This window comes from Herbaspirillum sp. GCM10030257 (assembly GCF_042666555.1).
Lineage (GTDB): Bacteria > Pseudomonadota > Gammaproteobacteria > Burkholderiales > Burkholderiaceae_D > Noviherbaspirillum.
Genome location: NZ_JBHTDH010000010.1, coordinates 57,672 through 113,107, shown reverse-complemented (window position 1 = coordinate 113,107; position 55,436 = coordinate 57,672). Strand labels below are relative to the sequence as shown.

Below are 55,436 nucleotides of genomic sequence, written 5' to 3'. Positions count from 1 at the left end.
TCCGCCGCGAAGACGATTCGGTGGTGCGCGAAGCCTGTCTGCGCGAGCTTAAGCGCGGCGGACAGGTCTACTTCCTGCACAATGAAGTAGAGACCATCCTTAACCGCAAGGCAATGCTGGAAGGCCTGCTGCCGGAAGCGCGGGTCGCGGTCGCGCACGGGCAGATGCACGAGCGCGACCTTGAGAAGGTCATGCGGGATTTCGTGGCGCAGCGTTTCAACATCCTGCTGTGCACGACGATTATCGAAACCGGTATCGACGTGCCGACGGCGAATACCATCATCATGCATCGCGCCGACAAGTTCGGCCTGGCGCAGCTGCATCAGCTGCGCGGTCGCGTCGGTCGTTCGCACCATCAGGCCTATGCTTACCTGCTGGTGCACGATGTGCAGGGACTGAGCAAGCAGGCGCAGCGCCGCCTGGAAGCCATCCAGCAGATGGAAGAACTGGGCAGCGGCTTTTACCTGGCAATGCATGATTTGGAAATCCGTGGCGCGGGCGAGGTCCTCGGTGAAAACCAGTCCGGTGAAATGCAGGAGATTGGTTTTCAGCTTTACTCGGACATGCTCAACGAGGCCGTTCGCTCGCTCAAGAATGGCAAGGAACCTGATCTGGCCGCGCCCTTGTCCACCACAACGGAAATCAATCTGCACGTACCTGCCCTGCTTCCTCAGGACTATTGCGGCGATGTGCATGAGCGGCTGTCGCTGTACAAGCGGTTCGCCAATTGCGAAACGCAAAACGCGATCGATGATTTGCAGGAGGAACTGATCGACCGTTTCGGCAAGATGCCGGAGCCGGCCAAGGCCCTGATCGAAACCCATCGGTTGCGGATCGCCGCCATTCCGGCAGGTATTGTTAAAATCGATGCCCATGCCGAATCGGCGGTGCTCCAGTTCTGCCCGAATCCACCAATCGAAGCAATGCGCATCATCGAACTGGTACAGAAGAACCGGCAGATCAAGCTGAATGGCCAGGACAAACTGCGCATCACCGCCAACATGCCGGATCTTGCTGCGCGGGTGACGCAGGTCAAGGCGACGATACGGTCGCTGATCGGTTGAGCGACGGAGCGAGTTGGAGCTCTGCGGCTGATCGCGCTTAAGTGGTCGTATGAATGTTAACTTTTAAACTCTTTCGATGAATCTTATTCTCCAGGGCCTCTCGGTCGACCATTCCGCCATCGAGCATATTGCACGGCTCGTCAACAGCAAGCACATCACGGTCTTGCAGGACAATGTCTTCCGCTGCGAAGAGGTGCAGTTTTCCGAATCACTGAAGGCCGAGGTGGATAGCGCCTGTTTCGCTGCTCAGCTTGATTATGCGTTCACCGAACCGGGCCGAAAGCTAAGCGATTTTCGTTTGGTGGCAATGGACATGGATTCCACCGTGATCACGATCGAATGCATCGACGAGATCGCTGACATGCAAGGCTTGAAACCGCAGGTTGCCGAGATCACAGAGGCAGCGATGCGTGGGGAAATCGAATTTCGCGAGAGCCTGACCCGCCGTGTCGCTCTGCTCAAGGGACTGGATGCCAGCGCCTTGCAGCGCGTCTATGATGAGAGACTCAAGCTCTCCCCCGGCGCGGAACGCATGCTTGCCGCAGTAAAGGCCGCGGGCTTGAAAACCTTGTTGGTATCCGGTGGTTTTACCTTCTTTACCGACCGAATGAAAACCCGCCTCGGCCTGGATGTCACCCATTCGAATACACTAGAAATTGCCGACGGCAAATTGACAGGTCGTGTCGTGGGCGGCATTGTCGACGCCGATGAGAAACAACGTACGGTGGAACGTATGTGCCAGGAAATTGGGTGTTCTCCGCGTCAGGCCATTGTGATGGGTGACGGTGCCAATGATCTGAAAATGATGGGCATTGCCGGGATGTCGGTCGCGTTCCGCGCCAAGCCCGTTGTGAGAGCGCAAGCAGATGTGGCCTTGAATTTTGTTGGGCTCGACGGAATCTTATCCTTGTTTGAATGATCTTTTTGGATATGGCAGTCGATATAGTGCCCCGTATTCATTCACCAAGGAAATTATATGGCCCAAGAACTCGTTTTCGACAGCAAATTGCAGTCCAATAAAAGCCTGGCATGGTGGCTGTATATCATTCACGGCGTCAGCTTTGCTTTCTCACTTGGGGCATTTTCCTGGATTCCCCTGATCATCAATTACGTCAAGAAAGATGATGCAAGAGGCACCTTCGTCGAAAGCCATCATCGCTGGCAGATCCGGTCGTTCTGGTGGTATTTGTTCTGGATGATCGTCGGCGGCGTTCTATTTATTACCGTCATCGGCATCCCCATTGCCTGGCTGGTATGGACAGGTGCCTGGGTGTGGAAAGCTTATCGCCTGATCAAGGGCATTGTCGATCTGAACGACAACAAGGCCATGCCGATTTAAACTGGCTGACTGGCTAGATCTCAGTGGACAGGGATGACTGGCTCCCTGTCCACATGGATCATATTTGACTCTTATCCGAGTGCGCGGAACGCCTGTTCGATGTCCGCAATAAGGTCGCATGGTTCTTCAAGTCCGATATTAAAACGGACCAGTTGCCCGGTTCCCTGCCAACCGCTACGCATGTTCTGAATACGGTACGGAATACACAGGCTGTTCGCCCCGCCCCAACTGAAACCGATCTTGAAGAGCTTGAGGCTGTCTACGAAACGATCAGTCTGTGCCTCGCTGTAGCGCTCATTGAAGACAACCGAGAATAATCCTCCTGCGCCGGTAAAGTCGCGCTTCCAGTTGATGTGCCCCGGACAATCTTCGAAAGCCGGATGCAGTACACGGCTGATTTCAGGCCTGGTTTTCAGCCAGGCTGCCACCTTGCATGCTCCGGCATCGTGCGCTTCGAAGCGCAGTTTCATGGTCGGCAATCCGCGTAGCACCAGATAGGTATCGTCTGCACTGACACCGAATCCAAGGCGCATATGGGCCATTTCAATTCGGTGGATCAACTCCTTGTCCTGCGTGATGACCGCGCCCATCAGCACATCGGAGCCGCCTGACTGATATTTGGTCAATGCCTGCATCACGATGTCGACGCCGTGATCGAAGGCACGGAAAGCCAGTCCGGCAGACCAGGTATTATCGATGGCGACATGGATATCCTGACCGGCGGCTCTTTTCTCGCGGACTATTTTTGTAATCGCCGGAATGTCGGGTACTTCCATGGATACTGAACCGGGGGCCTCGGTCCATACCAGGCGAGTGTTCGGCTGAATCAGCCCGGCGATGCCGGAGCCAATCAAGGGATCGTAGTAACGGGCAGTGATGCCGTAGTCCTGCGTCAGCCAGCGACCAAGTTCGCGGTTCGGGTTATAGACGTTGTCGGGAAGCAGAACGTCGTCACCGGTCTTGAGCAAGGCAAAGTCCACCATGGCGATCGCGGCCAACCCGCTTGGAGCAAGCAGACAATGGTTGCCGCCCTCGATTTCGGCGAGACGGCCCTCAAGTGTGAAGGTGGTGGGCGTACCGTGCAGGCCATAGGTATAGGCGTTCTTTTCCTGCCAGTTACGCGAACGCATCGCCGCAACGTCCTTGAAAAGGACTGTCGATGCATGATGAATCGCGGTCGGAAAGGCACCAAAGCCCGAGGGCGCCACATATTCGGAATGAATGAGTGAAGTCTGTAGCGATTTCCTGTCAGTCACGCGTATTCTCCGCTGAATGGCTGTTGTTTATTGTCGGGACGGCGTCGCAGTTTTTCCGTTTGATGCAGATTTCTGCTTCGCCCTTTCGTCAGTACGGACGACACGCAGAGTGAACGGCTTCTTGATCTTGCCGTCCGCTGACTGCCACTCGCCGCTGATGGTATTGTCCGCGAGTTTGCCGTCCCACTGGCCTGATACATCCGTGCCGTTTTCGGATTCTTCCATGAAGAGATATTCGCCGTCGATTTCGCCGGCCAGGAGAATGTTCTGCGAGCGTCCGAAGTAGAAGTACTCTCCTTCCACCCCATCCTCCATCTGCTCCTTGGTGCGCAAGTTGACTTGAATATCTCCGTCGCCCAGCTTGCCGCGCAGTGTGACGGGTTTGACGAAGGCGGTTTTGCCGTTCAGCGTTGTTGCAGATACGGAGTGAGCCTGACTTTCGGCGGTATGAGCAAAGGGAGCGGACATCACAATGGCGACCGCCAGCAGCGGCTTGACAAACATCCTGATCATCAGGCCTCCGCCCACAGGTCGTGCGCATCGGCGGCAGTGACGCGCACGTCGACAAATTCGCCGACTTTCAGTTTGAGATGTGGCTCGTAGGGTGGCTTCACGTAGACCACGCCGTCGATTTCCGGTGCATCTGCAAACGTCCGGCCAACGCCACCGTTGGGTCCCACTTCATCGAGCAGCACGCGCATCGTGGTGCCGACTTTCGATTGCAGGCGCTTTTTGGAAATACCTTCCTGCAGTTCCATAACGCGGCCACGGCGTTCTTCCCGGACCTCTTCGGGAACAGGATTGGCAAGCTCATTTGCCGTAGCGCCTTCTACCGGTGAATAGGCGAAACAACCGAGCCTGTCGATCTCGGCTTCCTTCAGGAAGTCGAGCAGGTACTGAAACTCTTCTTCCGTCTCGCCAGGGAATCCGGCAATGAAGGTGGAACGTATCGTCAGTTCGGGGCACATCTTGCGCCATGCCTGAATGCGGTCAAGGTTCTTTTCTCCATTGGCAGGACGCTTCATGCGTTTGAGCACATCCGGATGCGCATGTTGCAGCGGCACATCCAGATATGGCAGCACGCGACCTTCGGTCATCATCGGGATTACATCATCGACGTGCGGATAAGGATAGACATAATGCAGGCGCACCCATGCGCCATATTGCGCGGCCAGTTCGCCTAGCGCGCCCACCAGTTGCGTCATATGGGTACGTACCGGTTTGCCGTTCCAGAAACCGGTGCGGAACTTGACGTCCACGCCATAGGCGCTGGTGTCCTGCGAGATGACCAGCAATTCCTTCACGCCAGCCTTGAACAGGTTTTCGGCTTCGAGCATCACGTCGGCAATCGGGCGCGACACCAGGTCGCCACGCATCGACGGGATGATGCAGAAGCTGCAGCGATGGTTGCAGCCCTCGGAAATCTTGAGGTAAGCGTAATGTTTCGGGGTCAGTTTGACGCCTTGCGCCGGCACCAGGGAGGTGAAGGGATCGTGCGGCTTGGGCAGATGTTTGTGTACGGCGGCCATCACTTCGCCGACCGCATGCGGGCCGGTGACTTCGAGCACCTTGGGGTGCACACTCTGGATAATGTCGTTACCGGCAGCATCCTTCTTCGCGCCGAGGCAACCGGTCACGATGACCTTGCCGTTTTCATTGAGCGCTTCGCCGATGGCATCCAGCGATTCCTGCACCGCGGCGTCAATGAAGCCGCAGGTATTGACGATGACGAGGTCGGCGCCATCGTAAGACTTGGCGGTGTCATAACCTTCGGCGCGCAGCTGGGTCAGAATTTGTTCGGAGTCGACGAGCGCCTTGGGACAACCGAGCGAAACAAAGCCGACTTTGGGAGAGGTGGAAGCGTTGGACATGAAGAAAAAGGGCACAAAAGCGTAATCCGCTATTGTACCCCGTCAGGGATGGTTTCCCATTCGCGCAAATAAGCGCAACCCTTGTCTTTTCGTCATCGCTGCCCATCCTATATCTGTATGGGCAGCGTTGCCGGCTCTATTTCTTTGTATTGTCCGTCGGCGGGAACGGGAAAGTCCCAAACATGTTCTTCGTCTGGTTTTGCATCTGGTCCTGCATCTGCATGAACAGGTTCTTGCTCTGTTCGATGTAGTTGCTCATCATCCCCTGCATCATGGGACCCTGGACATTCATGAACTGGGTCCACATTTCCTGACTGAAAGGCTTGCCTTCGTAGAACCCTTTGGAGCTTTCGGCCAGCTTGTTCTGAATGTCGATAAAGGCCTGGATGTTCTTTTCAAGGTATGAGCCCATCATTCCCTGCATGGCATGGCCATAGTAGCGAATGATCTGCGACAGTGCGCCGCTGGAGAACATCGGTGTGCCGTTGGCTTCTTCTTCCAGAATGATCTGCAAAAGAATAGCGCGGGTCAGGTCTTCTTCGGTCTTGGCATCGACGACGGTGAATTCTTCGTTGTCGAGGACTAATTGCTTTACATCAGCGAGCGTGATGTAGGAACTGGTTTGTGTGTCATACAGACGGCGGTTCGGATACTTCTTGATCAAGCGCTCGGAAAGCTTTTTTGCACTATTCATCGAAAATTCCAGTTATTGCGTCGCAACGCGTCGATGCCGTTTTATCTGAAAAGCGAACAACCGTTCGCTCTGCTTACTTTTATTATAGTGCGAAAAAACAAAGATTTACGCAACTATTGTCAGAAGGTTACCCGGTTATTGCAATGCGTTTGTGAAAATTCCTGCCTTATGGCATTGCTCAATAGAGTTTCCGCTAATTAACTGTTTACCTCATTATGTATATTGTGCCAACTGCCTGTAGTTGCTGAAAGGACGGACCAGGGCCCGCCCCTGTCCAGTCGGTCAATGATCGGCTTTTACCTTTACATAACGGCCTGGCGCAGGCTCGATCTGTGTATATTTTGTATCACCGTATTTCTTCGGAGCAGGAACCTGTTTGCCACCGTGCTCCTTCAGGAATTCGGCCCATTCCGGCCACCAGCTTCCGGGCCGCTCCTGGGCGTCCGCCATCCATTCATCCGCGGAGTCCGCATTCACATCGTTGATCCAATGACTGCGCTTCTTTTTCGCCGGCGGATTGATGACGCCCGCGATATGCCCGGACGCGCCGAGCACAAAGCGATTGCGGTCGCGTTTTTTGGGGTTTAGCAGCTTGGTCGATTCGTAGGCCGACGTCCATGGCACGATATGGTCTTCGCGCGAACCGTAGATAAAGGTAGGTGCATCGATCTTCGTAAGGTCGATCGGCTCGCCAGCGACTTTTGTCTTTCCAGGTACCCGCAAATTGTTTTCGAGGTACAAATTGCGCAAGTACCAGCAAAACATCGGGCCAGGCAGGTTCGTGCTGTCGGCATTCCAGTAAAGCAGATCGAATGGTGGTGGTTCTTCACCCTTCAGGTAATTGGCCTTAACGTAATTCCAGACCAGGTCGTTCGGACGCAGGCTGGAAAACGCAGATGCGAAGTCACGCCCCGGCATCAGGCCGCCGTTTCCGATTGCCTTCTCGCGCATCGCCACCTGCGCCTCGTCCACAAAGACCTCGATCACGCCGGTATCCGAAAAGTCGAGGAACGTGGTCAGCAGAGTAAGGCTGGCAACCGGTTTTTCACCGCGTGCAAACAGTAGCGACAGCGCTGTCGACAGCAATGTGCCGCCGACGCAGAAACCCAGTGCATTGATCTGATCCTGACCGGAGATTTCCTGCACGACGTTGATGGCTTTGACGACGCCCTGCAAGATGTAGTCATCCCAGGTTGCATGTGCCAGCGATTTGTCCGGGTTGATCCACGAAACCAGGAAAACGGTATGGCCTTGCTCGACAGCGTAACGGACCAGTGAGTTTTCAGGCTGCAGATCAAGGATGTAATATTTGTTGATGCAAGGCGGCACCAGCAGTAATGGACGCTCGTACACTGATTTGGTCAGCGGCTTGTACTGGATCAGCTGGAAGAATTCATTCTCGAAGACGACTGCGCCTTCGCTAGTGGCCACGTTTCGACCGACCTCGAATGCGGATTCGTCAGTCTGCGAGATGCGGCCCTTCTGCATGTCTTCGAGCATATGGGCAATACCTTTGGTCAGGCTTTGCCCTTTCGTCTCGATGATTTTCTGCTGTGCTTCCGGGTTGGTCACCAGGAAGTTTGCCGGCGACATCGCATCGACCATTTGTTGCACTGCGAAACGAATCTTCTGCTTCGCGCGCGGCGCCGCTTCGACGGAGTCCGCAAGTGCCATCAGGAACCGCGCATTCAAGAGGTAGGCTGCCGCATTGAAGGCGAACATTGGGTTGGAATGCCACTCGGGTGAAGCAAAACGCCTGTCTCCGATTGCTGGTGCCTTTGCGTTCAGCATTTCCTGCCAGAGTGAAGTCATCTGCTGCATGTAATCGCTTTGCAGCTTGGACAGCGTTGACGGATCGATGGTCGCGCCGAATTCCTTTACTGTTGCGGTAATCGGCTTGGTATCGAGCGGCGCGGCTTGTGTCCAGGCCTTCCAGGCATTGGGATCGGAAAACTGGGCCATCCATGCCTGCGGGTCCATCTGAGGCGGGAACATATTATTCATGTCTGCATCTCTTTTTTCGCGTAAGGTTACGGTTTGATTGAACGCCTTAAACTGCTATGTATATCGTCGCCATCGCATGGATTTATGTTGTTCTGATGATGTCCATCACCGAACATTCGGTCGTCGCCGGTGTCATGACCTTCCTGCTCTATGGCGTTCTGCCCTTGTTAATCATTTTATACTTGATGGACGCCCCGCGGCGCAAGCGCAAGCGTGCGGCAGATGAAAAATTACTACGGGACGAAGAAATGAAGGCCCAGGCAAGTGTGCCATCGCAGATGGATGAAAAGGCCTAAATAAGTAGGGGTCTGCCTGATTAACGAAGTTTTATTTAAGTTGATTTAGGGCATCGTCAGCGTTTGCATTGCGCTGAACCTCTATTTAAGCCAGATCAGAGAGGCCATCCTGCCCGTAACTCCGTCCCGGCGATAAGAATAAAACCGGGCCGGGTCACTGACGGTGCACAAATCGCCGCCAAACACCTCGGTTACTCCCACGTTGGCAAGGCGCAGGCGAGCCAGCGCATAGATATCGGCGAGGTATTTGCCGGCCCTGCCTTCAATGACCCTGAATGCTGCGGCCGTTTTCGGGTCGGGAACGACGAATGCGTCAAAAACATCTTGTCCCACCTCGAATGCATCAGGCCCGATTGCCGGTCCAAGCCAAGCCGTCAGGGATCCCGCCCCTGCATCGCCCATACGGGCAACCGTCTTTTCAAGTATCCCGTTCGCCAACCCGCGCCAACCTGCATGAGCGGCACCCACTACGCGACCACCCAGATCGCACAAGAGCACCGGCAAGCAATCCGCTGTCTGAATGACGCAGACTATTCCGGGAGTGCTTGAAATGCAGGCATCCGCATTCGGTACGACCCCATGAAGGGTTGCTGCATCGACGACTGTCGTGCCGTGAACCTGAGACAACCATGCTGGGTCCGATGGCAACAACGTTCTCAGCAAGGCTCGGTTGCGATCGACCGCCTCTGGCAGGTCACCGACATGGGTACCAAGGTTGAGCCCTCCCCCGGCCTTGCCATCGTCATAAGGAGCCGCACTGACGCCGCCACAGCGGGTAGTGGATAGCGAGCCGATTCCTGCGGGCGCATTCCATTGCGGATGGATTGGTTGGAGTGAGGCCATCGAAGTCCTTTATCCGACGATAGAGCTGTCGATTCCGGCACGCATGAGAAGGCCGGCGAAATCCTCAGGCAAGACTGACTGCCACTCACAATCCTTGCCGGTCGCAGGATGGATCAGGCCAAGTCGGTACGCATGCAGCGCCTGGCGTGGAAATACCGGTGCCAGATGCGGTTTTCCGTACAGGGGGTCGCCAACCAGCGTAAAGCCGATCGATTGCATATGAACCCGGATCTGGTGGGTCCGGCCGGTTTCGAGTTGGCAGCGCACCAGGCTGACCGGACGGCCATCCAGTGTGCCAGTCGCAATCTTTTGGTAATGGGTGACTGCCGGCTTCGCGCTGGCATTGTCAGTGACCGCCATCTTGATGCGGTCACGCGGATGGCGTCCAATGGCCGCATCGATTTTTCCGCTGATTTGCGGCGAACCCCAGACCAGCGCCAGGTATTCTCGCTTGACGGTGCGCGCCTGCAGTTGCCTTACAAGGTCGGTTTGTGCCTGCAGGGTTTTCGCGACCACCATCAGACCACTGGTTTCCTTGTCGAGCCGATGTACGATGCCGGCGCGAGGAACACCCGAAATTGCCGGAAAATGATGCAGTAACCCATTGAGCAAAGTGCCGGACCAGTTACCGGCTGCAGGATGCACCACCAGTCCAGCCGGCTTGTCGATGATCATCAGCTCGGCATCCTCATGCAGGATCGAGAGCGACATGGCTTCGGGCGTGAATGCCGTGTCTTCGGGCGCTGCCTGGGGGTGAACCACGATGGTTTCGTCGCCCAGCGCCAGCGTCTTGCCTTTTGCGGGCTGACCGTCCACCGTGACGAAACCGTTGTCCATCCATTGTTGCAGACGGCTGCGGGAATACTCCGGCACCAGTTGAGACAACGCCTTGTCCAGGCGTACGCCGCAAAATTCCGGGGTCAGCTTTAATTCGATGGGCGCGACGTCAGGCGTGGCGCCCTCTTCATCATCGCCGTCATACAGTTCGTTTTCGGTCAGGTTTGAGGTCAAAATCAGAGGTTTCTGTGAGTATCGCTTCAAGGAGTCGCCATCGGCTATAATCGTGGCCTTGTCCAGCCGTGCTCCTGCAAACGTTATGTATAAAAGATTGTTGAAAATCGCCGCTATCGCTCTTGCACTATCCCTGTCAGGCTGCGGCCTGTTGCCGGACAAGGTGGACGAAACAAAGAATTGGTCGGCGTCGAGATTATACTCGGAGGCCCGGGACGAACTCAGCAGCGGTAATTATGAAAAGGCGATCCAGCACTTCGAAAAACTGGAATCGCGTTACCCGTTCGGAACCTATGCCCAGCAGGCGCAGATGGAAATCGCCTATGCGCACTACCGTCAGGGTGAACAGCCGGAAGCGCTGGCAGCGGTCGATCGTTTTATCAAGCTGCATCCAAATCATCCCAACGTCGATTATATGTATTACCTGCGCGGGCTGATCAACTTCAACGACCGTGTTGGTTTCCTCGACTTTTTGTCCAAGCAGGACCCAAGCGAACGCGACCCGAAGGCGGCACGCGATGCTTTCGATTCGTTCAAGCAGCTGGCGGAACGTTTTCCGAACAGCATCTACGCCAAGGACGCCATTTCACGCATGAAGTATCTGGTTAATGCCATGGCGCAGTATGAAGTGCATGTTGCCAAGTATTACTATCGCCGAGGCGCATACTTGGCTGCCGCAAACCGCGCGCAGGTTGCCGTAAGCGAATACCGTGACGCGCCAGCAGTTGAAGAGGCTCTGTACGTAATGGTCAAATCCTATGATGCGATGGACCTGCCGAAGTTGCGTGACGACGCCGACCGGGTACTCAGGGCAAACTTTCCGAACAGCGTCTACTTCAGCGGTGGCCCGACAAGCGACAAACCCTGGTGGCAGATCTGGTAATACGGACCTTCGCTATACCCGCAATAAAAAACCCCGCTGTGCGGGGTTTTTTGTTTGTCAGCAAAAATAGCGCGGGCACACCCGGGACTCCCCCATTTTGCAGATCAGGTGTCCATACGTCGCCGAAACACCCAGCTCTGCGCAGTTGAAACGGATTCATCGAAGGCATAGCCATCGACATTGAATCCCTTGAGTTTTTCAGGATGCGTCAGATTTTTTACTGCCGCATAGCGCGCCATCAATCCGCGCGCCCGCTTCGCAAAGAAGGAAATAACCTTATATTTGCCGTTTTTCCAGTCTTCGAATACCGGCGTAATAATCTCTGCATCAAGCAACTTTGGTTGCACTACCTTGAAATATTCTTCTGATGCGAGGTTGACCAGTACCTTTGCACGGTGGCCGGCGACCTGAGCATTCAGGGCTTCAGTGACAAGCTTGCCCCAGAAAGCATAAAGGTTACGGCCACGCGCATTGGCAAGGCTTGTTCCCATTTCAAGCCGGTAAGGCTGCATGAGATCCAGCGGTCGAAGAACGCCATATAAACCCGACAATATGCGCACATGCGCTTGTACATAATCCAACTGCTTCACAGTAAGCGAAGGCGCGTCGAGCCCTTCATATACGTCGCCATTAAACGCCAGCACCGCCTGCTTCGCGTTTTTACGGGTAAATTTGCGCGACCAGGAGGCATACCGGGTAACATTCAGCACTGCCAGCGCATCGGAGATGTCCATCAGCGACGATAGCTGCGCAGGCGACAGCGTCCGCAAGATCTCGATCAGCTCGGCCGAATGCGAAATGAAATCAGGCGTCGTATGAAGTTCGGTGGTCGGCGGGGTCTCATAGTCCAGCGTCTTGGCGGGCGAAATAACAATCAACATTGAAAAATCAGCACTTCAGTAGTGTTTCAAGGAAAAGAATTGCGGCAATGATACAGAAACGCATCGTCATCGACACAAACGTTTGCCTCGACCTGTTTGTCTTCCGCGACCCACGGTGGATCCCGCTCCTGAATGCGTTGCGCAGCGGTGAACTGGAAGCGGTTACCCGTGACGATTGCCGGACCGAATGGCTGATGGTTCTGCAATATCCCCATTTGCCACTGGACGAACAATCCCGTCCCGGCGCAATTTCTGCATTTGACGACCTGATTGCCTGTCTCCTCCCTCACGACATGCCAGGACGCAACGACGTACCCCTACCTGTCTGCACCGATCGCGACGACCAGAAATTTCTCGAACTGGCACGGGATTCATCCGCAGCCATCCTGATCACCAAGGACAAAGCGCTGCTCAAGCTGGCCAAACGAACGGCCAAGGCGGGAATGTTCCACATCATGACGCCGGAAAAATGGATAGCGTCATGGAGTTCTGCCCAGACAACACTTACTGTGCATGGTTAAAATGCTATTTTTGCATTCCGCCGAGTCTTTACCGCCTTTATCATGAATATGCCTACTTCCGTATCACTCGCTCCTGACGGCGCCACCGCCCCCGATGCCCATCTGCTGTCCTTGCAGTCCCGGCTGCCGAATGTCGGCACGACTATTTTTACCGTCATGTCCGCATTGGCAGCGGAAACAGGAGCCGTCAATCTTGGCCAGGGCTTCCCGGATTTCGACTGTGATCCGGCCCTCGTAGACGCCGTGACGGAGGCGATGAAGGGGGGATTCAACCAATATCCGCCGATGACCGGCGTTCCAGCCCTGCGTGAAGCGATCGCCGCAAAGATCGCCGCCATCTATGGACATCGCTACAATCTGGCGACCGAGATCACGGTTACCGCCGGCGCAACCCAGGCGCTGCTGACATCCATCCTGTGCACGGTCCATCCCGGCGATGAAGTGCTGATCATTGAACCGGTCTACGACAGTTATGTGCCCGCCATCGAGCTGGCCGGCGGCAAGCCTGTCCTGGTGCAGATGGAGGTTAGTGCGGAGGGATACACTATTCCCTGGCACAAAGTGGCTGCGGCCATCACACCACGTACCCGGCTGCTGATGATCAATTCCCCGCATAATCCGACTGGCTCGGTGATGCGCGAATCGGACATGCGCGCACTCGCCGATATCGTGCGTGATACCCGTATCCTCATCGTGTCGGATGAAGTCTACGAACACATGGTGTACGACGGCGCGCGTCATGAGTCGGTCTGCCGTTATCCCGATCTGGCCGCACGCTCGTTTGTGATTTCCAGTTTTGGAAAGACCTATCATGTCACCGGATGGAAAATCGGTTACGTGGCCGCCCCGGCCGCACTGTCGGCCGAGTTTCGCAAGGTCCATCAATTCAACGTGTTTACCGTCAACACGCCAGTCCAGCATGGCATCGCCCGCTATATGGCCAATCAGAGCGCCTATCTGGATCTCTCTGCGTTTTACCAGCGTAAGCGGGACCTGTTCCGTGACGGATTGCAGTCTTCGCGATTCAAGCTGCTTCCCTCTGACGGGACCTACTTCCAGTGTGTCGACTATTCGGCCATTTCCGACTTGCCCGAGGTTGAGTTTGCAAAATGGCTGACCAGTGAAATCGGTGTCGCCGCCATTCCGGTTTCGGCTTTTTATAACCAACCGAAGGATTCCGGCATCGTCCGCTTCTGTTTCGCGAAAAAGGACGAGACCCTGCGCACAGCGCTCGAAAAGCTTGCCAGCCTGTAAAAAAGGCCATAAGCTGGTTAAAAACATTCTCTGACATCAACCATGTCGACCTGTGGACCGGGCTCAGGCAACTGGGCCCGCGCTCACGCCCACGGGCGCTTATCCGCGCCTTGATAATCAACCTGTAGCCCTAGAACAAATGACGAAATCGCCGTAAATATATAACCCACTACAAGGCAGGGGTGCAGATGGATCAACGACAACTCAGTATGTCCGACATCGCCATTGGTGAACCGCTGCCTTGGGACGTATATGGCGAAGGAAGCAAACTCCTGCTGCGGCGCGGACATGTTATCCAGAACAGCCATCAGATCGAGGTGCTCCTGCAACGAGGTTTGTTTATCGATGCAACTGCCGCCGATCGCGCTACCCAGGCCAGAATGGAAGCCGCAAGGGAAGCACGCAAGGAAACGCCTTCGGCACTGCGCTTCATCAATCTGGCGACCAAGCGACTAGAGCGGCTACTGTATAACCTGGCCAATGAATCCGATGTGCAGCCCAAAATACTGGAAGTCGTCAAAGCGCTGCGCTTCGCGTCCGAGGTCAATCCGGATGTGGCACTTGCGACGATCCTGCTCAATCAGGATGCGGCCAGCTACGCGGTTCGCCATTGCATCGATACCGCCCTGCTGGCTTCGCTGATTGCGCGCGCGATGAACAAGTCAGCCGAAGAAATCCAGATCATCATGGCTGCCTCGCTCACGATGAATATCGGCATGCTGCGGCAGCATGACCAGCTCGAGATAAAGCAGGAACCGCTATCTGAAAAGGAATCGGCGCTGATCAAGGGACATGCCCTGGGCAGCGTGCATACATTAAGGGATGCGGGTGTGACACATGCGGACTGGCTCACCTATGTCCAGCTTCACCATGAAAACGATGATGGCAGCGGTTATCCTTATGGCAAAGGCGTGGCGGAAATTCCGCAGAATGCAAAGATCGTGGCATTCGCCGACCGTTATTGCGCTTCCATTGCCAACCGAAGTTATCGCAAGACCCTGCTGCCGAATGTGGCGCTGCGTGATGTTCTACTGGCCGGCGGCAAGCCGAGCGATCCCATGCTGGCCGCGTATTTCATCAAGGAGATCGGCACCTACCCACCGGGTGCAATGGTTCGGCTGCAAAATGGTGAAATCGGTGTGGTGACGCGCCGTGCAAAAGTCGCTGCGACGCCGGTAGTGCACAGCTTCATCGGGCCACGCGGCGTGCCTTTATCCTTCCCGATCCAGCGCGATACAAGCAAGGATCTTTTTGCGATTCGTGAACTGCTCTCGTCTCAGCATGCGTCCCTGCGTTTCAGCATGCAGCAGCTATGGGGCGACGAAGCTGCACTGTAAGCTGTGATCGTCAATCACGCCGCCGTTGCAGCGACGCACCCATTCCTAGGTTGGCGGCGCGGAATGATCTTTTCCGAAGTTCGCGCCGCCGACCTCATGCTTACATGTCGATTACTTACTGATGTTCTTCATCATCTCCACGTTCACCTTGCGGTCTGCATTGACGCGTTGTGCGGTTGGGCGTTCTCCAAGCATCTTGACGTAATCTCGTGTCGGCAGATCGGCCAGCACATCTTCGCCATAAATGATCTTCGACGCCATGCTTACCAGGGGCAGGTGCACCATCCCCGCGCAATCCGCCATGGTGAATTCCGATCCTGCGACATAAGGTGAAAACTTTGCCAGCTTCGCAAATCCTTTCACGTTGCGTTTGAGGAGCTTGAGTGTACGTTCCTTGATTTCGTCGGAGACCTTGCCGCCGAAAAAAGCCTCCGGATATAGCTCACGGGCCACCAACTCGAGATGCAGTTCCATGAAGGTGATGAGTTCACGCACCTTCGCCGCCTGATAAGGGTCAGCTGGAATCAGCGGCTTCTGTGGATACGCTTGTTCGATATAGTCCATCATGACCTGCGACTCGCACAAATGTCCATGATCGGTTTCGAAGAATGGCACTTTGCCCAGTGGCGAGCGAGCCAGCAGTTTCGGGGAACGATCGGTCCACACCAATTCTTCTTCGAAATCCACGCCCTTTTCAAGCAAGGCAAATTTCACTTTGTTGTAGTAGTTGCTCGCTGCGAAGCCGCATAATTTCAACACGCTGTCTCCTGATATCTGGATGTTTTTGGAGGGGAAAGCTTACCGTAGTCCTTCGTATCTGTCTTCACCCGACCCGTATTGCGGTACCGGATGACCGGTTTCACCCATTTCGGCAATAATAGAGACCGCAATCCCGATAAACAGAAATCACCCGATACAACCAGATCTATCCAGACCGCCCGGCGTCGCAGCGGGCTTTGATTCCGTTAAACAACCATCCTGACATGTCCGCCGAACTCCAAGCCTCTCGCCAAGACGCCACACTCATCCTGACAATTTCCAACCCCGGTGCAAGAAACGCCTTGCATCCCGACATGTATGCAGCGGCAATTGAAACCCTGTCCACCGCAGAACGTGACGATTCGATCCGCGCTGTGGTGCTGACCGGTGCTGACGACTTCTTCTGTGCGGGCGGCAACCTCAATCGACTGCTCGAAAACCGCAGCAAGGACAAGTCGGTACAGGCCGAGTCCATTGATAACCTGCATGGCTGGGTCGAAGCCATCCGGGATTGCCCCAAGCCGGTCATCGCGGCTGTCGAAAACACCGCGGCAGGGGCCGGCTTTTCGCTGGCACTGGCTTGCGACATGATCGTCGCCGGCGCCTCCGCCAAGTTTGTGATGGCCTATGTAAAGGTCGGCCTCACGCCGGATGGCGGCGCGAGTTGGTTCCTGTCCCAGGCGTTGCCTCGGCAGCTTGCGACCGAGATACTGATTGAAGGCAAACCGATCAGTGCCGAACGATTGCACCAGGTCGGTGTCGTTAATCGTGTCGTTCCCGATGGGAGCGTGCTCGACGCCGCGCTCGGTTGGGCAGATCAGCTGGCTCAGCTCTCACCGAACTCTGTCGAGCGCATCAAGTCCCTGACAAACGAGGCACAGCGTAATTCTCTGGACCAGCATTTTGAATCTGAAAAACGCAACTTCGTGGAAAGCCTGCATCATCGCGATGGCCTGGAAGGCATCACCGCGTTTCTTGAAAAAAGAAAGCCGCATTACAAATGACAGCACAACAGCGACGTCGCATCTACCTGATGCGCCATGGTAGCGTCACCTACTTCGATGACCAGGGAAAACCTTTCCTTCCCGAGATGGTGCCGCTCAATGAACTCGGCCGTGCACAGGCTAGCGCTGCGGGCAAAGTATTTGCGCAGGAAGACTTACGCTTTGATCGCGTGATCATCTCCGGTTTGCCGCGTACCGTGGAGACCGCCACGCGTGTGCTTGCCGAAACCGGACAACAAATCGAACTCGAACGCTGGCCGGAACTGGTGGAACTGCGCGGCGGGAAACTGTCGGCGATCCCCGATGAAAGTCTGAAGGAAGCGTTCGTTGGTGCCTTCGACGGCGTGGTGCCGGAAGACCGGCAATTCCTTGGCGGCGAATCGGTCGGTGAACTTATGGATCGGGTGCATCCCTGTATCGACCGCCTGCGCGAAGACAAATCCTGGGATACCGTGCTGCTGGTGCTGCATGGTGGCGTCAATCGCGCGATTCTTTCGTATGCCCTCACCAATCAGCGGATTTTCCTTGGAAATCTCGCCCAAACCGCCGGTTGCATCAATGCGATCGACGTCGGAGAGAACCATGCTGACTGGGTAGTGCGCGTGGTGAATTATTCGCCGATCTCTACCCTGCAGGGAGAATCCAGGCATACCACCATGGAGGTGTTACTGGAGCAATACCTGAAATCCCGTGGCAGCTAAGCCAGTGCACTGGAAAGGCGCACCAAATAACTTCCGAGACATTTGAAAATAGAATAGTACGATCGTACGCTTTTAGCGGTAGAATGTGGCGATAACACTTTCCAGCAGCTCGCAAAGGAGACAAGATGTTTGAAGAGTTCATGGGCACACGGCCAGTATCGGAACGTCAGAAGTTCGATGTCGGAGCCATGCAGGAATACATGCGCCAGAACGTGGAAGGCTTTTCCGGTGACCTGACGGTCGAGCAATTTAATGGCGGCCAGTCCAATCCCACCTTCAAGCTGAGCGCCGGCGGCAAACGCTATGTCCTGCGCACCAAACCCGGCCCGGCGGCCAAACTTCTCGCTTCGGCCCATGCCATCGACCGCGAATTCCGCGTGATGAACGCGCTGAACAAGGCCGGCTTCCCCGCCGCAAAGCAGTATGCCCTGTGTCTCGATGAGTCCGTCATCGGCCGCGCCTTCTACATCATGGATTTCGTGGATGGCCGTGTGCTCTGGGACCAGTCACTGCCGGGCATGAGCAACGATGAGCGCGCAGCGATCTACGACGAAATGAACCGTGTCATCTCCCAATTGCATACCGTTGACTACGCGGCCATCGGCCTTGCCGACTATGGCAAGCCGGGTAACTATTTCGCCCGTCAGATCGATCGCTGGACCAAGCAGTACAAAGCGTCCGAGACCGAAAAAATCGAGGCGATGGACAAGCTGATCGAGTGGCTGCCCAACAATATTCCGCCTGGTGACGACACCAGCATCGTGCATGGCGACTACCGTCTCGACAACATGATTTTCCATCCGACCGAGCCACGCGTGTTGGCCGTGCTGGACTGGGAATTGTCGACATTGGGTCATCCGCTTGCAGATTTTTCTTACCACTGCATGAGCTGGCATATCCCGCAAGGCCAGTTCCGCGGTATCGGTGGGCTGGACCTCAAGTCGCTTGGTATTCCCAGCGAGGAAGAATACATCGCCAAGTATTGCGAGCGTACCGGCAAAACGATCCGCAAGGAAGATTTCAATTTCTACCTGGCATACAACATGTTCCGGATGGCCGGCATTCTGCAAGGCATCATGAAGCGTTACGTGGACGGCACCGCCTCCAGCGAACAGGCATTGAAATCCGGTAAATCGGCACGTCCGATGGCGGAAATGGGCTGGGCCTATGCGTCCGGCCAGCACAACTGATTTCAACGAGACCAGCGACAACAACGAGTGTAAACACAGGGACTAACCCGAGGAGACATGATGGAATTCGAGTATTCAGATCGTTGCAAGCAACTGCAGGAAAAGCTGCTGAAGTTCATGGATGAACATATTTATCCGAACGAAAAAGCTTTTGATGAAGAAGTCGACCGTAATGGCCGTGAAAAAGGCAATCGCTGGATCCCCACCCAGCTGATCGAGGACCTCAAGCCCAAGGCCCGCGCCGCCGGTCTGTGGAATCTGTTCTTGCCCAAGTCCACCCGCGCACCGGAAGGCCTGTCGAACCTCGACTATGCGCCGCTGTGCGAAATCATGGGTCGCGTGTCCTGGGCGCCGGAGGTATTCAACTGCGCCGCACCGGATACCGGCAACATGGAAACGATCGAGCGCTACGGCACCGAAGAGCACAAGAAGCAATGGCTGGAGCCGCTGCTGCGCGGCGAGATCCGCTCGGCCTTCGCGATGACCGAGCCTGCGGTTGCTTCATCCGACGCGACCAATATCGCGACGCGTATCGAGCGCGACGGCGACGAGTATGTAATTAACGGCCACAAGTGGTGGATCTCGGGTGCCGGCGACCCGCGCTGCAAGATCTTCATCCTGATGGGCAAGACCGATCCAGACGCGCCACGTCACTCCCAGCAGTCGATGATCCTGGTGCCGCGCGATGCCAAGGGCGTCACCATCAAGCGTCCCCTGCCCGTTTTTGGCTATGACGATGCGCCGCACGGTCACTGCGAAATCCTGTTTGAAAATGTCCGTGTCCCCGCGTCCAACATCCTGCTGGGCGAAGGCCGTGGTTTCGAGATCGCACAGGGCCGCCTTGGCCCAGGCCGTATCCACCACTGCATGCGCGCCATCGGCGTCGCGGAACGTGCGCTGGAATATATGTGCAAGCGACTGAATGACCGCGTTGCTTTCGGCCGCAAGGTGTCGGAGCAAAGCATCTGGCATGAACGCATTGCCGAATCACGCATCATGATCGACACGGCACGTCTGCTGACGCTCAAGGCTGCTTACATGATGGACACCGTAGGCAACAAGCATGCGAAGGCCGAGATCGCGATGATCAAGGTGCTCGCGCCAAACGTCACGCAGCAAGTGCTCGACTGGGCGATCCAGGCGCACGGCGCAGGTGGCGTGTGCGACGACTTCCCGCTCGCCGGCCAGTGGGCAGGCAACCGTACGCTGCGTATCGCGGACGGCCCGGATGAAGTGCACCGCAATTCCATCGCCAAGCTGGAACTGGCGAAGCACATGGCGGTTCCTTCCCGCGACCTCGAACTGCCGATCACACGTTCGTAAGCGGTTTTCAGCTATACCGCAATGCCCTGCAAGGACTGTCATTTCGCTGCATAATCAAGCAGCGTTTGACAGTCCTATAACAATCTGCAGGAGCATAAATGATCGACGTCTACTCGACAGCTACGCCTAACGGTCACAAAGTCCACATCATGCTGGAAGAATGCGGCCTACCCTACCGCGTTCATCACATCAATATTGGCGAAGGCGACCAGTTCAAGCCTGAATTCCTCGCCATTTCGCCGAACAACAAGATTCCCGCCATCGTCGATGCGGATGGCCCGGACGGCAAGCCCATGTCCCTGTTCGAATCTGGCGCAATCCTGGTTTACCTTGCCAGCAAGGTAGGAAAGTTTCTTGGCAATACCGATCGCGAGAAATTCACGACCCTGCAATGGCTGATGTTCCAGATGGGCGGCGTCGGTCCCATGCTGGGGCAAGCGCATCACTTCCGCATTTACGCCCCTGAGCAGATCGAGTATGCGGTGAACCGCTACAGCAATGAGGCGAGGCGGCTTTACGGTGTCATCGACAAACAGGTCGCAAAGGAAGGATACCTGGCGGGGGACGAGTTCACCATCGCCGACATTGCGACTTTCCCGTGGCTGCGCTCATGGAAAAACCAGGGAATCGACTGGGACGACTATCCGAATGCAAAACGCTGGTTTGATGAAATTAGCGAGCGTCCGGCAGTCAAGCGGGGCGTGGAAGTGCTTGCGAATCTGCGCAAGCCGCTGGTGGACGATAAGTCCAGGGAAATGCTGTTCGGATCGACCCAGTATCAAAAGCGTTAGCCGAACCGGGAACAGATAACAGGCGATAACGAGAGGCGATGCACGCTGGTCGGCCGGTGACGGCCACCGCCTGCATCACCTCTGGATGGGTAAAACCTTACCAGTAACGACGAGAAATCGACTCTGCGATGCAGACGGGCTTGTCCCCGCCTTCGCGCTCGATGGTCACGGTCCAGATGTTCTGTACGCCACCTTCGAACTCTTCGACTTCCTTGAGCACGATACGTCCACGTACGCGGCTGCCGCTCGGCACTGGTGCCGGAAAGCGGACCTTGTTCAGGCCATAGTTGACGCCCATTTTCCCGGCCGGGAAAGAAATGGCGCTCTCGACGATCATCGGCAACAAGGATAGTGTGAGGAAGCCGTGCGCGATCGTGGTGCCGAAAGGAGACTCCTTGCGGCAACGTTCTTCATCGAGGTGAATCCACTGATAATCGCCCGTCGCTTCCGCAAACTTCTTGATGCGTTCCTGTGAAACATCGAACCATCCCGTGACGGCGACTTCCTGTCCGAGCAGGCTCTTCAATTCTTCTACCGATGCAATTTCACGCATGCTGTCTCCGTTATTGTATTTTGTGATCGGGGTAAAGGTCGGTCTGTGCCATGCTCAGGCACAGCGGGCATATTGCCGGCTTATTGCGGACGACGTCCGTACATCCCCATGCCCTTGACTGTCACCACCAGTTCGCCATGCTGATTGACAGCACGCCACTCGGTCTTGACGACGCCACGGTCAGGCTTGCTGGTCGAAGGACGTACTTCCAGCACTGTCGTAGAAACCTTGAGGGTGTCGCCGGGGCGGACTGGCTTGATCCAGCGGACTTCATCGACACCTGGCGAACCCATGCTGGCTACGTCGCGCAGGAATCCATCGACCATCATCCGCATCATCATGCTGCAGGTATGCCAGCCGCTCGCAATGATGCTGCCATAGATTGATTTCTCGGCAGCCTCCTTGTTCACATGAAAAGGCTGGGGATCGAACTTGGTCGCAAAGTCGAGGATTTCTTCTTCGGTGACCGTTCGCGTTCCAACATCGATGGTCTGGCCTTCATGAAAATCTTCAAAATACCATTTGTATTGCGCCATTTCGATCCCGCTCCTTTTGTTGTCTTTCGGCTGTTTACCTGACGATTACGCTGCGTTCCTGAAATCAGGCTGGGAAGCGAAGCGAGCCAGATGATGGTCTGTATCGCCCAGCGTGAGTTCGATCATCGTCAGGCGCTTGAAGTGATGTGCCGCCGGCAGCTCGTCGGTAACACCCATGCCACCGTGCAGCTGCACGGCCTGCTGTCCGACAAACTTCAATGCCTGACCGACGCGTGCTTTGGCTGCGGAGATAGTGCGGCGGCGTTCCTGCACGTCGCCCGACTCGGCCTTCACTGCTGCCAGTGTCGCCATCGAACGCGCCTGCTCCGTCTGCATGAACATGTCAGCCATACGGTGTTGCAGCGCCTGGAATTTGCCGATCGGCACGCCGAACTGCTGGCGTGTCTTCAGGTATTCCAACGTGGCACCATTCAGCGCATCCATCGCGCCGACTGCTTCCGCGCACAGCAATGCCCGGCCATAGTCGGCTGCCGCGTCGAGAATATCCCAACCCGCGCCTGCCTTGCCCAGCAATGCCGAAGCAGGAACATGCACATTGGCGAAAACGATATCGGCAGCGCGCTGGCCGTCGATAGTACGGTAATCGCGGCGCGTGACGCCGCCTGCATCCGCAGCAACCAGGAACAACGAAATGCCATCGGTGTCGCGCTGACCGCCGCCGGACCGTGCAGACACGATCAGCTTATCGGCCTGTCCGCCATGAATCACAACTGTTTTCGTGCCGTTCAGGATGTAGCCGTCGCCATCCGCCTTGGCGGTGGTGGTGATGTCGAACAGGTCGTGACGCGCCTGCTTTTCGCCAAGCGCGGCGGCCAGTTTCAGTTCGCCACCGGCAATTTGTTCCAGCAGTGCTTCCTGGCCACCGGCCAGCTTCAGAAATTGTGCGCCCAGTGCGGTTGCAAAGTAAGGCTCGACGACGAGGCCGCGACCCAATTCCTGCATCACGACCAACATGTCGACCGCGGAACCGTTGAAGCCGCCCTGCTCTTCCGGCACTGGCAAGGCAGTCATGCCCAGCTCGACAAGCGTGCCCCATGCCTGGTCGGATACGCCTTGCTCGGAATGAACGATTTTCTTGCGATGCTCGAAGGTGTAATCCTTGTCGATGAAGCGGCGCAGTGCATCCTTGAATTGTTGCTGCTCTGGTGTGTAATTAAAGTCCATGTCCGCCTCACAGTCCCAGGATCATCTGGGTGATGATGTTTTTCTGAATCTCGTTCGAACCACCGTAAATCGATGTCTTGCGGTAGTTGAAGTAGTACGGTGCCAGCGGAGCCGCGTCGTCGTCCTGAGTGATCGCGTGCTCGTGCTCGCCTTCGAGATAGGCGCGGTCGAACGGCAAGGCATACGGACCGACGGCTTCCACCATCAACTCTGTCAGCGCCTGCTGCACTTCGGTACCCTTGACCTTCAGCATCGACGCTTCCGGTCCCGGGCCGCGCTTGGAGCTTTCCTGCGACAGGACGCGCAGCACGGTCATTTCAAGGGCCATGATTTCGATTTCGAGGCTGGCGACCTTGGCGGCAAACATCGGATCGTCGAGCAAGGGCTTGCCGTTCTTCATTTCCTTGGTAGCGAGACGCTTGAGGAACATCATTTCGCGCTTGGCGCGGCCGACGGCGGCGATGTTGGTGCGCTCATGTCCCAGCAGATATTTTGCGTAGGTCCAGCCCTTGTTTTCTTCACCGATGAGGTTCTCGACAGGTACCTTTACGTTGTCGAAGAAGACTTCATTCACTTCATGGTCTTCATCGAGCATGATGATCGGACGAACCGTGATGCCGGGCGTGTGCATATTGATCAGCAGGAAGGAGATGCCTTCCTGTTTGCGCGCTGCCGGATCAGTACGCACCAGGCAGAAAATCATGTCTGCGTGCTGTGCGAGAGTGGTCCAGGTCTTCTGGCCGTTGACGATGTAGTGATCGCCCTGGCGCTCGGCGCGTGTCTTCAGCGACGCGAGATCGGAGCCGGAGCCGGGTTCCGAATAACCCTGGCACCACCAGTCTTCGCAGTCCAGGATACGGGGGAGGTAATAGCTTTTCTGCGCTTCGTTACCGAAGGCCATGATGACAGGCGCCACCATGTTGACGCCGAACGGGAGAATCGGCGGCGTACCATAGGCGGCGCACTCTTCTTCCCAGATATGGCGTTGCACGGGACTCCAGCCAGTGCCGCCATACTGGGTTGGCCAGCCTGTGCCCACCCAACCCTGCTTGGCAACGATCTTGTGCCAGCGGACAAAGTCTTCCTTCGAAAGGCGTTTGTGATTAAGGACTTTTTGCTGCAGATCTTTTGGCAGGTTCGCATCCAGGAAGGCGCGAACGGTATCACGGAAGGCCAAATCCTCCGCTGTGTAATTCAAATCCATGCTGTCTCCTTGTAGTCCCGGCTAAAAAGCACGACCGTTCTAAAACGATTATACAGCGGAATTTCCGAGCGTGTCGAAATAATATGCGGCGCAATGCAGCATGCGGTGTTGATATTTCTGGGTGGCCGGGTATTGTGTTACGCCCGTACGATAGGCGATAAGGCTGGCGCAGGACGCACTGTTTATGAAGCTTACTTAGTGAACAGATTCCTTGGGCGGAACAGGCAGCGGGAGCGGCAGCACTTCAATACCCTCTTCGCTCAGTTCCTGGAATTCCTCAACTGTGGCAACCCCGCGAATTGCGCGCTCGGTCGTTTCCTTGTAATGGATGCGACGGGCCTCTTCCGCAAATTGCGTACCGACGTCTTCCGTGTTCTCGACGACTTTGCGAATAAGTTCGACCAGCTTCACTTGCAGCGCGGGGTCTTCCAGAACTTGCGAGTCCGAATTCGACAAGTTCAGTCGCGGTGCCGATGGCATCCGGCTGATTGCGTGGCTGTCGCAGAGTGGGCAAGCGATAAGGGATTTGTCCGCCTGTGCGTGGAAATCCTGTTCCGAAGAAAACCATCCTTCGAAACGATGACCTGATTCACAGCAGAGGTTATAGACTTTCATGAATACGCAAGAATTGAATTAGCCACAGTCGACTATGATCTATGCCTGGTTGATTGCTGCATAAATCGTCAGCAGACTGCCGGCCCGGAAGGTAAACTACCTCTCGCAATATTCTACCGTCTTCTTTTCGAGAGCGTCTAAGTGGCAGCAATGCGCTGGGAGGCGCGCTCAGGCCTTCAATCCTTGAATTCAAATTTCTGCTGGGCGCTGCTCAATATACCGGGAAGTTGTTGAGCCAGAAGAATCGCCTTGGCACGGCGGCGCGCGTTTTGATTATCCAGCACGCCAGTAAGTCGCTTTACACTCGCCTTGATTTCAACAACTTGTTCTGCTTTGGCTAGCCTTACCAGGTTACGCAGGCTCTCTCGATAAAGATGCCGCTCACGAGCGCCCGCCTGCTCACCCAAAGTCGCAGAAATCAAGCTCTCAATGACTTCGTCCGAATCAAACTTTTTCTTCATGGCTCCGTGCTTGCGAGTGGGTTGAAAGAAAATCCAACTCTGCAATTTTGACAACTTTTCCGTGAGGAATGCTTGATTTTTCTCAAACGACAAGCTTTTGGGAAACTGTTGCAACAAGAAAAAAATGCCCGCACGGCTGGCAAAGCTGTGCGGGCAAACTTCTTGGGAGGCTTAAGGAGCCAATTTCATGGTAGATCGGCTATTTTTTGCCGATTTGCGTTTCCGCAATGAAGCGCTGCACCCTCAAGACAAACCTCAAACCAGGGTAATGCCAGTCCCTGTTCTGCTGAAATGACGTAGGCGAGCGCTATTGAGGCATTGCGCTGCTTGCAATTTGGCTATCCCTCGAATGTGCTGTCGATATCCTTGTACGGAGGCGAAACAACTACGATCCTTCGGCCAGCAGCGACTTTGACTGCAGATCTGCGTGGTAGGAAGAGCGCACCATGGGACCGGACGCAACGTGGGTAAATCCCATTTTTTCCCCAATCTCTTTCAACGCTGCGAATTCCTCGGGAGGGACATAACGCTGAACTGGCAAGTGATGAATACTCGGTTGCAGATATTGTCCGAGTGTAAGCATGCGAACCTCATGCTCTCTCAAGTCTCTCATTACCTCCTCGACTTCTTCAAGCGTCTCCCCCAATCCAAGCATCAGTCCCGACTTGGTTGGAACAGTCGGATGCTGTTCCGCAAAATGCTGCAGCAGCCGTAGTGAACCTAGATAATCTGCTCCGGGGCGTGCCTGCCGATACAGGCGTGGCACCGTTTCGAGATTGTGGTTGAACACATCGGCCGGCGCCTTGCCAAGTATTTGGAGCGCCACATCCACGCGACCGCGGAAATCCGGCGTCAGCACTTCAATCACAATACCCGGATTGTGGATGCGGGTCTGTTCAATGCACTCGACAAAATGCCCTGCGCCGCCATCGCGCAGGTCGTCACGGTCGACCGATGTGATCACGACATATTTCAGGGTCATAGCCTGAATGGTGCGTGCCAGGTTGAGAGGCTCTTCCGGATCGAGCGGGTTTGGCCTGCCGTGTCCGACGTCGCAGAACGGACAGCGGCGCGTGCAGATGTCCCCCATGATCATGAATGTCGCGGTGCCACCTTTGAAGCACTCGCCAAGATTCGGGCAGTTGGCTTCCTCGCATACTGTGTGAAGCTTGTTTTCCCGCAGGATGGCCTTAAGGCGCTGCACTTCGCGCGTGCCGGTGAACTCGGCACGAATCCATTTCGGTTTGCGCAGGATCTGTGCCGGCTCCGTCGGTACGATCTTGATGGGAATGCGCGCCATCTTTTCCGCGCCGCGCATTTTTTCACCCGCCTGGACCGGCTTCAACGCATTCATCACAGGTTTCTCCGTCGCCTTGGAGTCGCTCATTGTCTTGCCTCAACCACGATAATAACGCTGGGGGGTGAACGGCGTCTTTGCCACTTCAACTGCGACCGGCTTGCCGCGCACAATCGCATTCAGCGGGGTTCCCGGTGATGCCAAAGACGACTCGATATAACCCATCGCGACCGGAGCGCCAACCGTCGGGCCGAAACCGCCGCTGGTGACCTTGCCGACAATGCGGTTGTTATCATCTGCCAGTTCGGCGCCTTCACGCACTGGCATGCGATCCTTGACCAGCAACCCGACTCGCTTGCGCTGTACGCCTTCCGCAAGCTGCCGCAAAATGATGTCCGCCCCGGGATAGCCGCCGGGTCTTGCGCCATCCGCGCGGCGTGCTTTTGACAGTGCCCATCCCAGACTCGCTTCAACTGGCGTGGTTGTAACATCCATGTCGTGCCCATAGAGGCACAGCCCTGCCTCTAGTCGCAGCGAGTCACGGGCTCCGAGTCCAATCGGGGCGACTTCGGGTTGGCTGAGCAGGAGACGTGCAACGTCTTCGACCTTGTCGTTCGGTACCGAAATCTCAAAGCCATCTTCACCGGTATAGCCGGAACGGCTGATAAAACATTCAGCGCCGGCCAGTGTCACCGTGCCGGTATTCATGAAAATCATTGCGGCAGTTTGCGGAGCGAGTCGCTCCATGACCGCTGCGGTTGCCGGTCCTTGTAGTGCCAGTAAAGCCCGGTTGTCAAGCACAGTGATATCGCAGCGATCGGCAAGGTGCTTGCGGAGATGAGCGATATCCTGCTCCTTGCACGCCGCATTGACGACGACGAACAGATGGTCGCCACCATTCGATACCATGATGTCGTCCAGTATGCCACCCTGCTCGTTGGTGAACATGGCATAGCGTTGCATGCCGACTGGCAGGCCGACAATATCTACGGGCACCAGGGATTCCAGCGCTGCGGCCGCATCCGCACCACCAAGACGCACCTGGCCCATGTGCGACACATCAAAAAGTCCTGCCTGCATCCGTGTATGCGCATGCTCCTTCAAAACACCTGTCGGATACTGGACCGGCATTTCATAGCCGGCGAAGGGAACCATTTTCGCGCCAAGTTCCAAATGCAGATTGTAGAGCGGCGTGCGTGCCATAGGCTTCGTTGTGGTGTCCATGGGTTGTCTTCCTTATGATTGATCTGCCCTGCTCAACATTCAATGACGTTGACCGCGAGTCCGCCGCGCGCGGTCTCCTTGTATTTGATTTTCATGTCGGCGCCGGTTTCGCGCATCGTCTTGATGACATTGTCGAGGGAAACGAAATGGTGTCCATTTCCACGCAGCGCCATGCGCGCCGCATTGATGGCCTTGATGGAGCCCATGGCATTGCGCTCGATGCAGGGCACTTGCACCAGTCCGCCGATCGGATCGCAGGTAAGACCAAGGTTGTGTTCCATGCCGATTTCGGCCGCATTCTCGACTTGTTCGATGCTCCCGCCCATGGCTTCGGCAAGCGCACCGGCCGCCATGGAACAGGCCACGCCGACCTCACCCTGGCATCCGACTTCCGCTCCAGAGATAGATGCGTTTTCCTTGTAAAGGATGCCAATGGCGCCGGCAGTCAGGAGAAAGCGAATGACGCCATCGTCATTGGCCCCCGGGATAAAGCGATGGTAATAATGCAGTACAGCGGGCACGATGCCGGCGGCGCCATTGGTCGGTGCCGTCACGACTCTCCCACCCGCCGCATTCTCTTCGTTGACTGCAAGCGCGTACAAGTTTACCCAATCCAGCGTGGTGAGTGGATCGCGCAAGCTGACTTCGGGCTGGCTCGAAAGGCTCCGGTACAGTTCGGCGGCACGTCGCTGGACTTTCAGAGGACCGGGCATGGTCCCTTCCCGTTCGCAACCACGCTTCACGCAATCCTGCATGACCTGCCAGATACGGAGCAAGCCTTCGCGTGTCTCCTGCTCGGAGCGCCAGGCTTTTTCATTTTCCAGCATCAACTGGCTGACCGATAGCTTGTTCTCGCGGCACATAGCAAGCAGTTCATCACCGCTGTGGAACGGAAAGCGCAGCTCGGTGTTGTCAGGAACAATACGGTCGGTCCCTGCGGCATCTTCGTTAATGACAAAGCCGCCGCCGACCGAATAAAAGACTTTGGCCGCTAACTCGGCACCTGTGCTGTCATAAGCAGTAAAGCGCATACCATTGGGGTGGAATGGCAGGGACTGGCGGCGGTACATCAAAAGATGTTCCCTTTCGTTGAAAGCGATTTCCCGTTCGCCCAGCAGCCGGATTTTTCCGGTATGCCGTATCGACGCCAGCATCGCATCAGTCTGATCGGTATCGACCAGATCGGGCGCATGTCCCTCCAGGCCCAACAGGACTGCCTTATCGCTGCCGTGTCCCTTCCCTGTCGCACCGAGCGAACCGTACAGTTCAGCTTTGACAGAGGCGATTGATGCTAGCTGACCGTCTTCCTTCAGTTTGGTGACAAACTGCAATGCGGCGCGCATAGGCCCGACGGTATGCGAACTGGACGGCCCGATACCTATCTTGAACAACTCAAATACACTGATTGCCATTTTGCCGCGTTTCCTTTCAATGGTGCAGCATCGCGCCGCACCACCGGTTGTTGGCAAGCGCCTGCAAACGATTATTCGTAGTCCGACATGGGCGGACAGGCACAGACCAGATTACGATCCCCGTAGACATTGTCGACCCGTCCAACCGGTGGCCAGTATTTCGCCCTGCGCAGCGATGCAACCGGGAATACAGCCTGTTCACGCGAATAGTTCCGTTCCCATTCACCGGCGATGTCCATCGCGGTATGTGGTGCGTGGCGAAGCACACTGTCCTCTGCCGTAATCTCTCCATTTTCGATGGCGCGAATTTCGTTGCGAATCGCAATCATTGCCTCGCAAAAGCGATCCAGTTCATCCTTTGATTCGCTTTCCGTCGGTTCGATCATCAAGGTTCCGGCTACAGGGAAGGACATGGTCGGCGCGTGGAAACCAAAGTCCATGAGACGCTTGGCGACATCATCCACAGTGATGCCCGTGTCCTTGAGTGGCCGCAGGTCGACGATGCATTCGTGCGCGACGATGCCGTTTTCGCCTGCATAGAGAATCGGATAATGCGATGCAAGGCGCTTGGCAATGTAGTTTGCATTCAGAATGGCAACCTGGCTTGCCTCCTTGAGACCTTGGCGGCCCATTAGTTTGATATAGGTCCAGCTGATCGGAAGGATGCTCGCACTTCCCCATGGTGCCGCACAGACTGGGCCGACGTGGTTCTCCAGCATCGCATGCCCAGGGATGAATGGCGCGAGATGCGACTTGACACCGATGGGGCCGACACCCGGACCGCCGCCACCGTGCGGAATGCAGAAGGTCTTGTGCAGGTTGAGGTGCGAGACGTCACCGCCAAACTTGCCTGGTGCACAGAGTCCGACCATTGCGTTCATGTTGGCGCCGTCGATGTAGACCTGACCGCCATGCGCATGCACGATGTCGCAGATTTCACCCACCGCTTCTTCAAACACACCGTGGGTCGAGGGATAGGTAATCATGATCGCCGCAAGGTCCGTCGCATGTTTTTCCGCCTTCGACTTCAGGTCGGTCACCTCCACATTCCCGCGCTCATCGCATTGCACGACCACCACTTGCATGCCCGCCATATGCGCGGTTGCCGGATTGGTGCCGTGCGCAGAACTCGGAATGAGGCAAACATTGCGATGACCTTCACCGCGGCTCTTATGGTAGGCACGAATCGCCAGCAAACCTGCATATTCCCCTTGGGAACCGGCATTGGGTTGCAATGACACAGCGTCATATCCAGTGCATGCAACCAGCATTTCTTCAAGCTCTCTGATGAGATGCTGATATCCCTCCGCCTGGTCAAGCGGAGCAAAGGGATGTAATCCACCGAATTCCGGCCAAGTCACCGGAATCATTTCAGTGGTCGCGTTGAGCTTCATGGTGCACGAGCCCAGCGGAATCATGGTGCGATCCAGCGCCAAGTCCTTATCGCTCAGCGCCCGCAGGTAACGCAGCATCTGCGTTTCGGAGTGATGGCTGTTAAATACCGGATGCGTCAGATATGGGCTACGCCTTACCAGCTCCGCAGGAATATAGTCGGCGGCTTCGGCTTCGGCGGCCTGGAACGATGGTATGGATTTGCCGTCCGCAAAAACCTCCCACAATATTTCCACGTCTGCGGGAGTTGTTGTTTCATCGAAGGAAACGCCAACAGTTTCATTGTCAACGACACGCAGGTTGATCGAACGGTTGTGTGCGGCAGCGTGTACGTCGGCCGTGCGGGCACCTGTGTGTACTGTCAGTGTGTCGAAGAATGCCGAGGTGCGGACGTTGATATCCAGCGTACGCAAGCCGTGTGCGAACGCAGCCGCCAAACGGTGCACGCGCTGGGCGATCGTTTGCAAGCCCTGTGGACCATGATAGACCGCGTACATGCTTGCAATATTGGCGAGTAATACCTGCGCAGTACAAACATTGCTGGTTGCCTTCTCACGGCGAATATGCTGCTCTCGCGTCTGCAAGGCAAGCCGGTATGCCTTATCGCCGTGGCTGTCAATCGACACGCCGACGACACGTCCTGGCATCAGGCGCTTGTTGGCATCGCGTGTGGCAAAGTATGCGGCATGCGGACCGCCGTAACCGAGTGGTACACCAAAACGCTGCGCCGAGCCGATGGCGACATCGGCACCAAATTCTCCAGGTGGTTTCAGAAGCGTCAATGCCAGCAAATCGGCGGCAACGACCACCAGCGCGTTTTTGGCATGTGCCTTCGCAACAGTCTCCGCATAATCATGGACTTCGCCGTTCAGTGCAGGATACTGCAGGAGTACGCCAAAGCAATCGACCTGTTCGAGGGCAGTTTGAGGATCGCCAACCACTACTTCGACACCAATTGGTTCGGCACGGGTACGTACAACGTCAATGGTTTGCGGAAAGCAGTCCTGCGATACGAAGAAGATCTTGCTCTTGCTTTTGGAAACGCGCTGGCAAAAGGTCATTGCCTCTGCAGCAGCAGTCGCCTCGTCCAGCAGTGACGCGTTGGCGATTTCAAGACCGGTCAGATCCGAGATCATGGTCTGAAAATTGATCAGTGCTTCGAGGCGCCCTTGTGATATTTCAGGCTGATAAGGGGTATAGGCCGTGTACCAGGCGGGGTTTTCCAGCAGGTTGCGCAGGATAACGTTTGGCGTATGGGTGTTGTAGTAACCCATTCCGATATAGGACTTGTAAACCTTGTTGCGTGCCGCAATCTTGCGGAGTTCGTCCAGCACTTCAGGCTCACTCCGCGCGTCGTCCAGATTGAGTGCCTGATTCGTCAGGATGGTGCCGGGAACAACTTTTTTGATGAAAGCATCCATGGACTCGAAACCGAGTTCGGCAAGCATGTCGTTCTGGTCGGCCTGCGCCGGTCCGATATGCCTGTCGATGAAATCTGAGTGCTGCTGCAATGTTTCAAACGCAGCGCGTTTCTGAGTCATGGTTACCTCTCAAAGCTTAAATAAAATAGTTGACGGCAAGTGACGACATCGGGCCAGTGGGGCTTGTCGGCCTACCATGCATATTGAAGTGGGCGCTGTCCCCTTTGACAACGCGATGAAGGCAAATCAGCCCAGGCTTTCGATATACGACTTGTATCCGGCTTCATCCATTAGCTCGTCAAGTGCCGTAGTGTCACCCGCCTTGAATTTAAAAAACCAGCCCTCGCCCATCGGATCTTCATTGACTTTGCCTGGTTCATCGCCAAGCGTCTCATTGACTGCCGTCACCATACCTGTGATCGGCATCAGGATTTCGCCGGCGGTCTTCACCGATTCGATTACCGCAGCTTCTTCACCTTTGGTGAATTCCTTATCCACTTCCGGGAGTTGCACATACACAAGGTCGCCGAGGTGGTCTTGTGCGTAGTCGGTAATGCCCACCGTCACAACACCGTCGTCTTCAACGCGCAACCACTCGTGTTCCTGTGTATAGAAGGTCTTTGCCATTTGCTTATCTCCGGAAAAATATGAGGAAGTGATCTAATGAAACGCTGCAAGATCGATGCGTGCTGCCTTTCAAGCTCGGCGCGTGCGATAAGGCGCTGAAATCGCTTGTTTTTGAGCCGCGTCCGAGTCTTGACGTTCTTGATTCTAAGGAAATTTTAGAGGGTTCTATGTTTTTATTGTATTCAATCAGGTGGATTAAACATTTAATTTTTTAAAAAGATCGAGGTTAACGTTTTCGAAATATAAAGCATTGAGCCCAGGTTTTTTATTTTTAGAAGTCGAACGACAATTAGTATCGGCCATGCTGGCTAAGCTGCCAAATAGTAAAAAGCAGGTTATTTTTGGTCCGCATAACTGATAGCAAGAAATGTTGATTTTGCGTGCAGAAGGTCTTTGCCGTTCCCCCTTTACTTGCCAATATAGCTGTCCGGTCAACAGACCTGCTACGTTGTCGGGAAGGAATGAAGTGCATCGACGGCGGTGGCCACTCGATGGTTTAAGTAGGAAGTGGAGATTAAAACTTCGGAGCACCAAGTGTCTTTGCACACTTGGTCAAGGAGAATGATTGGTGCCGAGACCGGAATCACATTCCGCCCGCAAAGCGGCATAAATGCTATTTACTGCGGATCACAAGCGCAAAAATACCAACAAAAATACCAACAAAGCTCAAGCGGCCAGTATCGCGCCAGGGCGATCAACATCGAAGGCAATGCCAAAATGCAATGTCGGGGGATTTTCATCGCTGCCGTTTGGGCGCTTCGGCAGCCGATCCTTGAAAAGCGAAAGCTGTTCCGCAAGTTCCATTGCTATCGCTCTCTCCTATCGGCAGGTTCGCCAACGCCATCAACGTCCGCATGCAACTTCCGCCGCAGGGCGGCGTATCCGTCCACCCCAAGGCTTGCGGTCAACTCGGCCTTCATTTCCTCGGGGCTTTTCCGCGGCCACCCTTCATGCAGCGGGACCATCTCGACGATCTGATATTGGCCCGGCTTGCCAAAACCGCGATCAAGGAGTTCGCGGGCGGACGCCAGAATGATGGCCGGATTGGTACTGGACCTCATCAGGGCGGCAATGCTGGCCACCGCCTCCGGGCCGAGATTCATTGCCAGCTCGCGGATCTGCTCGGTCAATTTGTTCGGCGTACCCTTCTTCCGTCCTCCGGTTTTCGGACGCTTCGGCTTAAATGGTTCCATGCTGCGCCTTTCTATCCCGGTCTAAAGTAGATTCGCTGGTGGCATGGACCTCAATGTTTTTCTGCAGACGGCGCAAGTACGCCCTCAAGAAAAACTCGGAGCCGGCACTCGAAGGGCGGGCGTGCCTGGTGACGGTCTCATATACCTCGCCACCACGTGGCAGTTCGATGGCGCAAGCGCGCAGGAATTGCTCCGCTGCGCGCGCTCCCTCGATGGACTGCTTGACGTTTTCAAAGTCAGTTTTCATCGAGGCGCTTTCAGATCGTGGAAGCCGTGCGAAGGGCAACATCGGCAGCAGTTCGGATCTCATCGACTGGAGCCCGATCAACCGGCGCATGGGAAGCGAAGAATGCAGTGCGATATTCGTCTGCACGCTCACGAGTTAGGAAAGTAACGCTTGCCGGCGCATTGACGATCGCGGCAACGGCAGCACCATCGCCACGGGCAACGGCCTTCTTCAAATAATCGAGGCGCCCCGACTCATCCAGGCTCCGGTAGACCTGACGAATCTCGGCAGCGTATTCGTCCGGAACCAGGTTCGCTTGCCGGATCTGCTGAGCATCAAGCGCCTTGCTCTCGGCATCGACCAGGGCATTAATCCTGACGTGGACCTTTTGAATTGCGTCCATCAACCGCGTGCGAGCAGCCTCGACAACGAGCGAATTGGCCTTCTCGGACTTCATTTCATCCGGGTTTTTGCGGTGGTGCTCGACCGCCTCGGCCAGCATCTTGATTTCTTGCAGATGACTGGAGGCCTGCTTGCCTGCTTCGGTGCCGGGCAATCGTGCAATCAACGATTCGAGTGTTTTGATTTGCGGGTTCATGCAACCTCCCCAAGCCGCTTGGCGGCAAACTGCTCGACCGCAGCTTTCGGGAAGTACAAGGGACCGCTCGGACTCGGGATGCGCTGCCCTTGCGGGAAGCTGCCATGTTTGCGCCAACGGTAAATGGTTGCGGCGGATGCCTGGCAGAGTGCGCAGGCCTCGGTAAGGTCGATCCGGTCTTTTGGATGTGCGGATAGCATGAAACTGCTCCTAAAAAGGCGCAGCAGGCGACCGCACGGAAAGCACACAAGGCGCTACCGATTTGGTATGATCGAGCTTCCTCACCAAGGAATATCGACTGCCTGCTTGCTAGGTTGTCGCGACAAAGAGCCCGCCGGCAAGCGGGCTTTGGTCGTTTACGGCTCCAAACATCGAGGCCGCGCTTTGCACTGCAATGAATGACGTAGCAATGCATCGGCAATCATACCGATTCAACTGTGCTATGCGGCGATTTTTGTAGACTTTTTGAATTGCAGATCACTTCGTTTGCAATCTGACACATTTTCTCCGTACAGTCAGCGCCAAAAATGTCTTTGCGGAATGATGGAGGCAATCATGAAATACGAGCGTTTTGAGTGGAGCAGTCCCTATATCCGCTGCGGCCAGCGGTTTGGTCTCGAAATATTTGGTGAAGCCGATATTTTCTGTTTCGATGCAGAGGCCATTGCCAAGTACGCCATTGAAAGAATCCGAAAGACGCACCCGTCCCTCGCCCTGGAGCTTGAGGCAAAGGTTTTCATCGAGCGCGTAGCCCGGAAAGACTAACCCGCAGAACGCAGGGGATGATGAGCTCGGCGGGACGCTGAGAAAAGGAAAAACCGAGACCCCATAAAATAAATATAGAGATGGTAATTCTAGAGAGGTGTACACGTGGTGTACCAGACAAACCTCGAAAATCAGTGATTTAGGTTCACCTGCCGTACCTAAACGGGTGTATTCCTTATCCGTCTGGTACACGTGGCGTACCTAAATGGGGCTTTTCCTGAACTGTCGGTACACGTGGCGTACTCGATGATTTATTTTTGGCAGGCTTGTCAGAGTCGCGCCAGCGATCGAGCGGCCCTGCGGTGGGTTGTACATCGAGCTTTCCGGCGCACTCGTCGATCGCCAGCCAGCCCAAGGCATACAGGCTACACTCGTGAAGTGACCCTTGCCTGGTCTGCACAATTAAACCCGACGCGACCAGCTCTTTCAATGCCTTGTACAGGGTTGCCTTCGAACGCCAGCCGCGCGCCCGCATCACCTTTTCAAACGCCACACATGCATCACCGTTCTTTCCCATGCTCCATTGGCTCGCAATATCCAACAGCAGCTTTGACGCATAAGGAGACAGTGACGCAAGTGCCGGACTGCGCAACACATCGAGTCGGAACGGCAGGAATGCACCATTGCCTCGCGCCTGCTTCGCTGTTTTCAACGCTTTATCACGCGAACGGCTCATTGAATCTGTTCCGCCGTACTATTACGCAACGACTGCAGAAATCCGGGCAACGCGGCTTTGCGTTCGTTATAGCTGCGCCCGCGCGCAATCCAAATCGCATTGCGAGCTTCCAGGGCCTCAAGTGTCGAAAGATCCGCAAGTGAAAGATGGTCACGATCGACTGCCTCGAACTTGCCGAACATGACCCAATTTAACAGACGCGCTTCATTGGCATAATGATGCGATTGAGTCGATTTGCCATCGTCAGCACGCGTCTCATGCAGGGCATCAGACATGATGCGATACGAGGCGGCCAACTGCTTCCGTTGCGCCTGCCAGCTTGATGAGCCGGCATTCAACACTGATCGCATCGCCAGAAAAGCGTCAACCAATCGGACCTGGCCGAGTCGGGATTTTTTGCCGCCGATGAATGGCATCGCAATCAGTGCTCCCCGCTCGCTCAATTCAATGGCACGCCGGGCTTCGCCTTTTATATCACGATATTTAACCGCCTTGAATTCAAGGTGGTTCAGCGTTCCGTCCGCAATTAGAGAATCGAGCGATTGCAATACGTTGTCATGCCTGCGGCCGAATTCGTCTGCGATTATTAGAGAATTGGTGATGGGCTGACCTTGCCGGAGGTGTACAAGAGAGGTGGCGTGCTCGGAGAGATTGATCATTGCTTGCCCCCTTCTGCACGCTGGGCAATGAAGACTTCAATCTCTGCTGCATCCCATACGGTAACCGAAGCTCCAAGTTTGAATGGCTTCGGGAAGTTTCCTTCGCGCACCCAACGCCAGATAGTTGCGGGACTTACCGGCAATGTACCTTTCTTTGCTGGCGTGGTCGCCAGTTCATCCATCCGAATAACTCGCTTTGACATTTGACACCCCGTGAGAATACGCCGTAGCGCAATGGGGGTAATGTCCTATTTTCTGTGGATGCTAAGAAGCCGCCTTGCCGGCGAAAGTGAATGTATGCGGGCAAGATGGCTAGGGTGCCGGTAGCGTGGACTATCTGCTTGCAAGAGTTACGGTTTGCCGGCAGACCGAAGTTTTTTCCATTCACCAATCCATGAGCGGGCAGTACGAAAGGTAACAGGCACCTCTTTTCCTGCAATCGCCTCTGCGGCACTGTCCATGCTTTTATGGCGGGCCATGTTCTCGTCGCACCACGCAAAAACATCAGATTTCATCTTTCGGTTTTCTGTATGCCTTGCGTCAGCTCCTAACTTTGCCAATTTCGATGAGCCATTTTCCATTTCTCGGCCGGAAATAATTCCTTGCAAAATTCCGAGCCATTGATTGGCTTCACAAGCGTATGACCACGCCACTGCACTTCCTTTTTCCGCTTTCAATGCTTGCACAGCGAACGCACATGCAACTTGCATCGTTGAAATTTGAACGATGGCGGCCTTAAACCCTGGAATGAACGGTTCCCCATCCCAATCTGTAAGGTCTTCAGTTTTTTTAAGTTCTTTTAATTGCGCTTCACCACTTGTGGCATCGTCCTTCCACATTGTTCTAAAAATAAAGTCCCAAAAATCCAACTTATCGTCAAAGCTCCACATCTCCCAGATGCTAACTAGTTCACTAATAACTAAGCCAGCCTCCGTTATCGGCGTCCGCATCTCAATCGGCGTACGTGGCAGGTAATCTTCTTCCATTGCATTCCCTAAATGCTTCCCTGAAAAATAAGGTGCCAGTCCAGCCCGTCAGGGAACGGGTTTTCGGGGATCAGCCTAGGACTAGCAAAAGCTAGTTTAGTCAATATCCGCATGTAGCGGCACGATGTCAGCACCCTTGCGCAACTTGTCCAGATAATTAGCCCAACGCTGCATCATTTCCCGGCGTGCAGGTAAATGTGCCGTACGGTTGTAAGCCCGCCCGTTCGGATCTTTCACCGCATGTGCAAGTTGATGCTCGATCAAATCGATACGCTCGCCTAGCAGTTCATCCATTATTGTTCGAGCCATCGCCCGGAAGCCGTGCGCCGTCATCACTTCCTTGGCATATCCCATGCTGCGTAACGCGGCGTTTAAAGTGTTTTCACTCAGGCACCGTTCACGCGTCCGGACGCTGGGAAAGACATACTTGCCTTGGCCGGTGAGCGACTGGATGCCGCGCAAAATTTCTACCGCTTGCGTCGACAGCGGCACGATATGGTCGACACCCATTTTCATCTTGCGTCCGGGAATACGCCACTCTGCCGCATCCAAGTCAATCTCCGCCCATTCCGCGCCACGTAGTTCACCTGGACGCACGAAGACCAAAGGCGTGAGCTTTAGTGCTGCTACTGCGTAGGGATGTCCGCGGTAAGCATGAATAGAGCGCATCAGATCGCCCACTTGCTTAGGGTCTGTAATCGCTGCGTAATTGGTTCGAGGGACTGCTGCTAATGCTCCGCGCAAATCGGCGGTCACATCACGTTCTGCGGAACCGGTGGCGACGGCAAAGCGAAACACCTGACCGCAAATCTGTTTTACTCGATGCGCTGAATCAATTGCACCACGAGCTTCCATTGTTCGTACCGTTAAAAGCACATCACGCGGCCCGATGGTGCAAATAGGTTTGCTACCGATGAAAGGGAAAACATCCTTTTCCAGCCACGTCGTCACTTTTCCGTGTGTGCTGGCTTCGCGGTTCGCCTCCGTCTTTCTCAACCATTCTCGCGCTACGGCTTCGAAGGTTTGTGCTGCTGCCAGCGTCTTGGTCCGCTTTTCGTCGCGCTTGGCTTGACTAGGATCGACACCTTCGGCCAACTGTGTACGGGCCTTGTCGCGTCGCTGTCGAGCCTTGGCGAGCGATACGTCGGGATACACGCCTAATGCTAATGTCTTTTGCTTGCCAGCAAAGCGGTAATTCATTCGCCAATACTTTCCGGCCGCCTTTACGAGCAAATATAGGCCGTGTCCATCGGAATGTTTGTCGCCAGCCGATGCGCCACTGTGCTTGACTCGCCGAAGAAAAGTGTCTGTCAGCGCCATTTCACCCCCGTGTTGGTATCTCAATTACGGGATTTTGAAAGTACCAACAAAAACGCCATTAATTTGCTGGTATCTCATGGTAGTGCATGATATGGAGTAAGACAATAAAAAACCCGCAACACCAGGGGGCGTGCGGGTTTTGAGATTTGAAGAGGCTGGATGATACGGAGGTTTGGTGCCCGAGACCGGAATCGAACCGGTACGCCCCCTCTCGGGTAAGCGGCGGATTTTAAGTCCGCTGTGTCTACCAATTTCACCACTCGGGCACAAGACAGCCGTAATCCGCTGCACATGTAAAAAAAGCGCACGTAGCGCTTTTTGGGAAAGACCAGACCAACCGGCTGGAATGGCTTTCGAAGCCTTGGCGCGTCTTACAAATCAAAGGGATATTTACTATCCCTTCAATGCACCATCCGCCTTAATTTGCACATCAAAAGCAGGTCGAATTGTAGCATGACGACATGTTGTTGACGAAGCCCCAATCAATTCTTCAGAGCGGAATTCTTTAAGTTGGAGCGATGCGAGGCGAGTTTGTCCTGGTTTGAACAGGATTTTCTTGCCCCGAGTGCGAGACGATCTAAGTTTCCTAGGAAACATACTACGCCAAATATAAATTACAAGAATGTGTAATTTTTTTAGTATAACTGCCTTGTTTTGTTTGACTCCTAGGCGCATCGCTTCGGCTGATCACTGAAAGGCTAATCTCCGAGGATTGCGTATTTGGTATGAAAAATGCAACAGAGAGATGGTCCGATAGGGACATTTCCGTTTCAATCAATGGGACTAAGCCGTTTGATACCAACGCCCGCATACTAAAGAGGAAATCCAATGAACATCCTGAAACTCGTTCTTCCCCTATTCTTATCGCTGTTCATTGCCGCATGTGCTCCGACGCAAACTTCTCGTTCCACTGGAGAGACATTGGACGACGCTGCCATTACTGCACGCGTAAAGACGGAGATCGCAAAAACGGCAGGGGTTGGCGAAGCCGCAATGATCAACATTGATACTTATCGGGGTGTGGTATCACTCGCTGGTTTCGTTGATTCCGAACAGCAACGAGCCAATGCAGCAAAAGCTGCGATGGGTGTGCCTGGAGTCAGCCGAGTTGTCAATAATCTCGAACTCAAAAAGCGGCAATGATCAGTTTGCCACGCCAGGACACGACCTTGTAACAGCGACACGATGGAAACAATGGCAAGGCGATGTAAAACGATTGGGGGCACGATTCGCACGATAAGGCTGTTGCAAACACATCAGGACGTACGGCATGGGCGCTGGTTCCTGCTCACAGGTCTAGTGATGCCTGCGGCGTGTCTGGTCACATAGTCTCTTGAGTTCGACGCGATCATCGATATTCGGAGACCTGACCACGAGGGCCGTGACTTTTCGCTGGTAATGCCGAGAATTTGCGGGGTGTGGCGATATAAGCTTTGATCCCTCGCCCGTCGACGCCTTGGCATTGGTGTTTGCCTTGCTCGGGTGGCGTCTTGGTCTATTTCATTTGTCACGTCATCAATTCAATCGCAGCCAGCGTTTTCGGACTTGAGTGAACACGATATGAGCGATCCATGCATAACGTGTTCATTGTTTCGTGACTAGCGCTAGAAAGACAATAAGGATAACTACCTTAGTCAAGTCCGCTACTGTGCGATAAGGCAATCTATCCGCGATTCAACGGGCTGGCGTTGTGGCGAGACGCTGCTTGGCTGCCTCGGCCAATGCCTGTGCCTTAAGAAGTAATTTTTCCACGTTGGCCGATGTGGTTGTCTTTAACGCTGCATTTGCAGCGTCCGCCAGTTTTGTCTCCGCGATGATGAGCTCTTCCAGCATGGTTGCCTGCGCATCGCCTGAAAAGAATTCTTTTACCGCGCTTAATACTTCTACTGCCGCCTCGCGGTCGGGATCAGGCATTTTCGGGAGGTCATCCATACGTCGCAGTTCTTCAGCGATTTCGAGTGCGAGTTCATTATGGCGTTCGGCCAGTGATTTGAACTCTTCACCAAGCACAATATCATTGGACCGTTTGGCACTGCTTGCGAAACGGTCCGCTGCTTCGATACAGAGTTCTTCGACCTCGTTCAAGGCGGCCTGCGCATCGTTTCTGAGCAACATATTGCCCTCCTCATGAAATCTCCACAGTGATAAGCGCACAGAATAGTACGCAACAAACCACTATTCGCTTTCTGAATTTTCTTTTGTCGGCAGCAATGCTTGCAAACCTTTGGTGAGTTCACGCATTAATCTTCGCGAAACTATGCCATGGCGTTAGGAAGCGAGGCGCGATACACCGTCGGTTCACAGTCAAGGACAGAGCAACCATGCCGCTTAATATCCGTCTGAGAGACGTCAAGCCTTCAGCATTCGCAATTCATCAATGCACTGTTTTTTGACAAGTCTGTGGATTAGATTGTTCGCGGTGGACTGACGAATTGCGATCTTTTCGGCGTCGTCACCAAGGTACACGCCGGAAGGAAATTCCTTCATGTCACTATTCAGTATATGCATTTGAGGAGGTTGCGGAGATTGCGTAGGTGATGAGCCGTATGGGGCAACAAGACAGCCTCACCATTTGCTGCTACGCCGCCCTCGCACGGTCACACCATACGAAGGCTTACAGACGCTGCGCAACTACGAATCATGCATGTCTGCCATACAGCAGTAAAAAAGCTGGTGAAGATTACTGCGTTTTTACACAAAGGTATATGTAGGGAGATATGGGAAGCGCGAGGAGCTGAAAACCCTCTTCTCATTACGGATGCCCGAAATAAAAATGGGTTAGCTATCAATAGCTAACCCATTAAATATTTGGAGGCGGGGGTCGGGATCGAACCGGCGTAAACGGCTTTGCAGGCCGCTGCATAACCACTTTGCTACCCCGCCATGGAGTGATATTTTAACTATAAAACTCAATCGACGCTTTTTAGATCAGACTGTTGACATCGAAGCAGTCTGACGCGCCTGAAGACAAATTAATTGCCCTCTTCAAAAACTGGAGCGGGAAAAGAGTCTCGAACTCTCGACCTCAACCTTGGCAAGGTTGCGCTCTACCAACTGAGCTATTCCCGCATATGCTGCATGGCTTACTTCATCAGGAAAATCGGAACATCGACATCCTGTGAAATAAAAAAGGAAGCTAAGTCAGCTTCCTTTCGGATTCTGGAGCGGGAGAAGAGTCTCGAACTCTCGACCTCAACCTTGGCAAGGTTGCGCTCTACCAACTGAGCTACTCCCGCGTTCACAACAGACACGCATTATAGAGGATTAAGGATGTTTGTCAACCCTTGGCAATTGGTACAAAGGCATCAAACTCTGTCATATAGCCATCGTCACAGACTGGCTCAACTGCATCGATTATCACTCGTAGTACGCCGCAAATTTGCCTTTCAAGAGTCAGTACAGCATGGGTTCACATCTATTCTCGGCTGCGGTCAAGACTGGCCCAGTCTGGATATTCAACCTGCCTTTTCCTTGATCAACGGCCAAGCCTTACGCAGATAATAGAACATTGACCATACCGTAAGCGCAGCCGCGATCAGTAACAGCCACGCGCCCAGCACGCGCGTATCAATGACGCCAAACAGCATGTCGCTGAACAACAGCATGGGAATTGCCACCATCTGTGCCATAGTCTTGATCTTTCCCAGCGAACTGACGGCTACAGATTTGGATGCGCCCAGTTGGGCCATCCATTCGCGCAAAGCGGAAATGGCGATCTCACGACCAATGATGATGAAGGCCACAACCGCATTGACACGATCAAACTCAACCAATACCAGTAAGGCACCGGCGACCATCAATTTGTCGGCGACCGGATCGAGAAACGCACCAAAGGCAGAGGTTTCATTCCAGCGGCGCGCAAGAAAGCCATCGAACCAGTCTGTGATTGCGGCCACAATAAAGATTGCCGTCGAGGCGACTCCCTTTGCGTAGGGAGTGAGCCAGTCATCTGGCAAATAAAATACACCCACGACAAGGGGAATGAGCGCAACGCGCAACCAGGTAAGTAGAATCGGAATGTTGAGTGGCATAGTCGGCGCCTGTAATTTACCGCGATTATCGCGTGGAACTTGCGTTGACTGCAATGAATTACCGACTGGAATCCGACACAGCTCTAATGCAATTGCTTGTAGATCTCTTCGGCAAGCTGTCGGGAGATGCCGTCAACGGAAGCAAGATCCTCTATGCTCGCGTCTGCTACGCCGCGCAAACCGCCAAACCGCGCCAACAATTTCTGACGGCGTTTGGCACCGATGCCTTCAATTTCTTCAAGACGAGACGTCTGTCGTGCCTTCGCACGCTTGGCGCGCATACCCGTGATGGCAAAGCGGTGCGCCTCATCGCGAATCTGTGCAATAAGCATGAGCGCTGCGGACTCTTTGCCCAACTCCTGTGGCGTCCGCTCGTCGGCAAACACCAGTGTTTCGAGTCCGACCTTGCGGCCTTCGCCTTTCGCCACGCCAACGATGAGGCTGATGTCGAGGCCGAGCTCGCTGAATACCTGGCGAGCCATTTCTACCTGCCCCTTGCCACCGTCAATCAAAACAACATCTGGCATGATGCCGTCTCCGTTGGCCACTTTCTCGTAACGGCGCATCAGGACCTGACGCATCGCTGCATAGTCGTCACCGGGCGTGATATCGTGAATGTTATAGCGACGGTATTCGCCATTTTGCATCGCATGATGATGAAATACCACGCAAGATGCCTGGGTAGCCTCGCCTTGGGTATGGCTGATATCAAAGCATTCGATGCGCAAGGTTTCAATGTCAGTGTCGTCGAGACCAAGCACTTCGACGAGCGCTCGCGTTCGTGCCTGTTGTGACCCTTGTTCGGACAAGAGGCGTGCAAGTGCAATTTCAGCGCCCTTTTGTGCCATTTCAAGCCATTGGCGACGCTGCCCCTGCGGTTGGAAGACCAGGGAGATCCGATGACCGCATTGCTCCATGAGCGCCATCATGAGCGCCGGCTCATCCAGTTCCACGTTCAGGATGAGTACCGAAGGAATGAAGGTATCAATGTAATGCTGCACGAGGAATGCCTTCACTACCTCGATCTCTACCGAACCCTCTGCGGTCGCAATCGCGTCGTCCACATGCGTCGGAAAGTAGGCTCGATCGCCGAGATGACGACCTCCGCGGACCATGGCCAGATTGACACAGGCGCGCCCACCCTGAACCACAACCGCGATAATATCGATATCGGCGTCACCAACAGTTTCCATCGTTTGTTGATGAAGCACGCGAGACAATGCAGTGATCTGATTACGCACTGCCGCAGCTTGCTCAAACTTGAGTTCTTCAGCGAAGCCGTGCATCTTTTTTTCGAGGGTTTCCAGGACTTCCTTTTGGCGGCCGCGCAGAAACTTCGCCGCATTTTCGACGTCGAGCGCGTAGTCTTCCTTACTGATTGCGTTGACGCAGGGACCGCTACAGCGCTGAATCTGGTGTAACAGGCAGGGACGCGTACGGTTGGCAAATACCGTGTCCTCGCATGTCCTGATCTGGAACACCTTCTGCAGGATCTGCATGGATTCCTTGACGGCCCAGGCGCTGGGAAACGGGCCGAAGTACTGGTTCTTTTTATCAACCGAGCCGCGGTAATAAGCCATTCGCGGTGTTTCCTGCGCGGTGATTTTCAGATAAGGATAGGACTTGTCGTCTCGGAAAAGAATGTTAAAGCGAGGCTGAAGCGTCTTGATCAGGTTATTTTCAAGTAGCAAGGCCTCTGCTTCGCTCCGCGTGACCGTCGTTTCAAGACGGGCTATACGCTCGACCATCATGGCGGTGCGCGGACTGGCAAGATTCTTTTGAAAATAACTCGACACACGTTTCTTGAGGTCGCGCGCCTTCCCTACGTACAGCAGCTTGTCATCGGCATCGAAATACCGATAGACACCAGGCAGGTGCGGCAGCTTGGCGACTGTCTCTAGGACGACCGCCCGCGGATCAGGTACTGGAATGTCGGACATCGGTAAAACTCTTTCTTAATCACCCACCAGCGACTGTGCGGTTTGCCTTGCCGAACGATACCGAGGGTCCTGCTGCAACGTCTCCCAATCCACGGCCCTGCCCTGCGGTACAAGCGAGGCAATGCGAGCGGACGAGACCGAGCTGGCTGCGCCGGATCCAGGCTTGAGCCCGTTGAGCAACTGATCGGCCTTGTCCGGCGAATTACAAATCAGGACCATATCGCAGCCTGCATCCAACGCAGCCGTCGCACCGTCGACGACCGAGCCGGCGACGCTCGCGCCTTCCATACTGAGGTCATCACTAAAAATGACTCCCTGGAAACCAAACTGTTCCCGCAACATCGTCAGCCATTTTTTTGAGAAACCAGCCGGGTGTTTGTCGACCTTGGGAAAGATGACGTGAGCAGGCATGACAGCGGTCAGGCTCATCCCTATCCAGTCATATGGGGCAGCGTCATCAGTGAGGATTTCTTGCAGACTGCGCTCGTCCACGGGAATATCAACATGCGAATCGGCCTTGACGAAGCCATGTCCCGGAAAGTGCTTGCCGCAGTTTGCCATGCCTGCCAGCGCCAATCCATGGTTGAGGCTTTTTGCGAGTGCGGTGACTACACGAGGGTCACGGTGGAACGAGCGGTCGCCAATGACACCGGACTCGCCATAGTCGAGGTCAAGCACTGGCGTGAAAGAAAGATCTATTCCGCAGGCACGCAGCTCGGCCGCGAGGACGAAACCGACATCTGTCGCCGCGCGCATCGCTTCAAGCACATTCGTGTCCCACAGTTCCCCTAGTTTTCTCATGGCGGGCAGGCGTGTAAAGCCGTCCGTTCTGAAACGCTGAACACGTCCGCCTTCATGGTCGACCGAGATCAAGACGCCAGGACGAGCCGCATGAATTGCTTTCGTAAGCGCGGTCAGCTGCCGGCGGTTTTCATAATTCCGGGCGAACAGAATTACGCCGCCGGTCAATGGATGCTGGATACGGCGAATGTCCTCATCTGTCAGAGTCTTGCCGACTACATCCAGCATGACTGGCCCAAGTCCGCCGTTTGCTCCCTTTACACTCATGTCTTCTCCACAATGACAAAGGCGACTGCGTATTCTGCCTCATCGGTAAGCGACACCTGCGCAGTCAATCCATTCGTTTCCATAAATTCTTTCAACGCACCACTTAGTACTGCGACAGGCTTGCCGCTTGGCGCGTTCAGCGTCTGCATCGAGCGCCAGGTCATGGGCATATGCATACCGAGGCCGATCGCCTTGGAAAACGCTTCTTTCGCAGCAAAACGCGTTGCAAGAAATCGTATGCCCCTGGCTTCTACCTTGTCTTTTCTGCGCCGATATTTTTCCAATTCTTCTGCCCCGAGAATCTTAGAGGCAAAACGTTCACCATGCCGTTGCAGAGCAGCTTCTATCCTGGAAATTTGGATAATATCGGTTCCGATGCCGTAGATCATTTCTTGTGAATACCAAGACGTGCTGCAGTCATGATTGCCTTCATTTCCTTGATGGCGTTCTGCCAGCCGACAAAGATGGATTGGGCAACAATCGCGTGACCGATATTGAGTTCTGCAATTTCAGCGATCGCTGCGATTGCCTGTACGTTGGTGTAGTGAAGGCCATGTCCGGCATTCACCTTCAGCCCGTAACGCATGCCCTCCAGGACGGCCCGCTGGACCCGCTCCAGTTCATGCTGGATTTCAGTGTCGACCGTCGCCTCCGCATAGCGTCCGGTATGGATTTCGATCACTGGCGCTCCGCATTCGGATGCCGCTTTGATTTGTGTCGCGTCAGGATCGATGAAGAGGCTGACCCGGATTCCTTCGCGCTGCAATTGGCGAACGGCCGCCTGGACATCATTAAAGTACTTGACGACATCAAGGCCACCTTCCGTCGTCACCTCGTTGCGTCGCTCCGGAACGAGACAAACATCATGGGGTTTGATGCGGCAAGCGAAGTCCAGCATTTCAGAGGTCACTGCGGACTCAAGATTCATACGCGTACGAAGTTGCGGAAGGATCGCTTCGACGTCGGCGTCGCGAATATGCCTACGATCTTCGCGCAGGTGCAAGGTAATGCAGTCGGCACCGGCTTCTTCTGCCAGCAGGGCTGCCTGAACCGGGTCTGGATAAACGGTTCCACGCGCATTTCGAACGGTTGCGACATGGTCAATATTGACACCGAGGTCAATGACGGGTGTATGGGGATGTAAGAGGCTCATGGCGAAGGCAGGGGCTAAAGTTGCATCAAATCTAACAGAATTTGCCGCGTATTGAGCGGCGTACCGCCTAGATGATGCGACAGCAAGAAGCGCATCAGGAATTTGCTTTGCAACTGCGTCGTTGCATTGGAATAGTCCTCGCCTTCCATGTCGATCAGGGTCTTGCCTGAAACACGAGGAAAGGTATCCGCAGGAAGCGCATGGCGAGGACCACGCTCCGGATCGACGACGTACATTTCGTCAGGACTAACCGGCTCACCTGACTGTGCATCAATACTCAATCTGCCGCCAACTCCGGTTTCCTTCAATAGGGCCCGCTCAAATTTACGGAGCACAATCGGTGGTGGCTCATCGTGGGCAAGCTGGTTCAGGGTCGAGACATAGTGATCGAACAACATCGGATGCGGATCATCGCGGGCAAGCAGTTTGACAAGTAGCTCATTGAGATAAAAGCCACAAAGCAATGCTGATTTCTCCAAGGGCAAGAGACCGCCAATCCATTCAGCTTCAGTAAGCGTACGAATGTCGGATTTTCCTGACCATCCTACGGATAATGGCTGGAAAGTCTGCAATACACCACGAAGTTTAGAATGTGGCCGTTTGGCACCCTTGGCAACCAATGCTATGCGGCCGTAGTCGCGGGTAAAGACGTCGACAATCAGACTTGTTTCTTTATAGGGATAACTGTGCAGGACAAAGCCCGGCTGACCTGCGATGCGGGTCTCCTTTTCCGCCAGACGGCGTCTTTCTGCCGTTGCGGTACGTCGCCCCCGGCTAGTTTGAGGTGCCTGATCTACGGTCGCCGGGACAGACGAAGCGGTTTGAGCAGTGTCGTCATCCGGTTGTTCATCGACATGTGTTGATGGCAGGGACATCAGGTATCGGATTGGAGTCGGCGCCCGGACGAGGCGCAAGTCAGGTTATTCGTAACCGTAGGCACGCAGACCGGCTTCGTTATCCGCCCAGCCTGATTTCACCTTTACCCAGATTTCAAGATAGACCGGACCGCCAAAAAGTTTTTCCATATCAAGCCGGGCCTGGGTCGAGATTTCTTTCAGACGAGCGCCCTTTTGACCGATAACCATTGCCTTGTGTCCATCGCGTTCTACCAGAATCGCTGCGAAGACGCGGCGCAGGTCACCTTCTTCTTCGAATTTTTCAATCAGAACGGTGCTGGTGTAAGGTAGCTCATCGCCGACGAAGCGAAACACTTTTTCCCGGATAATTTCTGCTGCAAGAAACTTCTCGCTGCGGTCCGTGATGTCGTCTTCTCCAAACATCGGCGCATTTTCGGGTAAGTACTTTTCGATTTCCTTTTCAAGGATATCGAGTTGAAAGCGCTGCTTGGCTGACACAGGAACAATGGCGGTAAAGTCACGTTGCGCAGCCACTTGTTGAGCGAAAGGCATCATGACCGCCTTGTCCTTGATGCGATCAGCCTTGTTGATGACAAGTATGCACGGAACATTGGCGGGCAAGAGATCAAGCACCTGCTTATCAGCCTGTCCGAATGTCCCTGCCTCAATGATGAACAGAATGACGTCAGCAGCCGTCAAGGTGTTGGTCACTGTTCTATTGAGTGTCTTGTTGAGAGCATTAGCGTGGCGTGTTTGGAAGCCCGGCGTATCTACATAGACAAACTGCGCAGACTCCCTCGTCTGGATACCGGTAATTCGGTGGCGCGTCGTTTGCGCTTTGCGCGACGTAATGCTGACTTTGGCGCCGATCAAGGCGTTCATGAGTGTCGATTTACCGACATTGGGACGGCCAACGATGGCGATATAACCGCATCGGAAACCGGGGGAAGCGTCAGGTAATGTCATGCAGTTTTCGATTCAGGTGATGCAGTATTCTGACCAGTTGTGGTCCCTTTGGTTTGTGCCGATGTGCCGGGATTTTTGCCATCAACAGGTGTGCCTTCGGCTTTGGTATCAGATTTTAAATCCAGCCTGTTTTGCTTTGTATCCGCCTTTGCCTCTGCGCCGGATTCCGCCTTGTGATCAGATTTGGCGGAAATCTTCGCAGGCTTTCGCGTTTCTTCCTCGACGGGGGCATCAGGTTGGATAGTGGCGATTCCTGCAAGTTTCAGCTGTGAAGCACGGGGACGTGCCTTACGCCCTGACGCGGTTGTTTTCACAAGCGCGCTTTGTACAGCTTCCAATGCCAATTTGGCGGCTGCCTGCTCACCTGCCCTGCGGCTGCCGCCAGTGCCGAACACCTGAATATCAAGCTTCGGAACCAGGCACTCAATTTCAAATTCCTGATTATGCGCTGCACCATGCGTCGCAACGACATTGTATTGTGGCAAGGCGAGTTTTTTGCCCTGCAGATATTCTTGCAACAGAGTCTTGGCGTCTTTACCCAAGGTTTTTGGATCGACGGTATCGAGAATGGGTATGTAGAGCGAGCGGATTACATCACGGGCCGCGTCGAAACCAGCATCGAGAAAGATCGCTCCGAATAAGGCTTCCAGGGTGTCGGCGAGAATCGAAGGACGTCGAAAACCGCCCGATTTCAGTTCACCTTCACCGAGTCGCAGGAACTGGGAGAGCTCCAGACGCTGAGCAATCTCATACAGAGACTGCTGCTTGACGAGGTTGGCGCGAAGGCGGGACAAATCACCTTCGTCAATCTTGTTATAGCGTTCGAACAAAAGCGAGGCGACGACACAATTCAGGACAGAGTCCCCAAGAAACTCCAGCCGTTCGTTATGCACGCTGCTGTGGCTGCGATGTGTCAGGGCTTGCTGCAATAAGGCAGCATCCTTGAACGTGTGGCCCAGCCGGTCTTGCAATAACTTGAAATCCATCTCGCTTCGTCGCCTAATTCCTCTTGTTGCTTCTTATTACTGCGCCGTTTCTGCGGCCGGCCCCTTGCCTGTGGTTGCTACATAATCAATGACTAGACTAGCAGGCCCGACTAGGGGAATACGTTTCTCATACCCGACGCTGACATCAAACCCATCACCGGTCTTGATAATTTCAAGATCCTTGCCGCTGACTGAATCGATATACGCTGTCGTACGCTGTTTTTCAAAAGAGTCCTGAATTTCACGGGCAGTCGTTCCGCTGTTCTTTGCAGTTACGATTGCCTTCTTGATCGCAGCATACTCGACTACGGTTGGTACGACCTTCAGTCCCAAAACCGCCAGCATGGCGACAATTGCAATAACAAACAGAAACCCAATCAACGACAAGCCGCGCTCTACGTCGCGCGTGTGCGTGCGTACCATCATTCTCCGACTCCCTAGTTTCTAATTATTTACTGAAAACTGCCAATCCGACGAATGTTGCTGAAATTCATCCAAACAAAAAATGCTTTTCCAACAATATTTTCATCTGGCACAAATCCCCAATACCGGCTATCGAGGCTGTTATCCCGATTATCACCCATCATGAAGTAATGTCCAGAGGGGACGGTGCAGGTGAAGCCTTCTAGGTTGTACGTACAACGGTCATGCATGGGAAAAGGATCAGGATTTTGTACATACGCTGGAGCCCGGTCGTCATTCAGAATCTTATGTTGCAATCCTGTCAAGTGTTCGATGTACTGTTTAGAGTAGCTTAAATGTTCTTCATCAAGATAATCAGGTAGAGGCTGATAAGAGATTTCTTTATCGTTGATCGTTAAGCGTTTGTTTTTATAGACGATTTTATCACCGGGAACGCCGACGACACGTTTGATGTAGTCCAGAGATGTATCCTTGGGGAATTTGAAGACCATTACATCACCGCGTTGTGGGTCGTTGATGCTGATGATTTTCTTATTGATGACCGGAAGCCGAATACCGTACGTGAATTTATTCACCAGGATCAGGTCTCCAATCACAAGCGTTGGCACCATCGAACTGGACGGGATTTTGAAAGGCTCATAAAGAAAGGACCGCAGGAAAAATACCAGTGCGATCACGGGAAAGAAACTTCCGGAATACTCTATCCACGTTGGCTGCCGAAGAATCTCCGCTTCAATCTTCGCGCGACCACTATCATCCGTTTTGATGCCATCGGCTTTTAATTTGGCGTGCCGGGCATCGAACTCGGCCAGCGCCTGATCGGCCTTTGCGCGGCGTACGCGGGAGAAATGGAACACATCCAGGAACCAGATAATTCCTGTCGCGATGGTCAGTATGAAAAGGATTAACGCAAAATTGCCGAGAATCGCTTGCAGACTCATTTATCTTCCACTTGTAAAATCGCCAGGAATGCTTCCTGAGGCACTTCAACCGCACCGACCTGCTTCATCCGTTTCTTACCTGCCTTCTGCTTCTCAAGCAATTTGCGCTTACGCGAAATGTCGCCGCCATAGCACTTGGCCAGAACGTTCTTGCGCATCGCCTTCACGTTTTCGCGCGCAATGATATTGGCACCGATGGCCGCCTGAATCGCGACGTCGAACATTTGACGTGGAATCAGTTCGCGCATTTTCGCTGCTACTGCCCGACCGCGGTACTGACTGTTGGCACGGTGCACGATGATGGCGAGTGCATCGACTTTTTCGCTGTTGATCAGCATGTCGACCTTCACCACGTCGGCAGCACGATATTCCTTGAACTCGTAATCCATCGACGCGTAGCCGCGTGAAGTGGACTTCAGTTTATCGAAAAAGTCGAGAACGATTTCCGCCATCGGCATTTCATAGGTCAGCATTACTTGCTTGCCGTGATAGGTCATGTTGATCTGCACGCCACGCTTCTGCGTGCACAACGTGATCACCGAACCGACATACTCCTGCGGCATGTACAGGTTGACCGTGACAATAGGCTCGCGGATTTCTTCGATCTTGGAGGGGTCCGGCATCTTCGACGGATTGTCGACCATGATGATGCTGCCATCACGCTGCACGACTTCATAAATTACTGTTGGTGCCGTCGTGATGAGATCCATGTCGAACTCGCGTTCGAGGCGCTCCTGCACGATTTCCATGTGCAACAAACCGAGAAAGCCGCAACGGAAACCGAAGCCCAGCGCTTGCGATACTTCAGGCTCGTATTGCAGAGCCGCGTCGTTGAGTTTGAGCTTTTCCAGCGAGTCGCGCAGTGCATCATACTGGTTCGCTTCAACCGGGAACAAACCTGCAAATACCTGCGGCTGCACTTCCTTGAAGCCAGGGAGCGGCTCGGTAGCAGGCTTGGATGCGAGGGTAATGGTGTCGCCGACGCGTGCCGCCTTCAACTCCTTGATGCCTGCAATGACAAAGCCGACCTGACCGGCAGACAGGGACTCCTTTGCCAACGATTTCGGCGTGAACACGCCCACGCTTTCAGCGAGGTACTGGGCTCCGGTTGCCATCAGCGAAATCTTGTCTTTCGGCCGCAGGGTGCCGTTGACGATCCTTACCAGCATCACCACGCCAACATAATTGTCAAACCAGGAGTCGATGATCAGTGCCTGCAAGGGTTGGCTTGCATCGCCCTTCGGCGGCGGCACTTTTGCGATCAAAGACTCAAGCACATCTTCGACACCCAAACCGGTCTTGGCCGAGCAGCGCACTGCATCAGTAGCGTCGATCCCGATCACGTCTTCAATTTCACTGATCGCGTTTTCCGGGTCTGCGGATGGGAGATCAATCTTGTTCAGGACGGGGACGACTTCAACGTTGAGGTCCAGCGCCGTATAGCAGTTCGCCACGGTCTGTGCTTCGACGCCTTGGGAGGCATCAACGACAAGCAGTGCGCCTTCGCACGCCGACAGCGAACGGCTGACTTCATAGCTGAAGTCGACATGGCCCGGGGTGTCGATCAGATTGAGGTTATAGACTTTGCCATCGCGTGCCTTGTACGACAGGGCCGCGGTCTGGGCTTTGATGGTAATACCTCGCTCACGCTCGAGATCCATGGAGTCGAGGACTTGCGCCGCCATTTCCCTGTCCGATAGGCCTCCACAAAGCTGGATGATGCGGTCTGCGAGAGTTGATTTGCCATGATCGATATGCGCGATGATGGAAAAATTGCGAATGTTGTCCATTGACTAAGTTGCAACTACAAAAAAGGCGCTCTGAGCAAGGGGTTAGCCCCTAAGCGAGCGCCTTATGACAGAAGGTTGTTCGATGTCGGGCATTTTACCGGATTTCGAAGGGGAAAGCCCGTAAAACTGCCTTGGAGAGATGCAGAAAGGTCTATTTCGAAATGCTCAGGCCTGAGGCGTCGTAACCAGAAATTCCCTTACCTTATGCTCGTCAAGAAAATAGTGGCAGAGTTCGATCGCATCGCCATCCCCTTTACGGCCAAACAGAACAGGAACAAGTTCATCAAATTGCGCAACCAGTGCCTCGTCAGTATCAACGTCAATGATTTCTGTTGTGAACGGATATTCACTACTCAGGGATTGTAAGGCCTCGAGCATATCGTCGCAGAGGTGGCAGTACGAGCGAGAATACAGGGTGAAATGAATCACGTTTTACGCCTGTCCAGTAGAGGGTTATTCCAACCACAGGTTTTCGGTATTCAGTACGATCCAGTCCAGTATAACGCCTAGCCGATATGGGCGAAGGGCGTCATGCTTGGCTCACGCCAACTTGGCGCGGCATGTTCAAAATGGAAAGGACTGGTAGGTCGCAAACCTCACTTGACTGTGACCTACCGCGAATTTCCAGTCGCTTTCCTGGTTGTCTTCTTTGCCGTGTGCTTACTGTCCGTTTGGACGAATAGGAACAAATTGTGATGCGTCACCTCGGCGAACAAGGACGACCGCAGTCTTTTTTGGTTCCAGTTTGGTGACAAGGGCGTTGAACTGCTTTGCATCTTTCACATCGCTGTTGTTTAAACGAAGAATGACATCGCCAGCACGCAAACCGGCACGAGATGCAGCACCCTCCGCAGAGTCAACCAGTACACCACCATCGACCTTGAGTTCTTTCCTTTGTGCATCTGTAAGATCGCTCACCACCAATCCTAGCGCATTGGCCGCCTGTTCCGGCTTTTGCTTTCGCTCTTCCTTCTTGGCCACCTTTTCAGGTTCAAGTTCGGCCACCGACAAGGTCACGTCCTTGCTTGCGCCCTTGCGCCAAATTGTCAGCGTCGAGCGAGTACCTGGCTTAGTGGCCCCTACCAGGCGCGGCAGATCGGAAGACTTTTCAATGTTGGTTCCGTTGAACTTCAGAATAATGTCACCCGCCTCAAGACCACTCTTTTCTGCTGGACCGCCCGGTTCGACGCGCTGAATAAGCGCGCCTTGAGCACGTTGCATACCGAGCGATTCCGCGACTTCCTTGGTGACTTCGCCAATTTGAACGCCGATACGACCGCGCGTTACACGACCGGTCGTTCTGAGTTGTTCTGCAACTCTCATCGCCTCGTCAATGGGCACAGCGAATGAAATTCCCATGTAACCGCCGGAGCGGCTGTAGATCTGCGAATTAATTCCAATCACTTCGCCGCGCATATTAATGAGCGGACCGCCAGAGTTACCAGGATTGACAGCGACGTCAGTCTGGATGAGCGGCAGATACTCGCCGGTGTCTCGCGCCTTCGCAGAAATAATTCCTGCCGTAACAGTGTTTTCCAAACCGAATGGCGAGCCGATTGCAATGACCCATTCACCGACACGCAGCCGATTTGGATCACCGATAGTGAGGCGAGGTAAGTTATTGCCCTCAATCTTGACTACCGCTACGTCTGTGCGTTTGTCGACGCCGATGATCTTTGCCTTGAACTCACGCTTGTCGGTCAGCGTAACGTACATTTCGTCGGCACCATCCACAACGTGTGCATTGGTCAGCACATAACCGTCGGGCGAAATAATAAAGCCCGAACCGACGCCGCGCGGCACCTCCTCTTCCTGTTGTGGTGCCTGCTTACGACCGTTACGCGGCGTTTTATCCGGCTGCTGTCTAGGCATGGGAACACCAAAGAAGCGCCTGAAAAATTCCTGCATT

The 55,436-nt window shown here is 54.5% G+C and carries 58 protein-coding genes and 4 tRNA genes (2 of these 62 cut by a window edge); 15 read left to right on the top strand and 47 right to left on the bottom strand.

From position 1 onward, the window contains the following. From mfd to ACFQUU_RS16595, 3 genes are all read left to right on the top strand, one after another. A protein-coding gene (mfd, locus tag ACFQUU_RS16605; protein WP_382249071.1) for a transcription-repair coupling factor crosses the window boundary here: on the top strand, nt 1-1,064 show its final stretch. It extends 2,380 nt beyond the left edge of the window; the window shows 1,064 of its 3,444 coding nt (coding positions 2,381-3,444); its start codon lies beyond the left edge, outside the window; the stop codon is at nt 1,062-1,064. A gap of 76 nt (nt 1,065-1,140) precedes the next feature. Beyond that, entirely contained in the window at nt 1,141-1,983 is an 843-nt protein-coding gene (serB, locus tag ACFQUU_RS16600) for a phosphoserine phosphatase SerB (protein WP_382249069.1), read from the top strand. A 57-nt stretch (nt 1,984-2,040) separates the two neighbouring features. Next, on the top strand, nt 2,041-2,403 hold the full coding sequence (locus ACFQUU_RS16595; RefSeq protein WP_382249067.1) for a DUF4870 family protein: 363 nt from the start codon (nt 2,041-2,043) through the stop codon (nt 2,401-2,403). Nucleotides 2,404-2,474: 71 nt separating this feature from the next. Here ACFQUU_RS16595 and ACFQUU_RS16590 read toward each other — a convergent pair whose 3' ends face one another. From ACFQUU_RS16590 to phaC, 5 genes are all read right to left on the bottom strand, one after another. Continuing rightward, the gene (locus ACFQUU_RS16590; RefSeq protein ID WP_382249065.1) at nt 2,475-3,659 is read right to left on the bottom strand and encodes a cystathionine beta-lyase; all 1,185 of its coding nucleotides are present in this window, start codon (nt 3,657-3,659) and stop codon (nt 2,475-2,477) included. Between the two features lie 27 nt (nt 3,660-3,686). Continuing rightward, entirely contained in the window at nt 3,687-4,172 is a 486-nt protein-coding gene (locus ACFQUU_RS16585; RefSeq protein WP_382249063.1) for a hypothetical protein, read from the bottom strand. Next, nucleotides 4,172-5,530, bottom strand: coding sequence for a 30S ribosomal protein S12 methylthiotransferase RimO (gene rimO, locus ACFQUU_RS16580; RefSeq protein ID WP_382249061.1), 1,359 nt, complete (start codon nt 5,528-5,530; stop codon nt 4,172-4,174). Before rimO ends, ACFQUU_RS16585 begins: the two co-directional genes overlap by 1 nt. 136 nt (nt 5,531-5,666) lie before the next feature. Beyond that, the gene (gene phaR, locus ACFQUU_RS16575) at nt 5,667-6,224 is read right to left on the bottom strand and encodes a polyhydroxyalkanoate synthesis repressor PhaR (protein ID WP_382249059.1); all 558 of its coding nucleotides are present in this window, start codon (nt 6,222-6,224) and stop codon (nt 5,667-5,669) included. A 282-nt stretch (nt 6,225-6,506) separates the two neighbouring features. Next, nucleotides 6,507-8,228 (bottom strand): class I poly(R)-hydroxyalkanoic acid synthase, encoded by a 1,722-nt coding sequence (gene phaC, locus ACFQUU_RS16570; protein ID WP_382249057.1) that lies wholly within the window; start codon nt 8,226-8,228, stop codon nt 6,507-6,509. A 56-nt stretch (nt 8,229-8,284) separates the two neighbouring features. On the opposite strand from phaC, the gene ACFQUU_RS16565 reads away from it, so the two are divergent. Then, nucleotides 8,285-8,524, top strand: coding sequence for a hypothetical protein (locus ACFQUU_RS16565; RefSeq protein ID WP_382249055.1), 240 nt, complete (start codon nt 8,285-8,287; stop codon nt 8,522-8,524). 81 nt (nt 8,525-8,605) lie between these two features. On the opposite strand, the gene pgeF is transcribed toward ACFQUU_RS16565, so the two are convergent. Then, entirely contained in the window at nt 8,606-9,367 is a 762-nt protein-coding gene (pgeF, locus tag ACFQUU_RS16560; RefSeq protein ID WP_382249053.1) for a peptidoglycan editing factor PgeF, read from the bottom strand. A 9-nt stretch (nt 9,368-9,376) separates the two neighbouring features. Beyond that, nucleotides 9,377-10,408, bottom strand: a complete 1,032-nt coding sequence (locus tag ACFQUU_RS16555) for an RluA family pseudouridine synthase (RefSeq protein WP_382249051.1) — start codon at nt 10,406-10,408, stop codon at nt 9,377-9,379. A gap of 55 nt (nt 10,409-10,463) precedes the next feature. Here ACFQUU_RS16555 and ACFQUU_RS16550 point away from each other — a divergent pair, with 55 nt between their 5' ends. Next, complete coding sequence (locus ACFQUU_RS16550; protein WP_382249049.1) at nt 10,464-11,261, top strand: outer membrane protein assembly factor BamD; 798 nt, start codon at nt 10,464-10,466, stop codon at nt 11,259-11,261. Nucleotides 11,262-11,365: 104 nt separating this feature from the next. On the opposite strand, the gene yaaA is transcribed toward ACFQUU_RS16550, so the two are convergent. Continuing rightward, nucleotides 11,366-12,142 (bottom strand): peroxide stress protein YaaA, encoded by a 777-nt coding sequence (gene yaaA / locus ACFQUU_RS16545; protein ID WP_382249047.1) that lies wholly within the window; start codon nt 12,140-12,142, stop codon nt 11,366-11,368. Nucleotides 12,143-12,189: 47 nt separating this feature from the next. Between yaaA and ACFQUU_RS16540 the strand changes: the two genes are divergently transcribed. The 3 genes from ACFQUU_RS16540 to ACFQUU_RS16530 all read left to right on the top strand — a co-directional run bounded on the left by ACFQUU_RS16540 (nt 12,190) and on the right by ACFQUU_RS16530 (nt 15,254). Beyond that, nucleotides 12,190-12,663, top strand: a complete 474-nt coding sequence (locus ACFQUU_RS16540) for a putative toxin-antitoxin system toxin component, PIN family (RefSeq protein WP_382249045.1) — start codon at nt 12,190-12,192, stop codon at nt 12,661-12,663. A 42-nt stretch (nt 12,664-12,705) separates the two neighbouring features. Further along, complete coding sequence (locus tag ACFQUU_RS16535) at nt 12,706-13,917, top strand: pyridoxal phosphate-dependent aminotransferase (RefSeq protein WP_382249043.1); 1,212 nt, start codon at nt 12,706-12,708, stop codon at nt 13,915-13,917. Between the two features lie 188 nt (nt 13,918-14,105). Beyond that, nucleotides 14,106-15,254, top strand: a complete 1,149-nt coding sequence (locus ACFQUU_RS16530) for an HD-GYP domain-containing protein (RefSeq protein WP_382249041.1) — start codon at nt 14,106-14,108, stop codon at nt 15,252-15,254. 111 nt (nt 15,255-15,365) lie between these two features. Here ACFQUU_RS16530 and ACFQUU_RS16525 read toward each other — a convergent pair whose 3' ends face one another. Then, nucleotides 15,366-16,013: a glutathione S-transferase gene (locus ACFQUU_RS16525; RefSeq protein ID WP_382249039.1), complete on the bottom strand. Its 648-nt coding sequence runs from the start codon at nt 16,011-16,013 to the stop codon at nt 15,366-15,368. A gap of 224 nt (nt 16,014-16,237) precedes the next feature. Here ACFQUU_RS16525 and ACFQUU_RS16520 point away from each other — a divergent pair, with 224 nt between their 5' ends. The 5 genes from ACFQUU_RS16520 (at nt 16,238) to ACFQUU_RS16500 (ending at nt 21,022) form a co-directional block, all read left to right on the top strand. Further along, complete coding sequence (locus tag ACFQUU_RS16520) at nt 16,238-17,017, top strand: oxepin-CoA hydrolase, alternative type (protein ID WP_382249037.1); 780 nt, start codon at nt 16,238-16,240, stop codon at nt 17,015-17,017. Beyond that, on the top strand, nt 17,014-17,718 hold the full coding sequence (locus ACFQUU_RS16515; RefSeq protein WP_382249035.1) for a histidine phosphatase family protein: 705 nt from the start codon (nt 17,014-17,016) through the stop codon (nt 17,716-17,718). Before ACFQUU_RS16520 ends, ACFQUU_RS16515 begins: the two co-directional genes overlap by 4 nt. Before the next feature lie 125 nt (nt 17,719-17,843). Continuing rightward, nucleotides 17,844-18,908 carry a phosphotransferase family protein gene (locus ACFQUU_RS16510; RefSeq protein WP_382249033.1) on the top strand — a complete coding sequence of 355 codons (1,065 nt, stop codon included), beginning with the start codon at nt 17,844-17,846 and terminating at the stop codon, nt 18,906-18,908. 60 nt (nt 18,909-18,968) lie between these two features. Next, entirely contained in the window at nt 18,969-20,231 is a 1,263-nt protein-coding gene (locus ACFQUU_RS16505) for an acyl-CoA dehydrogenase family protein (RefSeq protein WP_382249221.1), read from the top strand. A 98-nt stretch (nt 20,232-20,329) separates the two neighbouring features. Beyond that, complete coding sequence (locus ACFQUU_RS16500; protein ID WP_382249031.1) at nt 20,330-21,022, top strand: glutathione binding-like protein; 693 nt, start codon at nt 20,330-20,332, stop codon at nt 21,020-21,022. A 97-nt stretch (nt 21,023-21,119) separates the two neighbouring features. Here ACFQUU_RS16500 and ACFQUU_RS16495 read toward each other — a convergent pair whose 3' ends face one another. The 15 genes from ACFQUU_RS16495 to ACFQUU_RS16425 form a co-directional block, all read right to left on the bottom strand. After that, the gene (locus tag ACFQUU_RS16495; protein ID WP_382249029.1) at nt 21,120-21,575 is read right to left on the bottom strand and encodes a MaoC family dehydratase; all 456 of its coding nucleotides are present in this window, start codon (nt 21,573-21,575) and stop codon (nt 21,120-21,122) included. Nucleotides 21,576-21,655: 80 nt separating this feature from the next. Beyond that, nucleotides 21,656-22,111: a MaoC family dehydratase gene (locus ACFQUU_RS16490; RefSeq protein WP_382249027.1), complete on the bottom strand. Its 456-nt coding sequence runs from the start codon at nt 22,109-22,111 to the stop codon at nt 21,656-21,658. 45 nt (nt 22,112-22,156) lie between these two features. Further along, nucleotides 22,157-23,296, bottom strand: coding sequence for an acyl-CoA dehydrogenase family protein (locus ACFQUU_RS16485; RefSeq protein ID WP_382249025.1), 1,140 nt, complete (start codon nt 23,294-23,296; stop codon nt 22,157-22,159). A 7-nt stretch (nt 23,297-23,303) separates the two neighbouring features. Further along, entirely contained in the window at nt 23,304-24,500 is a 1,197-nt protein-coding gene (locus ACFQUU_RS16480; RefSeq protein WP_382249023.1) for an acyl-CoA dehydrogenase family protein, read from the bottom strand. Between the two features lie 195 nt (nt 24,501-24,695). After that, nucleotides 24,696-25,115, bottom strand: a complete 420-nt coding sequence (locus tag ACFQUU_RS16475) for a DUF1178 family protein (RefSeq protein ID WP_382249021.1) — start codon at nt 25,113-25,115, stop codon at nt 24,696-24,698. A 176-nt stretch (nt 25,116-25,291) separates the two neighbouring features. Further along, nucleotides 25,292-25,576, bottom strand: coding sequence for a hypothetical protein (locus ACFQUU_RS16470; protein ID WP_382249019.1), 285 nt, complete (start codon nt 25,574-25,576; stop codon nt 25,292-25,294). A gap of 385 nt (nt 25,577-25,961) precedes the next feature. Then, nucleotides 25,962-26,963 (bottom strand): lipoyl synthase, encoded by a 1,002-nt coding sequence (gene lipA, locus ACFQUU_RS16465; protein WP_382249017.1) that lies wholly within the window; start codon nt 26,961-26,963, stop codon nt 25,962-25,964. 9 nt (nt 26,964-26,972) lie between these two features. After that, nucleotides 26,973-28,097: a glycine cleavage system aminomethyltransferase GcvT gene (gene gcvT / locus ACFQUU_RS16460; protein ID WP_382249015.1), complete on the bottom strand. Its 1,125-nt coding sequence runs from the start codon at nt 28,095-28,097 to the stop codon at nt 26,973-26,975. Nucleotides 28,098-28,129: 32 nt separating this feature from the next. Continuing rightward, nucleotides 28,130-29,509, bottom strand: coding sequence for an L-serine ammonia-lyase (locus tag ACFQUU_RS16455; protein ID WP_382249013.1), 1,380 nt, complete (start codon nt 29,507-29,509; stop codon nt 28,130-28,132). 71 nt (nt 29,510-29,580) lie between these two features. Continuing rightward, complete coding sequence (gcvP, locus tag ACFQUU_RS16450; protein WP_382249011.1) at nt 29,581-32,442, bottom strand: aminomethyl-transferring glycine dehydrogenase; 2,862 nt, start codon at nt 32,440-32,442, stop codon at nt 29,581-29,583. Between the two features lie 126 nt (nt 32,443-32,568). After that, nucleotides 32,569-32,949 (bottom strand): glycine cleavage system protein GcvH, encoded by a 381-nt coding sequence (gcvH, locus tag ACFQUU_RS16445; RefSeq protein ID WP_382249009.1) that lies wholly within the window; start codon nt 32,947-32,949, stop codon nt 32,569-32,571. A gap of 806 nt (nt 32,950-33,755) precedes the next feature. Continuing rightward, the gene (locus ACFQUU_RS16440; RefSeq protein WP_382249007.1) at nt 33,756-34,142 is read right to left on the bottom strand and encodes a hypothetical protein; all 387 of its coding nucleotides are present in this window, start codon (nt 34,140-34,142) and stop codon (nt 33,756-33,758) included. Beyond that, nucleotides 34,129-34,389, bottom strand: coding sequence for a hypothetical protein (locus ACFQUU_RS16435; RefSeq protein ID WP_382249005.1), 261 nt, complete (start codon nt 34,387-34,389; stop codon nt 34,129-34,131). The genes ACFQUU_RS16440 and ACFQUU_RS16435 overlap by 14 nt, the downstream gene beginning before the upstream one ends. Nucleotides 34,390-34,399: 10 nt before the next feature. Then, complete coding sequence (locus ACFQUU_RS16430; protein WP_382249003.1) at nt 34,400-34,966, bottom strand: hypothetical protein; 567 nt, start codon at nt 34,964-34,966, stop codon at nt 34,400-34,402. Next, entirely contained in the window at nt 34,963-35,166 is a 204-nt protein-coding gene (locus ACFQUU_RS16425) for a helix-turn-helix transcriptional regulator (protein WP_382249001.1), read from the bottom strand. The genes ACFQUU_RS16430 and ACFQUU_RS16425 overlap by 4 nt, the downstream gene beginning before the upstream one ends. A gap of 355 nt (nt 35,167-35,521) precedes the next feature. Here ACFQUU_RS16425 and ACFQUU_RS16420 point away from each other — a divergent pair, with 355 nt between their 5' ends. Then, on the top strand, nt 35,522-35,731 hold the full coding sequence (locus tag ACFQUU_RS16420) for a hypothetical protein (RefSeq protein ID WP_382248999.1): 210 nt from the start codon (nt 35,522-35,524) through the stop codon (nt 35,729-35,731). A gap of 175 nt (nt 35,732-35,906) precedes the next feature. Here ACFQUU_RS16420 and ACFQUU_RS16415 read toward each other — a convergent pair whose 3' ends face one another. From ACFQUU_RS16415 to ACFQUU_RS16390, 6 genes are all read right to left on the bottom strand, one after another. Continuing rightward, the gene (locus tag ACFQUU_RS16415; protein WP_382248997.1) at nt 35,907-36,407 is read right to left on the bottom strand and encodes a hypothetical protein; all 501 of its coding nucleotides are present in this window, start codon (nt 36,405-36,407) and stop codon (nt 35,907-35,909) included. Further along, on the bottom strand, nt 36,404-37,066 hold the full coding sequence (locus tag ACFQUU_RS16410; RefSeq protein WP_382248995.1) for a Rha family transcriptional regulator: 663 nt from the start codon (nt 37,064-37,066) through the stop codon (nt 36,404-36,406). Before ACFQUU_RS16410 ends, ACFQUU_RS16415 begins: the two co-directional genes overlap by 4 nt. Beyond that, on the bottom strand, nt 37,063-37,269 hold the full coding sequence (locus tag ACFQUU_RS16405; RefSeq protein WP_382248993.1) for a helix-turn-helix transcriptional regulator: 207 nt from the start codon (nt 37,267-37,269) through the stop codon (nt 37,063-37,065). The genes ACFQUU_RS16410 and ACFQUU_RS16405 overlap by 4 nt, the downstream gene beginning before the upstream one ends. A 147-nt stretch (nt 37,270-37,416) precedes the next feature. After that, nucleotides 37,417-38,052 (bottom strand): hypothetical protein, encoded by a 636-nt coding sequence (locus ACFQUU_RS16400; protein ID WP_382248991.1) that lies wholly within the window; start codon nt 38,050-38,052, stop codon nt 37,417-37,419. Between the two features lie 96 nt (nt 38,053-38,148). After that, entirely contained in the window at nt 38,149-39,372 is a 1,224-nt protein-coding gene (locus ACFQUU_RS16395) for a tyrosine-type recombinase/integrase (RefSeq protein ID WP_382248989.1), read from the bottom strand. Between the two features lie 173 nt (nt 39,373-39,545). Beyond that, nucleotides 39,546-39,638: transfer RNA gene (locus tag ACFQUU_RS16390), tRNA-Leu, on the bottom strand. A 562-nt stretch (nt 39,639-40,200) separates the two neighbouring features. Here ACFQUU_RS16390 and ACFQUU_RS16385 point away from each other — a divergent pair. Then, nucleotides 40,201-40,515, top strand: coding sequence for a BON domain-containing protein (locus ACFQUU_RS16385; protein ID WP_382248987.1), 315 nt, complete (start codon nt 40,201-40,203; stop codon nt 40,513-40,515). Nucleotides 40,516-41,046: 531 nt separating this feature from the next. On the opposite strand, the gene ACFQUU_RS16380 is transcribed toward ACFQUU_RS16385, so the two are convergent. The 17 genes from ACFQUU_RS16380 to ACFQUU_RS16300 all read right to left on the bottom strand — a co-directional run. After that, entirely contained in the window at nt 41,047-41,487 is a 441-nt protein-coding gene (locus ACFQUU_RS16380) for a DUF2383 domain-containing protein (RefSeq protein ID WP_382248985.1), read from the bottom strand. A gap of 694 nt (nt 41,488-42,181) precedes the next feature. Next, nucleotides 42,182-42,255: transfer RNA gene (locus ACFQUU_RS16375), tRNA-Cys, on the bottom strand. 110 nt (nt 42,256-42,365) lie between these two features. Further along, nucleotides 42,366-42,441: transfer RNA gene (locus tag ACFQUU_RS16370), tRNA-Gly, on the bottom strand. 91 nt (nt 42,442-42,532) lie between these two features. Next, nucleotides 42,533-42,608: transfer RNA gene (locus ACFQUU_RS16365), tRNA-Gly, on the bottom strand. 219 nt (nt 42,609-42,827) lie between these two features. Then, entirely contained in the window at nt 42,828-43,403 is a 576-nt protein-coding gene (gene pgsA, locus ACFQUU_RS16360; protein ID WP_382248983.1) for a CDP-diacylglycerol--glycerol-3-phosphate 3-phosphatidyltransferase, read from the bottom strand. Nucleotides 43,404-43,486: 83 nt separating this feature from the next. Next, nucleotides 43,487-45,343 (bottom strand): excinuclease ABC subunit UvrC, encoded by a 1,857-nt coding sequence (gene uvrC, locus ACFQUU_RS16355; RefSeq protein ID WP_382248981.1) that lies wholly within the window; start codon nt 45,341-45,343, stop codon nt 43,487-43,489. Nucleotides 45,344-45,358: 15 nt separating this feature from the next. Beyond that, on the bottom strand, nt 45,359-46,411 hold the full coding sequence (gene nagZ / locus ACFQUU_RS16350) for a beta-N-acetylhexosaminidase (protein WP_382248979.1): 1,053 nt from the start codon (nt 46,409-46,411) through the stop codon (nt 45,359-45,361). Next, nucleotides 46,408-46,800: a holo-ACP synthase gene (gene acpS / locus ACFQUU_RS16345; protein WP_382248977.1), complete on the bottom strand. Its 393-nt coding sequence runs from the start codon at nt 46,798-46,800 to the stop codon at nt 46,408-46,410. Before acpS ends, nagZ begins: the two co-directional genes overlap by 4 nt. Further along, nucleotides 46,797-47,564: a pyridoxine 5'-phosphate synthase gene (gene pdxJ, locus ACFQUU_RS16340; RefSeq protein WP_382248975.1), complete on the bottom strand. Its 768-nt coding sequence runs from the start codon at nt 47,562-47,564 to the stop codon at nt 46,797-46,799. Before pdxJ ends, acpS begins: the two co-directional genes overlap by 4 nt. Before the next feature lie 14 nt (nt 47,565-47,578). Continuing rightward, nucleotides 47,579-48,439, bottom strand: coding sequence for a DNA repair protein RecO (gene recO, locus ACFQUU_RS16335; RefSeq protein WP_382248973.1), 861 nt, complete (start codon nt 48,437-48,439; stop codon nt 47,579-47,581). A 45-nt stretch (nt 48,440-48,484) separates the two neighbouring features. Beyond that, nucleotides 48,485-49,387 (bottom strand): GTPase Era, encoded by a 903-nt coding sequence (gene era / locus ACFQUU_RS16330; protein WP_382248971.1) that lies wholly within the window; start codon nt 49,385-49,387, stop codon nt 48,485-48,487. Next, nucleotides 49,384-50,373, bottom strand: a complete 990-nt coding sequence (rnc, locus tag ACFQUU_RS16325) for a ribonuclease III (RefSeq protein WP_382248969.1) — start codon at nt 50,371-50,373, stop codon at nt 49,384-49,386. The genes era and rnc overlap by 4 nt, the downstream gene beginning before the upstream one ends. A gap of 36 nt (nt 50,374-50,409) precedes the next feature. Beyond that, the gene (locus tag ACFQUU_RS16320; protein ID WP_382248967.1) at nt 50,410-50,799 is read right to left on the bottom strand and encodes a DUF4845 domain-containing protein; all 390 of its coding nucleotides are present in this window, start codon (nt 50,797-50,799) and stop codon (nt 50,410-50,412) included. 26 nt (nt 50,800-50,825) lie between these two features. Then, entirely contained in the window at nt 50,826-51,737 is a 912-nt protein-coding gene (lepB, locus tag ACFQUU_RS16315; protein WP_382248965.1) for a signal peptidase I, read from the bottom strand. Beyond that, the gene (gene lepA / locus ACFQUU_RS16310; RefSeq protein WP_382248963.1) at nt 51,734-53,527 is read right to left on the bottom strand and encodes a translation elongation factor 4; all 1,794 of its coding nucleotides are present in this window, start codon (nt 53,525-53,527) and stop codon (nt 51,734-51,736) included. The genes lepB and lepA overlap by 4 nt, the downstream gene beginning before the upstream one ends. Nucleotides 53,528-53,692: 165 nt before the next feature. Beyond that, a complete protein-coding gene (locus ACFQUU_RS16305) occupies nt 53,693-53,953 on the bottom strand; it encodes a glutaredoxin family protein (RefSeq protein WP_382249220.1) in 261 nt (86 codons plus the stop codon). A 234-nt stretch (nt 53,954-54,187) separates the two neighbouring features. Beyond that, nucleotides 54,188-55,436: the 3' portion of a DegQ family serine endoprotease gene (locus ACFQUU_RS16300; RefSeq protein WP_382249219.1), read on the bottom strand. 152 nt of this gene lie beyond the right edge of the window; the window shows 1,249 of its 1,401 coding nt (coding positions 153-1,401); its start codon lies off the right edge, out of view; its stop codon occupies nt 54,188-54,190.

What these genes read in the sequence shown, in the direction of transcription:
- ACFQUU_RS16475 (WP_382249021.1), bottom strand. Translation starts at nt 25,115, where the DNA reads ATGAAAGTCTATAACCTCTGCTGTGAATCAGGTCATCGTTTCGAAGGA.
- lepA (WP_382248963.1), bottom strand. Translation starts at nt 53,527, where the DNA reads ATGGACAACATTCGCAATTTTTCCATCATCGCGCATATCGATCATGGC.
- ACFQUU_RS16595 (WP_382249067.1), top strand. Translation starts at nt 2,041, where the DNA reads ATGGCCCAAGAACTCGTTTTCGACAGCAAATTGCAGTCCAATAAAAGC.
- rnc (WP_382248969.1), bottom strand. Translation starts at nt 50,373, where the DNA reads ATGGATTTCAAGTTATTGCAAGACCGGCTGGGCCACACGTTCAAGGAT.
- ACFQUU_RS16485 (WP_382249025.1), bottom strand. Translation starts at nt 23,296, where the DNA reads ATGGACTTTAATTACACACCAGAGCAGCAACAATTCAAGGATGCACTG.
- ACFQUU_RS16515 (WP_382249035.1), top strand. Translation starts at nt 17,014, where the DNA reads ATGACAGCACAACAGCGACGTCGCATCTACCTGATGCGCCATGGTAGC.
- ACFQUU_RS16430 (WP_382249003.1), bottom strand. Translation starts at nt 34,966, where the DNA reads ATGAACCCGCAAATCAAAACACTCGAATCGTTGATTGCACGATTGCCC.
- ACFQUU_RS16440 (WP_382249007.1), bottom strand. Translation starts at nt 34,142, where the DNA reads ATGGAACCATTTAAGCCGAAGCGTCCGAAAACCGGAGGACGGAAGAAG.
- ACFQUU_RS16400 (WP_382248991.1), bottom strand. Translation starts at nt 38,052, where the DNA reads ATGGAAGAAGATTACCTGCCACGTACGCCGATTGAGATGCGGACGCCG.
- phaC (WP_382249057.1), bottom strand. Translation starts at nt 8,228, where the DNA reads ATGAATAATATGTTCCCGCCTCAGATGGACCCGCAGGCATGGATGGCC.
- ACFQUU_RS16380 (WP_382248985.1), bottom strand. Translation starts at nt 41,487, where the DNA reads ATGTTGCTCAGAAACGATGCGCAGGCCGCCTTGAACGAGGTCGAAGAA.
- pgeF (WP_382249053.1), bottom strand. Translation starts at nt 9,367, where the DNA reads ATGGCCTCACTCCAACCAATCCATCCGCAATGGAATGCGCCCGCAGGA.
- ACFQUU_RS16540 (WP_382249045.1), top strand. Translation starts at nt 12,190, where the DNA reads ATGATACAGAAACGCATCGTCATCGACACAAACGTTTGCCTCGACCTG.
- ACFQUU_RS16415 (WP_382248997.1), bottom strand. Translation starts at nt 36,407, where the DNA reads ATGAGCCGTTCGCGTGATAAAGCGTTGAAAACAGCGAAGCAGGCGCGA.
- ACFQUU_RS16490 (WP_382249027.1), bottom strand. Translation starts at nt 22,111, where the DNA reads ATGGCGCAATACAAATGGTATTTTGAAGATTTTCATGAAGGCCAGACC.
- gcvT (WP_382249015.1), bottom strand. Translation starts at nt 28,097, where the DNA reads ATGGACACCACAACGAAGCCTATGGCACGCACGCCGCTCTACAATCTG.
- ACFQUU_RS16480 (WP_382249023.1), bottom strand. Translation starts at nt 24,500, where the DNA reads ATGGATTTGAATTACACAGCGGAGGATTTGGCCTTCCGTGATACCGTT.
- ACFQUU_RS16495 (WP_382249029.1), bottom strand. Translation starts at nt 21,575, where the DNA reads ATGCGTGAAATTGCATCGGTAGAAGAATTGAAGAGCCTGCTCGGACAG.
- acpS (WP_382248977.1), bottom strand. Translation starts at nt 46,800, where the DNA reads ATGATCTACGGCATCGGAACCGATATTATCCAAATTTCCAGGATAGAA.
- rimO (WP_382249061.1), bottom strand. Translation starts at nt 5,530, where the DNA reads ATGTCCAACGCTTCCACCTCTCCCAAAGTCGGCTTTGTTTCGCTCGGT.
- ACFQUU_RS16500 (WP_382249031.1), top strand. Translation starts at nt 20,330, where the DNA reads ATGATCGACGTCTACTCGACAGCTACGCCTAACGGTCACAAAGTCCAC.
- ACFQUU_RS16435 (WP_382249005.1), bottom strand. Translation starts at nt 34,389, where the DNA reads ATGAAAACTGACTTTGAAAACGTCAAGCAGTCCATCGAGGGAGCGCGC.
- ACFQUU_RS16420 (WP_382248999.1), top strand. Translation starts at nt 35,522, where the DNA reads ATGAAATACGAGCGTTTTGAGTGGAGCAGTCCCTATATCCGCTGCGGC.
- pdxJ (WP_382248975.1), bottom strand. Translation starts at nt 47,564, where the DNA reads ATGAGCCTCTTACATCCCCATACACCCGTCATTGACCTCGGTGTCAAT.
- phaR (WP_382249059.1), bottom strand. Translation starts at nt 6,224, where the DNA reads ATGAATAGTGCAAAAAAGCTTTCCGAGCGCTTGATCAAGAAGTATCCG.
- ACFQUU_RS16530 (WP_382249041.1), top strand. Translation starts at nt 14,106, where the DNA reads ATGGATCAACGACAACTCAGTATGTCCGACATCGCCATTGGTGAACCG.
- ACFQUU_RS16405 (WP_382248993.1), bottom strand. Translation starts at nt 37,269, where the DNA reads ATGTCAAAGCGAGTTATTCGGATGGATGAACTGGCGACCACGCCAGCA.
- ACFQUU_RS16385 (WP_382248987.1), top strand. Translation starts at nt 40,201, where the DNA reads ATGAACATCCTGAAACTCGTTCTTCCCCTATTCTTATCGCTGTTCATT.
- ACFQUU_RS16585 (WP_382249063.1), bottom strand. Translation starts at nt 4,172, where the DNA reads ATGATCAGGATGTTTGTCAAGCCGCTGCTGGCGGTCGCCATTGTGATG.
- ACFQUU_RS16535 (WP_382249043.1), top strand. Translation starts at nt 12,706, where the DNA reads ATGAATATGCCTACTTCCGTATCACTCGCTCCTGACGGCGCCACCGCC.
- ACFQUU_RS16425 (WP_382249001.1), bottom strand. Translation starts at nt 35,166, where the DNA reads ATGCTATCCGCACATCCAAAAGACCGGATCGACCTTACCGAGGCCTGC.
- ACFQUU_RS16455 (WP_382249013.1), bottom strand. Translation starts at nt 29,509, where the DNA reads ATGGCAATCAGTGTATTTGAGTTGTTCAAGATAGGTATCGGGCCGTCC.
- era (WP_382248971.1), bottom strand. Translation starts at nt 49,387, where the DNA reads ATGACATTACCTGACGCTTCCCCCGGTTTCCGATGCGGTTATATCGCC.
- uvrC (WP_382248981.1), bottom strand. Translation starts at nt 45,343, where the DNA reads ATGTCCGACATTCCAGTACCTGATCCGCGGGCGGTCGTCCTAGAGACA.
- recO (WP_382248973.1), bottom strand. Translation starts at nt 48,439, where the DNA reads ATGTCCCTGCCATCAACACATGTCGATGAACAACCGGATGACGACACT.
- nagZ (WP_382248979.1), bottom strand. Translation starts at nt 46,411, where the DNA reads ATGAGTGTAAAGGGAGCAAACGGCGGACTTGGGCCAGTCATGCTGGAT.
- ACFQUU_RS16550 (WP_382249049.1), top strand. Translation starts at nt 10,464, where the DNA reads ATGTATAAAAGATTGTTGAAAATCGCCGCTATCGCTCTTGCACTATCC.
- ACFQUU_RS16410 (WP_382248995.1), bottom strand. Translation starts at nt 37,066, where the DNA reads ATGATCAATCTCTCCGAGCACGCCACCTCTCTTGTACACCTCCGGCAA.
- ACFQUU_RS16395 (WP_382248989.1), bottom strand. Translation starts at nt 39,372, where the DNA reads ATGGCGCTGACAGACACTTTTCTTCGGCGAGTCAAGCACAGTGGCGCA.
- gcvP (WP_382249011.1), bottom strand. Translation starts at nt 32,442, where the DNA reads ATGACTCAGAAACGCGCTGCGTTTGAAACATTGCAGCAGCACTCAGAT.
- ACFQUU_RS16520 (WP_382249037.1), top strand. Translation starts at nt 16,238, where the DNA reads ATGTCCGCCGAACTCCAAGCCTCTCGCCAAGACGCCACACTCATCCTG.
- ACFQUU_RS16505 (WP_382249221.1), top strand. Translation starts at nt 18,969, where the DNA reads ATGGAATTCGAGTATTCAGATCGTTGCAAGCAACTGCAGGAAAAGCTG.
- serB (WP_382249069.1), top strand. Translation starts at nt 1,141, where the DNA reads ATGAATCTTATTCTCCAGGGCCTCTCGGTCGACCATTCCGCCATCGAG.
- pgsA (WP_382248983.1), bottom strand. Translation starts at nt 43,403, where the DNA reads ATGCCACTCAACATTCCGATTCTACTTACCTGGTTGCGCGTTGCGCTC.
- lepB (WP_382248965.1), bottom strand. Translation starts at nt 51,737, where the DNA reads ATGAGTCTGCAAGCGATTCTCGGCAATTTTGCGTTAATCCTTTTCATA.
- ACFQUU_RS16320 (WP_382248967.1), bottom strand. Translation starts at nt 50,799, where the DNA reads ATGATGGTACGCACGCACACGCGCGACGTAGAGCGCGGCTTGTCGTTG.
- ACFQUU_RS16510 (WP_382249033.1), top strand. Translation starts at nt 17,844, where the DNA reads ATGTTTGAAGAGTTCATGGGCACACGGCCAGTATCGGAACGTCAGAAG.
- gcvH (WP_382249009.1), bottom strand. Translation starts at nt 32,949, where the DNA reads ATGGCAAAGACCTTCTATACACAGGAACACGAGTGGTTGCGCGTTGAA.
- ACFQUU_RS16470 (WP_382249019.1), bottom strand. Translation starts at nt 25,576, where the DNA reads ATGAAGAAAAAGTTTGATTCGGACGAAGTCATTGAGAGCTTGATTTCT.
- lipA (WP_382249017.1), bottom strand. Translation starts at nt 26,963, where the DNA reads ATGAGCGACTCCAAGGCGACGGAGAAACCTGTGATGAATGCGTTGAAG.
- yaaA (WP_382249047.1), bottom strand. Translation starts at nt 12,142, where the DNA reads ATGTTGATTGTTATTTCGCCCGCCAAGACGCTGGACTATGAGACCCCG.
- ACFQUU_RS16565 (WP_382249055.1), top strand. Translation starts at nt 8,285, where the DNA reads ATGTATATCGTCGCCATCGCATGGATTTATGTTGTTCTGATGATGTCC.